Origin of the sequence: Streptomyces sp. NPDC058662, from assembly GCF_042716255.1 — a bacterium.
GTDB lineage: Bacteria > Actinomycetota > Actinomycetes > Streptomycetales > Streptomycetaceae > Streptomyces.
In genome coordinates, this window is record NZ_JBHXRU010000013.1 from 24336 (window position 1) to 82006 (window position 57671).

Consider the following 57671-nt stretch of genomic DNA (forward strand, 5'->3'; position numbering starts at 1 on the left):
TACCCCGCCGCCCCGCGCCTCACCCGGGCCGCCATCCCCCCCGCCCCCACAATGACGCGCCCGCGCCCGGCCGCCGGGGCCCGGGGGCCCGGCGCCGGGCCCCCGCGCCCCGGCCCGTACCGCCGGGGCGGCTACAGCCAGGTGCCGAAGCGGCGGATGTACCAGGTCTTCACGGCCTGCGTGAGCGCGCAGTACGCGAGGAGTACGCCGGCCAGCCACGGGAAGTAGCCCGCCGGCAGGGCGACGAAGCCCAGCGAGGGCGCCAGCGGCGAGAAGGGCAGGTACAGCCCGGCCAGCACCGCGACGACGGTCATCGCCATCACCGGCCAGGAGGCGCGGGACTGGATGAAGGGGATCTTCCGGGTACGGATCATGTGGACGACCAGGGTCTGCGAGAGGAGGCCCTCGACGAACCACCCGGACTGGAAGAGGGCCTGGCCCGCCTCGCTGTCGGCACCGAAGACGTTCCACATGATCAGGAACATCGCGATGTCGAAGACCGAGCTGACGGGACCGATGGTGACCATGAAGCGGAGGATGCCCCTGGCGTCCCAGTTGCGGGGCGTGCGCAGGTACTCCTCGTCCATCCGGTCCCACGGCGTCGCGAGCTGGGCGATGTCGTAGACCAGGTTCTGCACCAGCAGCATGATCGCGAGCATGGGCTGGAAGGGGATGAACGCGCTCGCCACCAGCACCGAGAAGACATTGCCGAAGTTCGACGACGCCGTCATCTTGATGTACTTGATCGTGTTGCCGAAAGTGGTCCGACCCTGGACCACACCCCGCTCCAGGACCGTCAGGTCCTTCTCCAGCAGGATGACGTCCGCCGACTCCTTGGCGATGTCGACCGCGGTGTCGACCGAGATGCCGACGTCGGCGTCGCGCAGCGCGGCCGCGTCGTTGATGCCGTCCCCGAGGAAGCCGACCGTGTGTCCGTCCGCCTGCAGGGCGCGCACGATCCGGGCCTTCTGCACCGGGTTGACCTTGGCGAAGACCGTCGTACGGGCGGCCAGCGCGCGCAGCGCCGCGTCGTCGAGCCCGTCGAGCTCGGCTCCGAGCGCCACGTGCCCGACGTCGATGCCGACGTCCGCGCAGACCCGGGCGGCCACCAGGTCGTTGTCGCCGGTCACCACCTTCACCGCGACGCCCTTGTCGGCCAGGCCCTGGAGGGCCCGGGCGGCGTCGGCCTTCGGCGGGTCGAGGAAGGCGAGGAAGCCGACCAGCGTCAGGCCGTCCTCGTCCGCGACGGTGTAGGTGTCGCGCGGAGAGGCGATCGAGCGGGTGGCGACGGCCAGGACCCGCAGGCCCTGCCGGTTGCCGTCCTGCGCGATGCGGCCGACGTGCCGGCGCAGCCGCTCGGTCAGTTCGACCTCGGCGCCCCGGTCCCTCGCGCGGGTGCACAGGGCCAGCACCTCTTCGACGGCGCCCTTGGTGATCATGACGTGCTCGGCGCGGTCGACACCGCCCGGCAGCGGGTCGCGGCTCAGGACCACGGACATCCGGCGCCGCGCGAAGTCGAAGGGGATCTCGTCGACCAGCGAGAACCGCGCGTCGACGACAACCTCCTCGGCCTCGCCGACGCGGTCGATGACCGCCCGGTCCATCAGGTTCCGCAGGCCCGTCTGGAAGTGCGCGTTGAGGTAGCCGTACTGGAGCACCTCGTCGTCCTCGTCGCCGTGCACGTCCAGGTAGCGGTCGAGGACGATCCGGTCCTCGGTGAGGGTCCCGGTCTTGTCCGTGCACAGCACGTCCATGGCGCCGAGGTTCTGGATCGCGTCGAGGCGCTTGACGACGACCTTGTGCCGGGACATGGCCACCGCGCCGCGCGCCAGGTTGGCGGAGACGACCATCGGCAGCATTTCGGGGGTCAGGCCGACCGCAACCGCGACACCGAAGAGGAAGGCTTCGTCCCAGTCGCCCTTGGTGAGCCCGTTGACCATGAAGACGACCGGGACCATGACCAGCATGAACCGGATCAGCAGGAAGCTGACCTTGCGCACGCCCGTGTCGAAGTTGGTCTGCGGGCGATCGCCGACCAGGGAGCCGGCCATGGATCCGAAGTAGGTGTCGGCGCCGGTGGCGACGACCACGCCGACCGCGGTGCCGGAGGTGACCGAGGTCCCCATCAGGACGAGGTTGTCCGCGTCGACGGGGTCGCGGCCCTCCTGCCCGCCGGGGTCCCCCGCCCGGGTGTCGGCCTTGGCGGCGGGCAGGGACTCGCCGGAGAGGGCGGCCTGGCTCACCATCAGGTCCTTCGAGGTGAGGAGCCGCAGGTCGGCCGGGACCAGGTCGCCGGCGGCGAGCTGCACCAGGTCGCCGGGTACCACCTGGTCCATGGGTACCTCGCAGACCGTGGCGGCGGAGCCGCCGGCGTCCCGGCGCCGCACCGCGCAGGTGGTGGTGACGAGCTGCGCCAGCGCGTCGGCGGCGCGCCCCGAGCGGAACTCCTGCCAGAAGCGCAGCAGGCCGCTGACCCCCACCATCACGGAGAGGATGACGACGCCCGGATCGGCGGGGTCCTGCCAGTACATGACGCCGGCGAGGAAGAGGAGGACGCCGATGAAGGGGTTGCAGAACGCCTTCGCCAGCTGGACGAACCAGCGGGGGGCGCGCTCCCGGGCGACGGTGTTGGCGCCGTGGCGCTCCAGGCGCAGAGCCGCCTCGGCGCGGGTGAGTCCGGCGCGCGAGGTGTCCACCTGCTGCAGGACCTGGACAGCGGAGCGGGCGCCGGCCTCGGCGAGGCGCTCGCCGACGAGCCGGGTACGGGACTCCAGCTCGGCGGCCCTGCGCTCACGGCGCGGGCGGCCCGGCGGTGCGAGCTTCACGGGGGTACGGGGGGTGAGCATGGTCATGACGAGAACCTCTCTCCGCGCCGTCCGGGCAGCACGGAGCCGCCCGGTAGCACGGAGTGGTCACGCGTCGGCGCGCTGCGGCCCGGAAGGGGGTCGCGGGCACGCCGACGGGCATGGGTGACGCACGCCGGGCAGGGCTTGCTGCCGGGGCATGCGGGGAAATGCCGAACGGTACGGGACGCGGGGGCCGCGGCCGTGCGCACTCGGGAGAGGTCAGCCGGTCAGGAGATCAGCCGACGAGGGCGCGGCAAGGACTTCGATCGGGACTCATCCCGAACACCTCCTCGCGCAGCGCCGTCATTACAGGGCGCCGGCCCGGCCGGAAAGGCCGCAGATGCTCGGCGCCGGTGCGACCGTAGCACGATCCGACCGGGTGTTCCCTCCCGCTTGCAGCCGATAGCATCCGATTCGTACTGCGTCACCCTCTTGACGTCTCGATGCGTAAAGGCTCGACTTAAGGTTCACAAGTTGGAGAGACGCCGGGTTCTCGGAGTGTGCATCCGCGACGGCCCGGCCGGGGGGCGACGGCTGGCCGTCGCTTATGGGCAGGAGTGGATGAGTCGTGCAGACTCCCGGATCGCAGTCCTCGCTGCATCGGGCGAACCTCGAACGGGTCGTGCGTGCGGTGCGCCTCGCCGGTTCGCTGACCCAGGCGGAGATCGCCCGCAGCACCGGACTGTCGGCGGCCACGGTCTCCAACATCGTCCGCGAGCTCAAGGACAGCGGGACCGTCGAGGTCACGGACACCTCGGCCGGCGGACGCCGGGCCCGCAGCGTCTCCCTCAGCGGGGACGCGGGCATCGTCATCGGCGTGGACTTCGGCCACACCCACCTGCGGGTGGCCGTGGGGAACCTGGCCCACCAGGTACTCGCCGAGGAGGCCGAGCCGCTGGACGTCGACGCCTCCTGGACGGACGGCTTCGACCGGGCCGAGCTGCTGGTGGGACGGCTGATCGCGGGCATAGGGGTGGGCCCGGACAAGGTCATCGGCGTCGGGCTCGGCGTCCCCGGCCCGATCGACGTGGAGTCCGGGACTTTGGGGTCGACCGCCATCCTGCCGGGCTGGGCGGGCATCAACCCGCAGAAGGAGCTCTCGCAGCGCCTCGGGGTGCCGGTGTACGTGGACAACGACGCGAACCTCGGGGCCCTCGGTGAACTCGTCTGGGGGAGCGGCCGGGGAGTGAAGGACCTGGCCTACATCAAGGTGGCCAGCGGCGTCGGCGCCGGACTGGTCATCAACGGCCAGATCTACCGCGGACCCGGCGGTACCGCGGGCGAGATCGGCCACATCACGCTGGACGAATCGGGTCCCGTGTGCCGCTGCGGCAACCGCGGCTGCCTGGAGACCTTCGCCGCCGCCCGGTACGTCCTGCCGCTGCTCCAGGGCACGCACGGGCCGGAGTTGACGATGGAGCGGGTCGTCGAGCTGGCCCGCGGCGGGGACCCGGGCTGCCGCCGCGTCATCACCGACGTGGGCCGCCACATCGGCAGCGGCGTGGCCAGCCTGTGCAACCTCCTGAACCCCAGCCGGGTGGTCCTGGGCGGCTCGCTCGCGGAGGCGGGTGAACTGGTCCTGGCTCCCATCCGTGAATCCGTGGGGAGGTACGCGATTCCCAGCGCGGCCCGGCAGTTGTCGGTGCTCACGGGGTCGTTGGGGGGCCGCGCGGAGGTACTGGGGGCGCTGGCCCTGGTGCTCAGCGAGATGGGCGATTCGACGCTTTTGTCGGACCATGGAAGTGGAGTGCGAGCACCAGCCGTCTTGTCTTCAGGTAGATAACGGATGGCACCGTTGTCATCTCGTTAAGGATTCACTCCTTGACGGCAAAACGCGGCCGGGGTTGACTCACATCCACCTCGGCCGCAGTGTTGCGGCCTCGTCAGGGAGGTTCAAGTAATGAACACGCGTATGCGTAGAGCCGCCGTAGCCGTCGCCGCTGGTGCCATGGCTGTCTCGCTGGCCGCTTGCGGCAGTGCGAAGGAAGCCGGCGGAGGCGCCAAGGAGTCCGGCGCCGACAAGGGCGAAGCCATCAAGGTGGGCCTGCTCCTGCCGGAGAACCAGACCGCGCGCTACGAGAAGTTCGACAAGCCGCTCATCGAGAAGAAGGTCGCCGATCTCACCGGCGGCAAGGGCGAAGTGGTCTACGCCAACGCCAAGCAGGACGCCACCACCCAGAACTCGCAGGTCGACACGATGATCACCAACAAGGTGGACGTCCTGATCATCGACGCGGTGGACTCCAAGGCGATCGCCGGCGCGGTCAAGCGGGCCAAGGACAAGGGCATCCCGGTCGTCGCCTACGACCGCCTGGCCGAGGGCCCGATCGACGCCTACACCTCCTTCGACAACGAAGAGGTCGGCAAGGTCCAGGGCAAGGCGCTGCTGGAGGCGCTGGGCGACAAGGCCAAGTCCGGCCAGATCGTCATGATGAACGGCTCGGTCACCGACCCGAACGCGAAGCTCTTCAAGCAGGGCGCGCACTCCGTCCTCGACGGCAAGGTGAACGTCGGCAAGGAGTACGACACGGTCGAGTGGAAGCCGGAGAACGCCAACACCAACATGGCGGCCGCGCTCTCGGCGATCGGCAAGGACAAGATCGTCGGCGTCTACTCCGCCAACGACGGCATGGCCGGCGGCATCATCACCGCCCTCAAGGCGGCCGGCCTGTCCCCCCTGCCCCCCGTCACCGGTCAGGACGCCGAACTCGCCGGTGTCCAGCGGATCGTCGCGGGTGAGCAGTTCATGAGCGTCTACAAGCCGTACGCCCCCGAGGCCGCGGCCGCCGCCGAGATGGCCGTCGCCCTCGCCAAGGGCGAGAAGATCGACGGGATCATCAACCAGAAGGTCGACAGCCCCACCAACCCGGGCGTCCCCTCCGTGCTGATCCCGGTCGTCTCGCTGACCAAGGCCAACATCAAGGACACCGTCGTCAAGGACGGCGTCTACAAGGTCGAAGAGATCTGCACCGAGAAGTACGCGGCCGCCTGCGCCGCCATCGGCCTGAGCTGAGGCCCCGTCGCCTCGTCCGCGAGGCGGCCCCCGCGCCTGTCCGGCGCCCCGCCCTTCCTTCCCCGCCACCGCGGGGCGCCGGACAGAAACGATTCACCACCCGCTCCACCGTTCCACCGCCCCACCCCCCTATTCGCCCCGCTCCTGCTCTTTTGCACGACATCCCCGCCGGTCAGGCGGCGAAGGAGATGGTTCATGTGTCCGCTGCGCCCGTGCTGGCGTTGCGAGGGGTCTCAAAGCGGTTCGGCGCCGTTCAGGCCCTGACCGACGTAGAACTTGAGATCCACTCCGGCGAGGTGGTCGCCCTGGTAGGCGACAACGGCGCCGGCAAGTCCACGCTGGTCAAGACGATCGCCGGCGTGCACCCCATCGATGACGGCGTCATCGAGTGGGAGGGACGCCCGGTCTCGATCACCAAGCCCCACGACGCCCAGAACCTGGGCATCGCGACGGTCTACCAGGACCTCGCGCTGTGCGACAACATCGACGTCGTCGGAAACCTCTTCCTCGGCCGCGAGCTCAAGCGCCGCGGTGTCCTCGACGAGGTGGAGATGGAGCGCCGCGCCCGCGAGCTCCTGACCACCCTGTCCATCCGGATCCCCAGTGTCCGGATCCCCATCGCCTCGCTCTCGGGCGGCCAGCGCCAGACCGTGGCGATCGCCCGCTCGATGCTGGGCGAGCCCCAGCTCGTGATCCTCGACGAGCCCACCGCCGCCCTCGGCGTCGAGCAGACCGCACAGGTCCTCGACCTCGTGGAGCGGCTGCGCGAGCGCGGCCACGCCGTCATCCTCATCAGCCACAACATGGCCGATGTGAAGGCGGTCGCCGACAAGGTGGCCGTCCTGCGGCTGGGCCGCAACAACGGTGTCTTCAGCGTCGCCGACACCTCGCAGGAAGAGATCATCTCCGCCATCACCGGTGCCACGGACAACGCCGTGACCCGCCGGGCGGCCCGTACCGGGGAGGCCCGCAAGTGAGCACCCAGAACCCTCCCTCCTCTCCGCTGAACAAGGGCCCCGCAGGCCGGGCGGAGCACGTCGACCCGGTCAACCCGGCCGCCGCGCCGGACGCCATCCCGGCGGTGGACCCCCGCCTGCTCGTCCGCGAGCAGGGACTCGGCGGGTACGTGAACGAGTTCGGCCGCAAGCTCAAGGCCGGTGACCTGGGATCCGTACCGGTCGTCCTCGGCCTGATCATCATCTGGTCCATCTTCCAGGGGCTGAACTCGAACTTCCTCTCCCCGGAGAACCTCACCAACATCGCGATCACGATGGTCGCCACCGGCATGATGGCCGTCGGCATCATCTTCGTCCTGCTGCTCGGCGAGATCGACCTCTCGGTCGGCTCGGTGAGCGGCGTCTCGGGCGCGATCGTCGCCGTCCTCGCCGTCACCAACGGCGTGAACGAGTGGCTGGCGATCCTGGCGGCCGTGGCCGGAGGCGCCCTCATCGGCTCCATCCACGGCTTCTTCTTCGCCAGGATCGGTGCCCCGGCCTTCGCGGTCACCCTGTCGGGCCTGCTCTTCTGGTCCGGCGCGATGCTGCAGATCCTCGGCAGCAACGGCACGATCAACCTCGACTCCGAGGGCGTGGTCGGGCAGCTGACCACGTACTTCTTCTCGGACGTGGCCGTCGGCTACGGCCTGGCGGCCATCGCGGTGGCCGGGTACTTCGTCGCCGGCTTCTTCGACGCGCGCCGCCGCGAGGCGGCCGGGATCCCCTCCCGGCCCGTGGGCGAGATCCTGCTGCGCACCGGCGTGCTCGCGGTGTTCACCTTCGGTCCCGCCGTGGTGTTCAACCAGTACAAGGGCCTGCCGCTCGCGGTGGTGCTCTTCCTGCTGGCCCTGGTCGGCACGGACTTCGTACTGCGCCGCACCACCTTCGGCCGCAACGTGTTCGCGCTCGGCGGCAGCGTCGAGGCCTCCCGCCGCGCGGGTATCAACGTCAACGGGGTCCGCATCGCGGTCTTCGCCATCGCGGGCACCTTCGCCGCCATCGGCGGGCTCTTCTGGGCCTCCAAGATCGCGGCGGCCAACCAGAGCGCCGGCGCCGGCGACCTGCTGATGAACGTCATCGCGGCGGCCGTCATCGGCGGCACCAGCCTCTTCGGCGGTCGCGGCCGGACCTGGAACGCCCTCCTCGGCGTCATGGTCATCACCTCGATCCAGTACGGTCTGGCCCTGGAGGGAATCGCGACGCCGATCCAGTACATGATCACCGGTGCGGTGCTGCTGGCCACCGTGGTGATCGACTCGATCACGCGCAAGACCCAGAAGACGGCCGGACGCGCCTAGCGGCGCGTGCGGCGGGGCGCCCCGGCGGGGGCGCCTCCCCGTAAGACCGGTCACAGTGCCCGGTGCCACTCCGTGTGGCACCGGGCACCTGTGCGTACACGTGTGCGTACAGGTGTGCGGGTATACGCCCGTATGTGATGTGTGATGTCCAGGCCCTAAGTACATGTATGACAAAGGTGTGACTCCGCCGGTACGGCCCGATGACCGCCCCGTCGAGCGCCACATTAGACTCGACAGACCAGCAAGCAACTGCAAGGAGGCACGGGTGCTGCTGACCCGCATCAAGGGACCGCGCGATCTGGACCGGCTCAGCCTGGAGGAGCTCGAACAGCTCGCCGCGGAGATCAGGTCCTTCCTCGTCGACGCCGTCTCCAAGACCGGCGGGCACCTCGGCCCCAACCTCGGGGTGGTCGAACTGACGATCGCCCTGCACCGGGTCTTCGACTCGCCCAAGGACAAGGTCCTGTTCGACACCGGTCACCAGGCCTACGTGCACAAGCTGCTCACCGGCCGCCAGGACTTCGGCAACCTGCGCTCCAAGGGCGGCTTGTCCGGCTACCCCTCGCGCGCCGAGTCCGCGCACGACGTGATCGAGAACTCGCACGCCTCCACCGTGCTGGGCTGGGCCGACGGCCTCGCCAAGGCCAACGAGGTGCTCGGCCGCGAGGACCACCACGTCGCCGCCGTCATCGGCGACGGCGCCCTGACCGGCGGCATGGCCTGGGAGGCGCTGAACAACATCGCCGCCGCCAAGGACCGCCCGCTGGTCATCGTCGTCAACGACAACGAGCGCTCGTACGGCCCCACCATCGGCGGCCTCGCGAACCACCTGGCGACCCTGCGCACCACGGACGGCTACGAGCGCTTCCTGGCCCGGGGCAAGGACCTGCTGGAGCGCACCCCGGTCGTCGGGAGGCCGCTCTACGAGACCCTGCACGGCGCGAAGAAGGGCCTCAAGGACTTCATCGCCCCGCAGGGCATGTTCGAGGACCTGGGCCTGAAGTACATCGGGCCCATCGACGGCCACGACATCGAGGCCCTGGAATCGGCCCTGCAGCGCGCCAAGCGCTTCAGCGGCCCGGTCATCGTGCACTGCCTCACCCAGAAGGGCCGGGGCTACGAGCCGGCCGTCCAGGACGAGGCGGACCGCTTCCACGCGGTCGGCGTGATCCACCCGGACACCGGCCTGCCCGTCTCCACCGACGCGGCCAGCTGGACCTCCGTCTTCGCCGACGAGATGGTCAAGCTCGGCAAGGAGCGCGAGGACATCGTCGCGATCACCGCGGCCATGCTCCAGCCCGTGGGCCTCAAGAAGTTCGCGGACGCCTATCCGGACCGGATCTTCGACGTCGGCATCGCCGAGCAGCACGGCGCCACCTCGGCGGCCGGCCTGGCCACCGGCGGCGCCCACCCGGTCTTCGCGGTGTACGCGACCTTCCTCAACCGCGCCTTCGACCAGGTCCTGATGGACGTGGCCCTGCACAAGTGCGGGGTCACCTTCGTCCTGGACCGGGCCGGCGTCACGGGTACGGACGGCGCCTCCCACAACGGTATGTGGGACATGTCGATCATGCAGGTCGTGCCCGGCCTGCGCCTCGCCGCCCCGCGCGACGCGGAGCAGCTGCGCGCCCAGCTGCGCGAGGCCGTCCAGGTCGAGGACGCGCCGACCGTGGTGCGGTACTCCAAGGGCGTTGTCGGCCCGGCCGTTCCGGCCGTCGGCCGGATCGGCGGCATGGACGTGCTGCGCGCGCCCGGCGCCGACGTCACCCGACCGGACGTACTCCTCGTCTCGGTCGGCGCGCTGGCCCCGATGTGCCTGGACATCGCCGACCTGCTGGACAAGCAGGGCATCACCACCACTGTGGTCGACCCGCGCTGGGTCAAGCCGGTGGACGAGGCGCTGGCCCCGCTCGCCGAACGCCACCGCGTCGTCGTCACGGTCGAGGACAACGGCCGTACCGGCGGTGTGGGCTCCGCCGTCGCGCAGGCCCTGCGGGACGCGGGGGTGGACGTACCGCTGCGCGACTTCGGGATTCCGCAGCGCTTCCTCGACCACGCCTCCCGCAAGGAGGTCATGGCCGAGATCGGGCTGACCGCGCCGGACATCGCCCGGCAGGTCACGGGCCTGGTGGCCAAGCTCGACGGGCGCTACGACAGCGAGCCGGCCGCCGCCGTCGACTAGCCCGACCGGGGGTCGTAGATCGACGCGCGGTTGCACGTCACGGGCCGGGAGATCACCCTTTGAGGAGGGTGGGCCTCCCGGCCCGTTCCCGTCTTGGGAGGTGCGTCGGTGAGTACGGATCTGAACAGTCCCTTCCGCACCAAGTCGGTCGAACAGTCCATCCGGGACACCGAGGAACCGGAGCACGCGCTCCGTAAATCGCTCTCCGCCTGGGACCTGACCGTGTTCGGCGTCGGCGTCATCATCGGCACCGGCATCTTCGTCCTCACGGGCATCGCCGCCCGGAACAACGCCGGACCCGCGACGGCACTCGCCTTCGTGGCGGCGGGCATCGTCTGCGCCCTCGCGGCGCTCTGCTACGCGGAGTTCGCGTCCACCGTGCCGGTGGCGGGCTCGGCGTACACCTTCGCGTACGCGTCCATCGGCGAGCTGCCCGCCTGGATCATCGGGTGGGACCTGGTGCTCGAATTCGCGCTGGGCACCGCCGTGGTCGCCGTCGGCTGGTCCGGCTACGTCCGGAACCTGATGGAGACCAACCTGGGCTGGGACATGCCCGTCGCGCTGTCCGGACCGGACGCGGGAGGCACCTTCGACCTGCTGGCCTTCCTGCTGATCCTGGTGCTGACCGCGGTGCTGGTGATCGGGACGAAGCTCTCCGCCCGGATCACCGCGATCGTGGTCGCCATCAAGGTGACCGTGGTGATGCTGGTCATCGTCGCGGGCCTGTTCTTCATCAAGGCGGACAACTACTCCCCGTTCATCCCCCCGGCCCAACCGCAGGAGGCGGGCGGCGGGGTCCACGCGCCCCTCGTCCAGCTGCTCTTCGGGTACGCGCCCACCAACTTCGGCGTGATGGGCATCTTCACGGCGGCCTCGCTCATCTTCTTCGCCTTCATCGGCTTCGACGTGGTGGCCACGGCGGCCGAGGAGACCAAGAACCCCCAGCGGGACATGCCGCGCGGCATCCTGGGCTCGCTGATGATCTGCACCGTGCTGTACGTCGCCGTGACGCTCGTGGTCACCGGCATGCAGCACTACACGGAGATGTCGCCGTCGGCGCCGCTCGCCGAGGCCTTCAAATCCGTGGGCCAGCCCTTCTTCGCCGGTGCCATCAGCCTCGGGGCGTCCGTCGGGTTGATCACCGTGTGCATGATCCTGCTGCTCGGGCAGACCCGCGTGTTCTTCGCGATGAGCCGTGACGGCCTCCTGCCGCGCGTCTTCTCCGTCACGCACCCCAAGTACCGCACCCCCTACCGGGCGACGGTCCTGCTCGGTGTGGTCATCGCGGTCCTCGCGGGCTTCACCAGCCTGGAGAAGCTCGCGGAACTGGTGAACATCGGAACCCTGTTCGCCTTCGTGATCGTCGCCCTCGGCGTGATCATCATGCGCCGGACCCGCCCCGACCTGCACCGGGCCTTCCGCACCCCCTGGGTGCCGCTGGTCCCGATCCTGTCGATCGCGGCGTCGCTCTGGCTCATGCTCAACCTGCCGGCCGAGACCTGGATCCGCTTCGGGATCTGGATGGCCGTCGGCATCGTCGTCTACTTCCTCTACGGACGCGGCCACAGCCGCCTCGGCCGCACGGGCCGCGACGCCAAGTTCTAGGCGCGGTCCAGGCAGCGGATCGAGCCGTGAACGGCCCCGCGCGGCCGTTCACGGCTCGATCCTTGCGTATGCCGTTCCTGCGGCCGGCGACTCAGAGCTGTGGCACCACGACGATCGCGTTGCTGACCTTGCGTTCGGTCGAGCGTCTACCCCAGTCGTCCATGGGGCGGTTGGCGACATCTCCGTCGATCACCATCGTCGTGTCACCTCCGCTGCCCAGCCCGATGGCTTCGGTGGCTCCCAGCCACTTCATCACCGCCGCGGCCTCCGTCCAGGTGACACCGACGCTGCTGTCGACAGCACGCCCGTCGACGGTCACCAGAAGCACCTCACCGGACTCGGTGACCCCTGCCATCGTGCGGGGATGACGCTGGACCAGCGTCATGTTCGGCTCTCCGTTGAGGCTCGTCAGACCGTTGGCGGCGACGTTCACGAAGATCTCGCCACCCCGCACCAGCGCGGGGCCGCCACCTGCCACCGCTGAAAGGGCCGGGCCGGCCACCACACCTCCGTCGGCGTCTCTGATCGTCGCACCGAACTTGAAGGAGGCGCCGACGGCGGCTCCGGTCCTCAGCCACTCGGCCCCGGCGCCGATGCCCTGCAGCACTCGGGATCCGGCGGGGATGGCGCCGCCGGCCGGCGACCGGACCTCCTTGACCACCCATTCATCGGTCAGGACGACATCGACGCTGTCGGTCACGCCCGTGTGCGGAGTGGGGGTCGAACGCCCCCACTCCGGACGGAACATGACGATCTCGTTGGCATCCAGACACAGTTGGTTGCGCCACGGCTTGAGCGTCGGCTTCTTCGACCCGCTGGGCCCGAGCTGGTCTCCCCCCACCCCACCGCACCCCGCGACGCGTCCGGGTACGCGGTTGACTCCGTCGATCGCACGGACTCTGCCGTCGGGCGCCGTCACCTGCAGGGTGGAAGTGGTCTCGGTGACCCGCAGTCGAGCACCCGTACCTTGGAGCAGGAGGGCGGAACGCCCGTTGTTGGCAGCTCCCAACAGGACGCCGTCCTTCACGTACAGCCCCTGCGGCACTCCTTCGAAACCGGAGAATCCGGGCGAGGTACGGATGTCGAACTCCGAACCGTTGACGGCCGCGACAGCCCCACTCGCCGCCGCCATGCGGTGCACCGTCTCGGAAGTGGCGATGTCGCTGCCGTGAACCGCCCTGAAGCTGACGGCGGCTGTCGGCGCGACACGCACCACGTGCACCTTCCACGGCCCGTCGCTCGGCAGGCCGTCCAAAGCCGTGTAGACGACCCGGGCGCCGTACCCCTTCTCCCGCACCCGGCCCGCGAGCCGATCGACGCCCGCCTTGTTCTCGGGAGGGAAGGATCCGACCCGCACGCCGTAGCCGATCACCGTGCCGGGGGTGTCGGAGGAGGCGGGGGAGAAGAACGTGGCGAGGGTCCCGGTGAAGCCATCCGCCTCCAACTCGGTGACGAACTCCTCCGCGATGCTCTTGTTGCCGAAGGTCTCGACTCCATTCCGCCGTACCCAGACAGTCCAACGGTCCGACGGGGCGCCCTGCGTGAACGTCTGGTAGCTGACTCCGGGGGCCGGCGTCGTGACCGGGCTCGCCCGCGTCTGCAACCCGTCGGGTCCCAACGGCATACGGCCGCCGTACGTGGCCGGCGCCGCTTCCGGCGGAGCCGGGAACATCAGCAACGCGGCCACGATTCCCGACGCGGCGAGGAACAGGAGAACGAGCCGGCCCCGTCCACCGAAAAAGGCTCTCACGACGCGTTCCCCCTACAGTTCCCGCCGGGACGACGGCATGGCCTTACGGATGGTGGTGCCCTTCGTGCGCGGGATCGGCTCGCTCCTTCACCGGTCCGATGCCGCGAGTTCCTCCAGCGCGGCCGTCGCACGGGCGCAGTTGTTCCGGTCCTCGAAGGCGAAGAACGACCGTGCCCGGTAGTCGTACTCCGGCTCACGCGCGCACGCGTTGCCGAGGTAGCGGATCACTTCGTTCACCACTTGCTCCACATTGCCGCACACGGGCCCGAACCCGTCGCGCTCCGCCTCGAAGTATCCCTTCCTCGCATGCTTCGCCCAGTACTCGTCCGGGTCGAATCGTGCGTAGATGAGCGGCGTGCCGAGATAGGCCATGTCGAAGTGGACCGAGGACCAGTCCGTGATGAACAGGTCGCACTGGCGGAGGGCGGTCTGGACGCTGACCTTCGTCTGGTCCAGGCGCTGCACACGGGGGTGGTCCGGTACGACCCCGTCGATCATGTTCCGCATCTCGTAGTGCGGAAGGAAGTCGAGCGCGTAGTCGTAGTACTCCAGCGCCTTCATGAGTCTCGGGTCACGCAGCAACTGCACCATGAACTCCCGGTAGGTCGACTCCCGGAAGATCTCGTTGACTGCGTCCTGGTCGGCCCCGTCCTGCTGGAGGTAGGAGGGAATCGTCAGGTACTTGCGCCAGGTGGGCATCAGCAGGATCCGGCGACGGCCGCGATCCGGCTGCAACGCGTCGAAGCGCGGGAAGCCCAGAGCCTTGGCCGTCTCTCCGTAGTGCATGTGATCGGAGAAGTACCCGGCTTCCCGGTCGCTGGTCGCGAAGAGCAGGTCCACACCGGTCCGGTTGCGGTGCAGGGCCTTGCTGCCGTCCTCATCGGTGACCCCGTGCTGCAGGAAGACTCGACGGGCCCCCACGCGCCAGTTGAGGTGCTTGAGGTACTTCGTACGGTCCCAGCCGTCGGGGAGCATGTACGAATCGATGTCGTAGGCGTTGATCAGGAGCTCCGCGTGGAGCATGAGCAGCTTGTGCTTCCACGAACTGTGCGCGACCACGTTGCCCAGAGGCTTCAGCTTCGCCCGGTCCGCGCTGCCCTTCTCGATGATGTAGTACACCTTGCGACGGCGCTCGTGCTTACGCAGGTACGTGAAGAGGTGCAGGCTGTTGTCCTGCGCGGTGTCCTTGCGCTCTCCGATCAGCCAGATCTCCTTGCGCCGGAAGTAGGAGAGAGTGGCACGCCTGATCGCGCGCGCACGCCAGAAGGGTGCCTTGCGCTTCTTCTGTTCGCGGTCCAGGCCCTCCAGGAATTCTTCCCACGCCTTGTCCCCGCCCCCGCCCTGTGCCTCCCGGACGAGCAGCACCGCGTTGTCCCTGCCCTTCGAGAGCGGCAGGACCCAGTGGTCGGCGACCTTCATACCCCGGGCGCCGCGCAGCATCGCGGTCGTGGTCATGCAAGGGCGCGACACGTCACGTCCGGAGGTGCAGAACACCAGCTTCAGGGGGAACTCGCCGCTCTTGACGGTCCCCACGGGGACGATCGCCTCGAATCCGCCCCATTCGAGATCGTCGCGTGTCGCCTTCAGGTCGCTGCGCCGGACCTGCTGCGCCGTGACCATCTGGCCGCTCTTCTCCACCCACAACTTCATGGGGTTGCGCATGGGGCCGTTCATCGGGAGCCCGTTGAGGACGAATCGGCCGGCGACAAGGACGCCACCTGACGCGTGATCGGCCTGCACGCGTTCCACGTGCACGCTGGAGGAGGAGACCTTGGTGAGCGGAATCAGCGCGCTCGGTACCGACAGGTCGAGATAGAGGTCTCCACCTCGTCCGTACACGCCGCTGACCGTCTGCTCCGGCCGGGCGAAGAGGTCGAACCAGTTCATGTACATCGCCACGAACGGCACCCGGTGGCGTGTGTCGATGGTGGAGGCCAGGACCGCGTCGGGGGTCAGTTGGGTGTAGACCGCGCGGGCTCGCTGGAAGAGCTGCAACAGCTCCGCCTCGGGCATGACCTGGGGTGCACGCAGGGAGAAGCCCTGGTAACTGCGCACCAGGAACCGGTTCAGCACCTCCTGGCGATGGCCCGACAGGCGAGGGCGGAGCGTCATCAGGTACTCCTCCAGGAGGAGGTGGTCCCAGTAGTTCTCCTTGCGCTCCCACAGCTTGTCCATCGTGGAATCCGCTGCGGCGCGCTTACGGTACTTGTAGACCGTGGTGGGGATCGTCGCGATACGGTCCGCGAGCAGCATGGCCGGAAGAGAGAAGAAGGCGTCCTCGAAGTGCACCCCTTCGCGGAACCGGATGTTGTTGGCCCGGAGGAATTCGACGTCGAAAAGCTTGTGGCAGGCGCTGCCGCCGTGAATCATCTCCGGAATGTTCTCGATTCCGGGATGCACCTGGACACTCTTCTCCAGGTATCGGAGCCAGGGCCAGTTGGTCGGCTCGGGAAAAGTCTCCATCCGGCCGATGGCGAGCGGAACATTTTCCTTGACCATGGTCTGCCACATGGTTTCGAGAGCGTTCTCGGGCAGCACGTCATCGGAGTCGCAGAAGGTGATGTACCGGGCGCTGGCCAGATCCATTCCCGCGTTCCGGGCGCCGCCGGCCTTCCCCTCGGCGTGGGTGAAGGCCCATACGTTCTGGTACTGCGACGCGAATGCCGTAGCAATGGCAGGAGAGTTGTCGTGGCTGCCGTTGTCGACCAGAATCACCTGGCAGCGGCCAAATATGGTTTGGCGGGCCAGGGAGTCCAGGCATTCGGGGAGGTACCGCTCCACGTTGTAGATGGGGACGACGACAGCCACGTCGTAGATGGGATCGAACACTTATGAACTCCTACTTCCTGCCACATACCCCATTTCTGGAGCGCATCCTGATCAGGTTTGGTTGGACTCGATGACGAGTTGGGCGTTGCCACCCTCGGCCGTGACGCTCGCGAGGCCGTGGAACCCGCCGAAGCGTGACCGCTGAGTCAGTCCCGGGGATACGGCACAGGGGCGAGAGACGTCCCTCCCCTCGGTGCACAGCACGAGACGGATCGGGAAGGATCCCGCCGGGAACTCCCGAAGGTCGAGGGCAACGCTGAAGGTCGCACCGGACTGGCCCGCCGAGTTGCGGACCTGCCCGTGGTTCAGTGCGGGGAAGGTCTTGCCGCTCCGCTCGAACCAGACCTTGAGCTCCAGCTTCTCCAGCAGTTCGTCAGGCAGTCCGTTGACCGAGAACCGTCCTTGGATGACAGCACTCCCGCCCTCCCCGTCGGACACTTCCTCGATACGGGAGGAAACCGACGTGACCTTGGTCAGGGGGAGTGCCCAGGAAGTTCCCGGGTAGTCGATGTAGAGGTCTCCCTCGCGTCCGAAGAGCGGTCCGAGGACGGAAGCCGGTCGTTGGAAGAGGTCGAAGTCACCGAAGTGCAGTGCGAGATAGGGGAGGCGGTGCCTGGTGTCATTCGTGCTCCGTGCGAACTGCTCCGACGTGATACCCCAGAAGAGCACGCGGCAGCGCTCGAAGAGCTGCCGGCAGTCGGAGTCGTTGAAGACCAGGGGCGCCCGCAGCAAGAAGCCCTGCATGCTGCGGATCAGGAACCTTTCGAGGGTCTCCTGCTGGTAGGGCGAGAGCCCCGGGCGCATCCCCGCGAGGTACTCCAGCATCACCAGGTGGTCCACGTAGTTCTGCGGAAGGCTCCAGATGGTGTCCATGACGGACGTGCCGTCGCCGCGGCTGCGGTACTCGTAGACGGGGGCGTCGACCAGCGAGATGCGGTCCGACGCGAGCAGAGCGGGAAGGGAGACGTAGGCGTCTTCAAAGGCTGTGGCGGTACCGAACCGGATCCCGCGGGAGCGCAGCAGGTCGAGGTCGAAGATCTTGTTCCAGCACGACGCCGAGTGAATCAGGTCAGGGATGTCGACGATGCTGCCCACCGTCTTGACGGTCTTGCCGAAGTACTTGTGCCAAGGCGACTTGACCGGTTTCGGCACACGCTTGTCGCGGCCCACGACCACGGTGGCCCTGGTTTTGACGATCGTGTTCCGCAGCACCTCCAGGGACCGCTCGGGCACGACGTCGTCGGCGTCCCAGAAGACGATGTACGGGGTCGTGGCCATGTCCATGCCCATGTTGCGCGCGTCGCCGGCCCTGCCGTGTGGCTGCGAGACCAGTTCGACATTGGGGTGCCGACTCGCGAAATCGTGTGCGATGCTCACCGAATGGTCGACGCTGCCGTTGTCGACCAAAATGACGCGCGCCCGCGAGAAGGCCGTCTGCGCGACCACCGAGTCCAGAAATTCCGAGAAGAACTTCTGGACATCGCGAAAGGGCACGACAATCGTCACGTCGGGGTTACCTTGGGACATATTTCCTCCTTACAGGCGGCATGAATGATTCAACTCCGGACGAGTCGTTCGATCGCTTCCGCTGCCCTCGCGTTGTTCTCTCGGTCCTGGTGCTCGAAGAACCTCTGCACCCTCCGCAGATACTGGGGCTCTCTCTCGCAGCCGCCCTGTATGTAGCGGATCACTTCGTGCACCACTTCCTCGACGGATTCACCGACCGGTCCGAATCCGTCACGCCGCGCGTCGAAATATCCCTTCTGGTAATGCCCGCCCCAATATTCCTCGGCGTCGAACTGCGCATAGATCAGCGGGGTTCCGAGGTAGGCGACGTCGAAGGCCGTGGAGGACCAGTCCGTGATGAAGAGATCGCAGCTCCTCATCGCTTCCTGCACCCTGACCTTGTTCTGATCCACGATCCTAACCCGGTGCTGCTCCCGCGGCGCCATCTCGCCGACCATCCCGCGCATTTCGTAGTGAGGAAGAAAGTCCAGGCTGTAGTCGAATTCCTCCAGTGCCGCCAGCAGGTCGGGGTCGTTCAGAAAACGGACCATGAAATCACGGTAGCTGGAAGCGAGGAACCGTTCACGCACGGCCTGCTTCTCCTCCCGCCCGCCACCGCCGCGACTGTACGAGGGGACCGTCAGGTAGGCGCGCCACGTCGGCATGAACAGGATCCTGCGCCCGCCGCGGTTGGGGACCAGCGCGTCGAAACGGGGGAAGCCCGAGACCGCCACCTGGCCCTCGTAGCCGAGCTCCTCGGACAGGAAGCGGCCCTCGTGCCGGCTCACCGCGAGGATGAGGTCGACTCCCGTGCGGTTGCGATGCAGACCCTTGCTGACGTCCTTGTCCGTCACGCCGTGCTGAAGGAACACCCGGCGGGCGCCCACGCGCCAGCTCAGGTGCTTGAGATAACGGGTCCGGTCCCAACCGTCGGGCAGCATGTAGGTGTCCACGTCATAGGCATTGATCAACACCGATGCGTGCAGCATCAACAGCTTGTGCTTCCAGGAGCTGTGGGCGACGACATGGCCGAGACCCGCCAGGTGCGCGCGGTCGGGGCTGTCGGCCCGGATGACGTAGTACGCCCCCCGCCGCTTCTCGTCGGTACGCGCGTGCCTGAACAGGTGCCAGCCGTTGTCCTGCGCGGTGTCGCCCCGCTCGCCGAACAACCAGATGTCCCTGCCGAGGAAGAGCGGTTTCGTGAGCAGTCGCGCGAGGCGCTGTTTCCAGAAGGGCCGTCTGCGCAGCACGTGCTTGGCGTCCTTGACGAGGAGGCCGTGCCGGATGCTCCGCTTGTCGGACCCCCGAGAGGTTCTGGAGACCATCAGGACAGCGCGGTTCTTTCCCCTCCAGTGCGGCACCACCCGCAGCGCACCGTCTTCGACGACGCGCGCCCCGCGCAGGAAACCGGCAGCGACCAAGCACGGGGTCACCACCTGGCCGTCCCCGGTGTCGAGGACGAACTCAAGGTCGTGCATCCCGTTCCGCAAGGCGTCGAGGGGCAGGTCGGCGGTGAAACCGCCCCACTCCGTGTCGGGCCGGATGTTCTTCATGTCACGCCGGCGGACCTGCGTGGCGGGCACGCTGAGGCGACTTCCCCGAACGCGCAGGCCGAGGGCCCCCGGCAGGGGCCGGACCAAGGGCATGCCGCAGACCTCGAACCGGCCCGAGATCCGCAGCAACCCTGTGCCGGGCACCTGGCGCACGTGCTCCAGATGGGCTGTGAAGGGAGTGGCTTCCGCCACGGGGGAGAGCCCGTCCGGAACCTCGTCGGTGAAGTAGGGACGCCCGTCGCGCGCCGAGATCTTGCGCAGCGTGGCCGCCCGATCCGCGAAGAGCCCGAAATCTCCGGTCATGAACGCGAAATAGGCCACCCGGTGTCGCCCGTCGGCGGTGGCTCGGGCGACCACGTCGGGAGAGACATCGCGATAGATCGCCCGGCATCGCGCATAGAGCTCTTCGAGTTCCGCTCCCTGGAAGAGCTCGGGCGCCCTGAGCGCGAATCCCTGGTAGCTCCGTACGAGGAAGAGGTCCAGCACGGCTCGTGCGGAATCTGGTAGCGCCAGCCCCAGGTGGCGCAGGTATTCAACAAGGTAGAGATGGTCCCAGTAGTTCTGCCGCCGTGTCCAGATCGCATCCATGGTCGAATTCCCCGCAGCGCGCTTGCGGTACTTGTAGACGCAGGCGTCGACCAGGGCGAGCCGAGTGGCAAGGACGAGCGCGGAGACGCCGACGTAGGCGTCCTCGAAGTGGACGCCTTCCGCGAAGCGGATGTCGTGGGACCGTAGGTATGAGACGTCGAAGAGCTTGTTGCAGGCACTCGCACTGTGGACGAGTTCAGGCATATCGGCAATGCTGCTGAACGCCCTGTCACCGTTTCCGAAATGGCTTTTCCAGGCCCAGTTGGTCTTCTTCGGAAACGTCTCCATCGCCCCGATCACGACCTGGGCCCCGGTCGTCAGCGAAGCCTCCAGCATGAGCTGGAGAGCCGTGGGAGGGAGGACGTCGTCAGAATCGCAGAACGTGATGCGCGCGCCGGTGGCCCAGTCCAGTCCGAGGTTCCTCGCCGCTCCGGCCCCACCCCCGCGGCGCACGAGTACGGTCACGTTCGCGTGCCTTCGGGCGAACTCCGCACAGAGCCGGTAGGAGCCGTCCGTGCTGCCGTTGTCGATGAGCAGGACCTCGCAGCGCTCAAAGATCGTCTGTGCCTCGATGGAGTCCAGGCATTCCTGGAGGTACTGCTCCACGTTGTATACCGGAACCACCAGGGTGACATCGTAAGAAATCATGTCAGCAGGACTCACTCGCGCTCAGCCGGATCAAGGATGTGCGCCGGCTCTGCGCACAGTTCGGGGGCCTGTTCGTCCTCGGCGACTTCATAGGGGCTGGGCACCGGAAAATACGAGTCGAGGAAGCGCTGCAGCATGTCCGCCTGCGCCTGCGGGTCGGCCGATACGACCGTGTCGTTCAGGCAGAAAGTGTCCATGTTCCGGTTGGCGAGGAGCGTGTTCAGTCGCCGCTCGGCCAGATCGGCCGAGAGGTCGATGTACCGGTACTGGATGTCGCCCAGCGTCGCCCGCGCGGAGTGATATGCGAAATAGTGGTGCAGGGACGAGGCGATCGGAACGTCGCGAGGAGATCGGAAGCGTGAGTGCTGTGTGGCGGCGTACTCATCCGGGAACTCCTCTTCGATTTCCTGGAGGACGCTCTTCCGCAGTGCGTGCGGAGTGTGCTTCATCTTCTGGGATATGGCCAGCCCGAATTTCTGGGCAATGAGCCAGCGACTGTTCTTTCCCGCGGCGTCGACCGGGAGGTCGGAAGGAGACACCGCCCCGCCGGGTATCAGCGCAGGTGAGGTGAAGAACTTGGTGATGCCGTTCGGGTGGAAGAAGTTCGCCGGAGTCACCGGTCGGCCGAAGAAAACGTCGTCGTTCAGATAGAGAAAGCACTCCGAGAGTCCTGGGATGTGGTGCAGCTGGCTCTCGATGGCATGCGAGTTGAAAGTGGGCAGAGCGGTGTAGTCGGAGAAGATCTCCCGGTGGTCCACCACGTGCAGGTTCGGGTGCCGCGTGTTCAGCCAGGACGGAGTCTGGCCGGCGGTCACGAGGTAGATGTCGCGCACCCAAGGCGCGTTCTGGTGGATCGACCGCAGCGAGTACCGCAGCTCGTCGCGACTCGTGTACCGCGAGTCGTTCGCCGCCTGCGTGTGCAGGCCTCCCGGGGTGACCAGCTGGCGCGCACGGTCCCGGGATGCCCGCCAGACGGGGTCCGAATCGTCGACCCAGGTGTAGACGACGTCGACCGGGAACGCGTGGTCCTCGGGGAGCCGTACGGCGAACTCGGCCAGGGTCCGGGCGTCTCCCGTGTGATACGCCGGGGGTATGGGGCTGAAAAGCCTCTGCGGCGCCGCTTTGCGGGGGGCGCTCGCCGGCACGGCTGCGATGACCCGATTGGGGCGGGGGGCTGTCAGTAGACCGTCGTGCTCGGACCACATTTCCAGGTCGCATCCGGTGGCCGCGCCGAAGACGAGCTGCTGGGTCGGGTCGCACACGTACCACGCGACCCGCAGCACCTTGTGCTTGCGAAGCTGGCGCCACGACCGTTCGTCGTTGCCGGGCTCCATCCGGGCCTCGTTGCCGTTCGCCGGCCCCACGTAGCCCGGGGCCTCCTCGAACGCCAACTGGAGCAGTTCCTCCACCACCGGGCGGAACTCGGCGGGCACCGCCACGGTGGGCAGTCCGCTGGTCGTGCCCCGCACGCAGAAGTAGTCGATGCCGGCCGCCTCCAGGACGGATACGACGATGTTCAGATTGCGCGCACGAGCCGCCCAGTCCGTCACGCCCTCGACCATCAGGGCGCGCATGTGGCGGCGCCCCACCCGGACGACACGGTGACTGTAGGCCGCGCTGTGCCGGGGTGCCTTGCGCTTGCCGCCCATTGCCCAGACGACGGTTGCCGATCGCATGGTGTCAGCCGCGTCCAGTGACGACTTGACAGCCCGGCGTACCGGTGTCGGCACCCCGCGCACCAGGCGCTGTCTCGCTCGGGCCGGGACCGCCGACCGATACGCCGAAACCAGCGCACCGGCCTCAGGATTGCCCGAGCCACCCAAGAGGGATCTCCCCCGTCCATACCTGGCGGCCCTACCTCCAGGGAAGGCGTGCGTCGGACCGACGCAGGCCTCCTGTAGCGGAAGAAGCTCGCTTCATCACATGCGCGGGCTCAGCACCCTTGCGGCACACCCATCCGTCGGGTATCCAGAAAGATTTTCACACGAGCGTTCACATAAAGACCAGGTCAAGACAGCGGGTGAACGCAGGATGACGTGTGGGGATCATCACTGATCGTAAGTACAACCTGTGAAAGGTCTTGCTTTTCGGCGGAATCTACGCAAGGTGGGGACCTCAACGGGCGGGCGCCACCGGCCCGCACGCGCGGGGGCTCAGTGGTCCGGCAACCGGTCCCAGTCGGACAGGGTCAGACCGGGCTCGGAGCCCTGCCGGCTCACCACGATGCTGCGGTCCTCCTGAACCGCCGCCATCACGACCCGTCCGTACCCGTCCAGCGCCAGCGCGGGAGTGCCGATGCATCGCACCCCGGTATCGGTCCACCACAGTCCGGAGGCCTCTCCACCGGTGCCGCAGATGCCGACCAGCGCAGTTCCGGTGTTCCCCCGGTGGGCCAGCATCGTGCAGTCGTAGCCGTCGACGGCCGCCCGGAGCGTGGCATGGGATCCGTCCCCAGGAGCTCCGCCCACGGGGTAGGCCCACTCGCCGGGCCTGTGCGCGTACACCCCCGTCCCGCCCTGGTCGGTCCAGTACGCGGTGAGGACGCCGGGGGACGCTTCCAGGAACGCCGCCGAACCGGGTGCCGGGGCGGGCGTACAGTCCTCCGCGCGGCGCAGGTCGGCCCCCCGCTCGGTCTGCATCCAGCGCATCAGCGCCCTCCGGCCCGGCGCGAGGACCTCGACGAGACCCGCGGAATTCGACGTGGCCGACGGCGCTCCGACGATCTCACCGCCGCGCAGGTCCCGCCATGCCTCCCATGCGCCGCGCTTGGTGTCCCGGCGCATCATGACCCCGCCCGGGCCACCGGAGACGAAGACGTGGACCGTGCCCTGCCCGTCGACGGCGGCGGTCGGTACGCCGAGCGTCACGGCATCCCTCTCATCGCGGTACGGGTTGCCCAGGGAACGCCATTCCCCCAGCGGCCTGCCGGACTGGTACTGAACGGCATGGACCAGGTCGACCTTCGGTGCGCCTCCGGTCCGCCCCTGGTCCCTGCGTCCGAGGAGGTGCACGTAGCGGTTCGCTCCCTGGGCGACGGTGACGTCGGTCAGCCCGGCAGCGGGGAAGAATGTCGGCCCGGACCAGTGCGCGCTGCCCACCGCCGTCTCCGTCCAGCGGCTCACGCCGCCTTCGACGAGGGCGTACGCGGCGAGCCGGCCGTCGTTGCCGCGCACCAGCCACGCCCCGGTGGCCACCGCCGTCAAGGACGCCCTACCGGGCTGCACCTGAGCGTCGACACCGGAACGGGGCCGCCGATCCGTCGCCTGCGCACCTCTGCCGCGCATGTGTGCCGTGCCTTCCTCTGCCGAGCCCGGTGCCGTCGAGTGCCGCCGGGATTCCCACATCATATGCCCGCACGAACGACCGTTCTCCTGGCCTGTTCCTGCCCTCGGCAGGTCCCGGTCGCGGGGTCCCGTCCGGGCTGTCAGCCCTTGGCGGGGGAGTTCTTCGCGGAGGCCGGAACCTTCTGATCGTTGCGCAGGGCTTCCCACAGTTGCGTCACCTGAGGCTCGGCAGGCACCACGCGGTTCGGGTCCACCTTGTCGTAGGCGACGGGCAGCATGATCGTCTCCATGGTGTCCGGGTCCACGTCCTTCATGCTCTTCGCGAAGTCGGCCAGCGCGGTCAGCGAGGCGAGCTCGCGGTCGGTGGTCAGCGACTGGGTCCCGGCGTCGGCGAGCTTGTAGAGCCGGGCGGGGTTGCCGAGGGCGTCCTGGTTCTTGATCTCCTTCAGCATCGCCATCATGAAGGTCTGCTGGAGGCTGATGCGGCCGAGGTCGCTGCCGTCCCCGTAACCGTGGCGGGTGCGGACGAACTTGAGCGAGTCGGTGCCGTTCAGCCGGTGTTCGCCCACGTCGAGCTTGAGGCCGCCCTTGGCGCCGGTCATCGGCTTGTCCAGCTTGACGGTCACCCCGCCGAGGGCATCCACGAGTCCCTTGAAACCGGCGAAGTCGACCACGACGAAGTGGTCCACGCGGACACCGGACATCTCCTCGACCGTCTTCACGACGCAGGCGGCGCCGGCCGCCGGGAAGATGCTGTTGAACATGGCGCGCTTCTGGGACGGGACGGTCTTGCCGTCCTCGTTCTTGCACTCGGGACGGGTGACCAGGGTGTCGCGGGGGATGCTGACAGCGGTCGCCTTGGCGCGGCCCTCCGGTACGTGCACCAGCATGGTGGTGTCGGACCGGGCGCCACTCACGTCGCCCTGATCGAGGTCGCCGTTGGCCCCGGCGCGCGAATCGGAGCCCAGTACAAGGATGTTCTGCGCACCGGCGACGACCTTCTTCGGCCGGTTGTCGACGCCGATCGCCTGGTCCAGGTCGACGCTGTCGATGTTGCCGTTGAGGTGGTTGTACGCCCACCAGCCGGTGCCGCCGGCTATGAGAAGCAGAACGAGCAACCCCAGCGATATGGAGGCGAGCACCCGCTTCTTGCGGCTTTTCGAGCTGGGAGCTTTGCGGGAACGCCGTGGTGCGTCGGTTGCCTGAGTCATGCCGTAGGTGTCCTCTGGTCCCGGAGATCGACGGTCGTGAAAGTGGTGACCGCCATCACGGGAAGGCGCGGCGAGCGGCCTCGTGCGTGGCGGACCCGCTGTCGGGTCCGGAGTCGCCTGCGCGGCGCGTCACCGGGGCAAGACTATAGGCACACCGGAAAGCCGAACGGGAGTAGCCCCGTCGAGCGGGCGTCGGGCCGGGACAACCCGGCCGGCCAGCTTCGGGGAACGACGGATGCCCGTCCGTGGAAGGTCCACGGACGGGCATCCGGGGGCGCCCGATGTGAGGCGCCGACGGGTTACGCCGGGACGCTCGCCACGCCCGGGGCGAGGAACTTCTTGCCGTTCACGCGCTCCGAGACGCCCTCGCGGTCCAGGTACGGCGTGATGCCGCCCAGGTGGAAGGGCCAGCCGGCGCCGGTGATGAGGCAGAGGTCGATGTCCTGGGCCTCGGCCACGACACCCTCGTCCAGCATCAGGCCGATCTCCTGCGCCACCGCGTCCAGGACGCGGTCGCGGACCTGCTCCTCGGTCAGGACGGAGTCGCCCTGCACCAGGAGCGCGGCGACCTCCGGGTCGAGCTCCGGCTTGAAGCCGTTCTCGGCGGAGTAGACGTAGAAGCCGCGCTTGCCGGCCTCGACGACGCGCTTGAGGTTCGGGGAGACGGTGAAGCGCTCCGGGAAGGAGCGGTTCAGGGTCTCCGAGACGTGCAGGCCGATCGCCGGTCCGACGAGCTCCAGGAGCACCAGCGGGGACATCGGCAGGCCGAGCGGCTCGATGGCCTTCTCGGCGGTGGCCACCGGGGTGCCCTCGTCGATGACGTTCTGGATCTCGCCCATGAAGCGGGTCAGGATGCGGTTCACGACGAACGCGGGGGCGTCCTTGGTGAGGACCGCGGTCTTCTTCAGCTTCTTGGCGACGCCGAAGGCCGTGGCCAGCGAGGCCTCGTCCGTCTGCTCACCGCGGACGATCTCCAGCAGCGGGAGGATCGCGACCGGGTTGAAGAAGTGGAAGCCGACCACGCGCTCCGGGTGCTGGAGCTTGGAGGCCATCTCCGACACCGACAGCGAGGAGGTGTTGGTGGCGAGGATCGCGTGCGCCGGGGCGACCGCCTCGACCTCCGCGAACACCTTCTGCTTGACGGACATCTCCTCGAACACGGCCTCGATGATGAAGTCCGCGTCCGAGAAGCCCTCGGCCTTGTCCAGGACGCCGGTCACCAGGGCGGTCAGGCGGTTGGCCTTGTCCTGGTTGATGCGGCCCTTGCCGAGCAGCTTCTGGATCTCGGCGTGGACGTAGCCCACGCCCTTGTCCACGCGCTCCTGGTCGATGTCGGTGAGGACCACCGGCACCTCCAGGCGGCGCAGGAAGAGCAGCGCCAGCTGCGAGGCCATCAGGCCCGCGCCGACGACGCCGACCTTGGTGACCGGGCGCGCCAGGGACTTGTCCGGGGCGCCGGCCGGGCGCTTGCCGCGCTTCTGGACCAGGTTGAAGGCGTAGATGCCGGAGCGCAGTTCGCCGCCCATGATGAGGTCCGCGAGCGCGGTGTCCTCGGCGTCGAAGCCCTTCTGCAGGTCGCCGTCCTTCGACGCCTCGATGATCTCCAGGGCGCGGTAGGCGGCCGGAGCGGCGCCGTGCACCTTGGAGTCCGCGATGGAGCGGCCGCGCGCGACCGCCGCGTCCCAGCCCTCGGCGCGGTCGATCTCGGCGCGGACGACCTCGGTGGCGCCGGTCAGGACGTTCGCCGTCCAGATCAGCGACTGCTCAAGGAAGTCGGCGCCCTCGAACAGCGCGTCCGCGATGCCCAGGTCGAAGACCTGCTTGCCGCGCAGCTGCTTGTTCTGGTTGAGGGAGTTCTCGATGATCACCGAGACCGCGCGGTCGGCGCCGATCAGGTTCGGCAGGATGGTGCAGCCGCCCCAGCCGGGTACCAGGCCGAGGAAGACCTCGGGCAGGGAGAACGCCGGGATGGCCTTCGAGACGGTGCGGTAGGTGCAGTGCAGGCCGACCTCGACGCCGCCGCCCATCGCCGCGCCGTTGTAGTAGGTGAAGGTCGGGACCGCGAGGGCCGACAGCCGCTTGAAGACGTCGTGGCCGCCCTTGCCGATGGCGAGCGCCTCGTCGTGCTTCTTGAGCAGCTCGACGCCCTTGAGGTCGGCGCCGACCGCGAAGATGAACGGCTTGCCGGTGATGCCGACGCCGACGACGGAGCCGGCGGCGGCCTCCTGCTCGACCTGGTCGATCGCCGCGTTCAGGTTGGCGAGGGACTGCGGGCCGAAGGTGGTCGGCTTGGTGTGGTCGAAGCCGTTGTCCAGCGTGATGAGCGCGAAGCGCCCGGCGCCGAACGGCAGGTCCAGGTGGCGGACGTGCGCGGACGTGACGACCTCGTCGGGGAACAGCTCGGCCGCGCCCTTCAGGAGCTCAGCGGTGGTGCTCACTTGGAGTCTCCCTCGGCGTTGAAGTTCGGGTTCTCCCAGATGACCGTGGCGCCCATGCCGAAGCCGACGCACATGGTGGTCAGGCCGTAGCGGACGTGCGGCTGCTCCTCGAACTGGCGGGCCAGCTGCGTCATCAGGCGTACACCCGAGGAGGCGAGCGGGTGGCCGAAGGCGATGGCGCCGCCGTACTGGTTCACGCGCGCGTCGTCGTCGGCGATGCCGTAGTGCTCCAGGAACGCGAGGACCTGGACCGCGAAGGCCTCGTTGACCTCGAAGAGGCCGATGTCCTCGATCGTCAGGCCGGCCTGGGCCAGGGCCTTCTCGGTGGCCGGGATCGGGCCGTAGCCCATGACCTCGGGCTCGACACCCGCGAAGGAGTACGAGACCAGGCGCATCTTGACCGGGAGGTTGTTCTCGCGGGCGAAGTCCTCGGACGCGATGATCGCGGCGGTGGCACCGTCGTTGAGACCGGCGGCGTTGCCCGCGGTGACCCGGCCGTGGGTACGGAACGGGGTCTTCAGGCCGGCCAGGTTCTCCAGGGTGGTGCCCGGGCGCATCGGCTCGTCGGTGGTGACCAGGCCCCAGCCCGTCTCACCGACCTCCGGGTTGGTGTTGCGCACCGAGACCGGTACCAGGTCCTGCTGGATCTTGCCGTCGGCGTACGCCTTGGCGGCCTTCTCCTGCGAGCGCACGGCGTACTCGTCGGCGCGGAGCTTGGTGATCGTCGGGTACCTGTCGTGCAGGTTCTCGGCGGTCATGCCCATGAACAGGGCGGACTCGTCGACCAGCTTCTCGGAGACGAAGCGCGGGTTCGGGTCCACGCCCTCGCCCATGGGGTGGCGGCCCATGTGCTCGACACCGCCGGCGAGGGCGACGTCGTACGCACCGAAGGCCACGCCGCCCGCGACGGCGGTGACGGCGGTCAGCGCGCCGGCGCACATGCGGTCGATCGAGTAGCCCGGCACGGACTGCGGGAGGCCCGCGAGGATGCCGGCCGTGCGGCCCAGCGTCAGGCCCTGGTCGCCGATCTGCGTGGTCGCGGCGATGGCGACCTCGTCGATCTTCGCGGGGTCCAGGTCCGGGTTGCGGCGCAGCAGCTCCCGGATCGCCTTCACGACGAGGTCGTCGGCGCGGGTCTCGTGGTAGATGCCCTTCGGGCCCGCCTTGCCGAACGGGGTGCGGACGCCGTCGACGAAGACGACGTCCCTGACGGTACGAGGCACGTTGGCTCTCCTCCAGGTGCGGGTGTGCACTGCTGCGCGGGGCGCGCTTCGGCGGATGCCGCTGAGCGCGCGCTCACTCGGCCCATGCTACTTGCGGGTAACCAATGTGCACACCCTCTCCGGGAGGAGCGGCGAAGGTCACACCCCGGACGGGTGGGCGGCCCCCCGTCCGCGCGGGGTCCGGGCCGAGGGAAGAGGCGCCCGGGGGACCCGGACAGCGGCCGGGGACGGCAGGGAGCCCCCGGCCGCCGACCGGGGGCTCAGCGTCGGGGGCTCCGCGTCACGGGCTCCGCGTCGGGACGTAGGCGTCAGGCGGTCGCGGCGAGGGCCGCGACCAGGGCGTCCGTCACCAGCTCGATCTGCCACGGGCGCGCGCCGTAGCCGGCCAGGGCCTGGGCCACCGCGTCCGCCTCCAGGCGCTGCGGCGGCTCCCAGCACAGCCGGCGCACCGTGTCCGGGGTGATCAGGTTCTCCTGGGGCAGGTTCAACTGCTCCGCCAGGGTCGAGACGGCCGTACGGGCCGCGGACAGCCGCGCGGCGGCGGCGGGGTCCTTGTCCGCCCAGGAACGCGGGGGCGGCGGGCCGCCGGGGGTGGCGCCGGGCTGCGGCAGCTCGCTCTCGGCCAGGGCCTTGGCCCGGTCCACCGCGGCCATCCACTGCTCCAGCTGGCGCCGGCCCATGCGCTGGCCGTAGCCGGGCAGGGCGGACAGCGCCTGGGCGTTCGCCGGCAGCGCCAGGGCGGCCTCGACGATCGCGGCGTCGCCCAGCACCTTGCCGGGGGACACGTCGCGGCGCTGTGCGATCCGGTCCCGCGACTCCCACAGCTCCCGTACGACGGCCATCTGCCGGCGGCGGCGCACCTTGTGCATCCCGGAGGTACGGCGCCACGGGTCCTTGCGCGGCGGGGCGGGGGGTGCGGCGGCGATGGCGGCGAACTCCTGGTGCGCCCATTCGAGCTTGCCCTGGCGGTCCAGCTCCTTCTCCAGCGCGTCCCTCAGGTCCACCAGCAGTTCCACGTCCAGGGCGGCGTAGCGCAGCCACGGCTCCGGGAGCGGACGGGTGGACCAGTCGACGGCGGAGTGCCCCTTCTCCAGCGCGTAGCCGAGGACGCTCTCCACCATGGCGCCGAGACCGACCCGGGGGAAGCCCGCCAGGCGGCCGGCCAGCTCGGTGTCGAAGAGGGACGTGGGCACCATGCCTATGTCGCGCAGGCACGGCAGGTCCTGGGTGGCGGCGTGCAGGATCCACTCGGTGCCGGAGAGGGCCTCGCCGAGCGCGGAGAGGTCGGGGCAGCCCACCGGGTCGATCAGCGCGGACCCGGCGCCCTCGCGGCGCAGCTGCACCAGGTAGGCGCGCTGGCCGTAGCGGTAGCCGGAGGCGCGCTCTGCGTCGACGGCGACGGGGCCGGTGCCCGCGGCGAAGGCCGCGACCACTCGGGCGAGGGCGTCCGCGTCGGCGACCACCGGGGGGATGCCCTCGCGGGGCTCCAGCAACGGAATCGGCATCCCATCGGACGGCACAACGACATCGTCCGGGGGGCCGCCCCCGGTGGTGGGGCGCAGGTCTGCTGCGGTCTCTTGGGCGTCGGTCACCGGTCAAGGGTATCCGTGGATGCGACGCGCCCGTCGCCGGAACGTTCCGGCGACGGGCGCGGGGTGGGCGTGGAGTCGTTTCCCCGGGTTCCCCGGGGCTTCGCCCGGTGGTTCCCGGACGGTCTCAGTGGATGATTCCGGTCCGCAGGGCGACCGCGACCATCCCGGCCCGGTCGCCGGTGCCCAGCTTGCGGGCGATGCGGGCGAGGTGGGACTTGACGGTCAGGGCGGACAGGCCCATCGAGACGCCGATGGCCTTGTTGGACTGGCCCTCCGCGACGAGGCGCAGGACCTCGACCTCGCGGCCGGAGAGCTCGCGGTAGCCGCCCGGGTGGCTCGGGGCACCCGGGGGGCGGCGGTGCATGCGGGCGGCGGCGGCACCGATGGGGGCGGCGCCGGGCCGGCTGGGGAGCCCGATGTTGGTCCGGGTGCCGGTGACGACGTAGCCCTTCACTCCGCCCGCGAGGGCGTTGCGCACGGCGCCGATGTCGTCGGCGGCGGACAGGGCCAGGCCGTTGGGCCAACCGGCGGCGCGGGTCTCGGAGAGCAGGGTGAGACCGGAACCGTCGGGCAGGTGTACGTCGGCCACGCAGATGTCGCGCGGGCTGCCGACGCGGGGGCGGGCCTCCGCGATGGACGACGCCTCGATCACGTCACGGACTCCGAGGGCCCACAGATGGCGGGTCACGGTGGAGCGGACGCGTGGGTCGGCCACGACGACCATGGCCGTCGGCTTGTTCGGGCGGTAGGCGACCAGGCTTGCGGGCTGCTCAAGAAGAACGGACACCTAGGCCTCCTGGGGGAGTGGCGGGACGGCCGGCTGGGGGAAGGAAGCCGGTGCGAACCGTGCGGATGGTCACTGACTCCTTCGGCACGTCACCCGCCCGGCTTTAGGGAATGATCACGATTTGGTGAGTAACAATTCGGGCAATTCGGACGCACGATCGATCATAGGGTGATCAGAAGCCCGCACCGGGCGCCCTCTTGTGACACTTCGTCGGGTGCTTCGCCCGCCCGGGCGCGTCCGGACGGCCCCGCTGCTACGGGTGGTGCGGTCCGCGCCGCTGTGGCAGGGACACCACGCCCGTGACGGTGTCCGTCGGCCCCACCGGCTCCAGCCCCGCGATCTGGCACAGGAGCTCGCACCACGCCGACAGGTGCGCCGAGGTGTCCGGCACCCCGCCCACCCCCTCGCGCGGTGTCCACGAGGCCCTGATCTCGATCTGGGTGGCCGGCCGCCGCTCCGCGAGCCCGCCGAAGTAGTGCGAGCCCGCCATGGTCACGGTGCCGCTCGCCTCCCCGTACGCCAGCCCGCGCGCGTCCAGCGCCCCCGTCAGCCAGGACCAGCACACCTCCGGCAGGAGCGGGTCCGCGGCCATCTCGGGCTCCAGTTCCGCCCGTACGAGCGTCACCAGCCGGAAGGTCCCGTGCCAGGCCTCGTGCCCCGCCGGGTCGTGCAGCAGGATGAGCCGGCCGTCGGCGAGGTCGTCCTCGCCGTCGACGACCGCCGCCTCCAGCGCGTAGGCGTACGGCGCGAGCCTCTGCGGCGGCTTCGTGGGGTCGATCTCGATCCCCGGACGCAGCCGCGCCTTCTTCAAGCCGTCGACCGCCCGGCGGAACGGGAGCGGGACGGAGCTCTCCTTCGCGCTGTCCGTACCGTCAGCGCCATCTGAAAATCGTCCCTGAGCCGCAGCCATGCGGGGAAGACTAGGCGGAACGAGCGCCCGCACGGCGCAGGGACACCCGCGCCGGGGCGGACACTTCTCCGTACGTGCGAGGATTTGGGTCGTGAGCGCCAACGACAGCCCTGCGGGCCAGCCGAGTCAGACGTACGATTCCGCCTTCCTCAAGGCGTGCAGGCGGGAACCCGTGCCGCACACGCCGGTCTGGTTCATGCGGCAGGCCGGGCGCTCGCTCCCCGAGTACCGCAAGGTGCGCGAGGGGACCCAGATGCTGGAGTCGTGCATGCGGCCCGACCTGGTCACCGAGATCACGCTCCAGCCCGTCCGCCGCCACAACGTCGACGCGGCGATCTTCTTCTCCGACATCGTCGTCCCGCTCAAGGCCATCGGCATCGACCTGGACATCAAGCCGGGCATCGGCCCGGTCGTCGCCCAGCCGATCCGCCGCCGGGAGGACCTCGCACAGCTGCGCGACCTCACCCCTGAGGACGTCTCGTACGTCACCGAGGCGATCGGCATGCTCACGGGTGAACTGGGCTCCACGCCGTTGATCGGATTCGCCGGCGCGCCTTTCACCCTCGCGAGCTACCTCGTGGAGGGCGGACCTTCGCGCAACCACGAGCACACCAAGGCGCTCATGTACGGCGACCCGCAGTTGTGGGCCGACCTGCTGGACCGCCTCGCGGAGATCACCTCGGCCTTCCTCAAGGTCCAGATCGAGGCGGGCGTCTCCGCCGTCCAGCTCTTCGACTCGTGGGTCGGCGCACTGGCCCCCGCGGACTACCGCCGCTCCGTGATGCCGGCGTCGGCGAAGGTCTTCGAGTCCGTCGCCTCGTACGGGATCCCGCGCATCCACTTCGGCGTGGGCACCGGCGAGCTGCTCAAGCTGATGGGCGAGGCCGGCGCGGACGTCATGGGCGTCGACTGGCGGATCCCGATGGACGAGGCCGTCCGCCGCGTGGGCCCCGGCAAGGCGCTCCAGGGCAACCTCGACCCCGCCGTGCTCTTCTCCACCCCCGAGGCCGTCGAGGCGAAGACCGACGAGGTCCTGGCCGCTGCCGCGGGCCTGGAGGGCCACATCTTCAACCTGGGCCACGGCGTCCTGCCGACCACGGACCCGGAGGCGCTGACCCGTCTGGTGGACTACGTCCACACCAAGACCGCGCGCTGAGCCCGCCGCGACCCCACCGGAACGCCGGTCCCCGCCGTGCACGACACGGCGGGGACCGGCGTTCCGCCGTCGCGGCCCCCGCCCCGCCCGGATCCCGCCCCGCCTAGACCCCGGCCGCGCGTACGGCGGAGACCGCCTTGCGGGCCGCCACCAGGACCGGGTCCCACACCGGGGAGAACGGCGGGGCGTAGCCCAGGTCCAGGGCCACCACCTGCTCCACCGTCATCCCGGCGGTCAGGGCCACCGCCGCGACGTCCACCCGCTTCGCGGCCCCCGCGCCGCCGACGATCTGCACGCCCAGGAGCCGCCCCGTGCGGTGCTCGGCCAGCATCTTCACCGTCATCTCGGCCGCGCCCGGGTAGTAGCCCGCGGTGTTGGTGGAGGTGATGGTGGCCGTGACGAACCGCAGGCCCGCCTCCAGCGCGTCCTTCTCCCGCAGACCGGTCCGGGCGATCTCCAGGTCGCAGACCTTGCTCACCGCCGTGCCCACCACGCCGGGGAACGTGGCGTAGCCGCCGCCCACGCCCGAACCGATGACCTGCCCGTGCTTGTTGGCGTGCGTGCCCAGCGGGATGTGCCGGGTGCGTCCCGCGACCAGGTCCATGACCTCCACGCAGTCGCCGCCCGACCAGATGTCCTCGTGGCCCCGCACCCGCATCGACAGGTCGGTCAGCAGACCGCCCGAGGGGCCGAGCGGGAGCCCCGCCGCGCGCGCCAGCGCGGTGCGCGGCTCCACCCCGATGCCGAGCACGACCACGTCCGCCGCGTACTCCTCGCCCGCCGCCGTGGCGACCGCGCGGACCCGGCCCTCCTCGTCGGCGAGGATCTTCGTCACCTCGGCGCGGGCGATCGTACGGATCCCCATGCCGTTCATGGCGCGGTGCACCAGGGCGCCCATGTCCGGGTCCAGCGTGGCCATGGGCTGCTCGCCCCGGTGCAGGACGGTGACCTCGAAGCCGCGGCCGACCAGCGCCTCCGCCATCTCCACACCGATGTACCCCGCGCCGACCACCACCGCCCGGCGGATCCCGGTGCGCTCCAGGTCGTCCATCAGGCGCCTGCCGTCGTCCAGGGTCTGGACGCCGTGCACCCCGTGGGCGCCGATGCCGGGGATGCGGGGGCGGACCGGGCGGGCGCCGGTCGCCAGGACCAGCTTGTCGTAGCCCGTCCAGGACTCGGACCCGGAGTCCAGGTCGCGGGCGCGGACCCGGCGGCCCGGCAGGTCCAGCTCCACGACCTCGGTACGGGTGCGCAGATCGATGCCCCGGTCGCGGTGCTCCTGGGGGGTGCGGGCGACGAGGTCGTCCTGCTCCGGGACCAGGCCGCCGATCCAGTACGGGATCCCGCAGGCGGAGTACGAGGTGAAGTGCCCCCGTTCGAAGGCGGTGATCTCCAGCTCCGCCGGGCCCCTGAGCCGCCGGGCCTGCGACGCGGCGGACATCCCCGCCGCGTCGCCGCCGACCACCACCAGTCGTTCCGTCGCCATCGTCCGCACCGTCCTTCGCCGCCGTGACCGTCGTCGCTCGAAGGACACGCTACGGGCCCCCGCCGTACGGGTGTTCAGTCGGCCGGTCAGTCGGCCTGTCCGCCCTCGCCCGGTCCCGCCGAGTCGGGGGCGGTCCGGGCCGCCGCCGCGCCGGGCTGCCGCGCCGCGGGTACCGTCGCCGGCGCCGGGGGAGTCCCCGGCTTCGCGGGGCGCAGCCGGCGCAGCACCCGCAGGACGAGGACGACCAGCGCGGCCGTCAGGGCGAAGGGCAGCACCGCGCCCACCGCCAGCGCCAGGTAGCGCACGAGGGTCGTGAAGAGCTCCCAGCCGCCGCGCAGGGCGTCCGTGAAGGCCGGCTCCTCCTTCTTCTTCTCCTGCTCCGGCCGCACGGGAGGCTCCGAGACCTCCAGTGTGATCGTGCCCAGCGAGGTCCGGTCCTTGAGCGCGGTCTGCTGCGCCAGCAGCGACTCCAGATCGGACTGGCGCCGGCTTAGCTCGCCCTCCAGCATCACGATCTCGCTCAGCGCCGACGCCTTACCCATCATCTCCCGCACCCGGGCCACGCTGGCCTGCTGGGAGGCGACGCGGCTGCCGATGTCGGCGACCTTCTCGGTGACGTCCTGGGCGTCGACCTTGCGGTGCAGCAGCTTCCCGCTGCCCTCCATGGCGCCGAGCACGGCGTCGTAGCGCTCGCCCGGCACCCGCAGGGTCAGCGTGGAGGTCATCCGTCCGTTCCCGCCGCGCGTGGTGGACTCGTTGCCCACGTAGCCCCCCGCGCCGTCGGCGGCCGCGCGGGCCGCGGCCAGTACCTTCTGCGGCTCCGTCGTCTCGACGCCGAGCGTCGCCGTGCGGATGACGTTCTGCCGTACGGGGGCGGGGGGTTGGGCGTTCTGGTCCCCGGCGGAGGGCGCCGCCGAGGGGGCGGCCGCCGACCCGGCTCCCTTCGCGCCCTCCGGCGCCTTGCCGTCCCGGGCGGGCCCGACCGCCGCCTGTTCGGCCCGGGACGTGTCCCGGTCCTCGCCGCTCGCGCCGCAGCCGGCGAGCGCGAGGACCCCGGCGAGGGAGAGGGCGGCCACGGCCGCCGCGGAACGCTGTCTGATCATGGTGTGCATCGCGTGAACCCCCGACGTTCGGCTGGTGTTGCCGGTTCGACGTCAGGGGCCCTGTCCCGGGTTTCGCTCCCCCGGTCCCGGGCCGGTCCCGATGCGGTCACGGTCCGGCCTCGGTGATCGGTCTGAGACGATGTGTCCATGCACGAAGCGGACACGCGTACGGACCGACCGGGCGGCGACGGCGGCCCGGCCCGCGGGCAGAGCCACGTCGTCGTCATCGGCGGCGGCATCGCCGGCCTCGCGGCGGCCCACCGGCTGCTCGCCGACGGCGTGCGCGTCACCCTCCTGGAGGCCGGCGCGCGGCTCGGCGGGAAGCTGTACGCCGGCGAGCTCGCCGGAGTGCCCGTCGACCTCGGCGCCGAATCCGTCCTCGCCCGCCGCCCCGAAGCCGTGGCCCTCGCCCGGGCCGTGGGCCTCGGCGAAGCCCTCCAGGCGCCCGCCACCGCCACCGCCCACCTGTGGACCCGGGGCGCGCTGCGGCCCATGCCGCGCGGGCACGTGATGGGGGTCCCCGGCGACCTGGCACCGCTCGCCGCCTCCGGCGTGCTCTCCCCGGCGGGCCTGGCCCGGATCGAGGCCGAGCGCACCCTGGCGCCCACCGAGATCGGGGAGGACGTCGCCGTCGGCGAGTACGTCGCGGCCCGCCTCGGCCACGAGGTCGTCGACCGGCTCGTGGAGCCGCTGCTCGGCGGGGTCTACGCGGGCAACGCCTACCGCATCTCGATGCGGGCCGCCGTACCCCAGCTCTTCGAGGCCGCGCGCACGCACGCCTCGCTCGCCGACGGCGTACGCGAACTCCAGCGCCGGGCGGCCGGACAGCCCCAGGCGGCCGGCCCGGTCTTCGCGGGCATCGACGGCGGCATCGGGCGCCTTCCGCTCGCCGTCGCCGAGGCCTGCCGGGCGGCCGGGGCGCGCATCCTCACCCGCACCCCCGTGCGGGAGATCCTGCGCACGGACAGCGGCTGGCGGATCGCGGCCGGGGCCGGGGCCGGGGCCATCGAGGCCGACGGCGTGGTCCTCGCCGTCCCGGCCGGCCCCGCCGCCGGGCTGCTGGACGCCCTCGCGCCCGCCGCCGCGGCCGAGCTGCGCGCGGTGGAGTACGCCTCGATGGCCCTGGTCACCATGGCCTTCCGCCGCTCCGACCTGCCGGACTCCGTCACCGGCGGCGGCGCCAGCGGCTTCCTCGTACCGCCCGTCGACGGCCGGACCATCAAGGCCTCCACCTTCTCCAGCAACAAGTGGGCCTGGGCGGGCGCCGATCCCGAGCTCTTCCTGCTGCGCACCTCCGTGGGCCGGTACGCCGACGAGGCCGACCTGGAGCGGGAGGACGGCGAGCTCGTCGACGTCTCCCTGGCCGACCTCGGGCAGGCCGTCGGGCTCTCGGCCCGGCCGCTCGCCTCCACCGTCACCCGCTGGGACGGCGGACTGCCCCAGTACCCGGTCGGCCACCTCGCACGGGTGGCCCGCATCCGCGCCGCCGTCGCGGCCCTGCCGGGCCTCGCCGTGTGCGGCGCCCTCTACGACGGGGTCGGCATCCCGGCCTGCGTGTCCAGCGCGGGCAAGGCCGCCGACGCGGTCCTCGCCGCGACGGGCACCCCTGGCACGGACCACTGATCAGCGCACGGGACAATGGGAAGATGACTGCACCAGAGAAGATTCCCAACGCGGGGAAGAAGGCGAAGGACCTCAACGAGGTCATCCGCTACACCCTGTGGTCCGTCTTCAAACTGAAGGACGTCCTGCCGGAGGACCGCACCGGCTACGCCGACGAGGTCCAGGAGCTGTTCGACCAGCTGGCCGCCAAGGACATCACCGTGCGCGGCACCTACGACGTGTCCGGTCTGCGCGCCGACGCGGACGTCATGATCTGGTGGCACGCGGAGACCGCGGACGAGCTGCAGACCGCCTACAACCTCTTCCGCCGCACCCGCCTGGGCCGTGCGCTGGAGCCGGTGTGGTCGAACATGGCCCTGCACCGCCCCGCCGAGTTCAACAAGTCGCACATCCCGGCCTTCCTGGCCGACGAGGTCGCCCGCGACTACGTCAGCGTCTACCCCTTCGTGCGCAGCTACGACTGGTACCTGCTGCCCGACGAGGACCGCCGCCGCATGCTCGCCGACCACGGCAAGATGGCCCGCGGCTACCCGGACGTGCGCGCGAACACCGTCGCCTCCTTCTCCCTCGGCGACTACGAGTGGATGCTGGCCTTCGAGGCCGACGAGCTGTACCGCATCGTCGACCTCATGCGTCACCTGCGCGCCTCCGAGGCCCGCATGCACGTCCGTGAAGAGGTGCCCTTCTACACCGGGCGCCGCAAGTCCGTCGCCGATCTGGTGGCCGGACTCGCCTGAGACCTCCCCTGGGGGGAAGGACCGGAGGACGACCACACCGCCAGGTGACCCCCTCCGGTGGATCGGGAGGCCCTGCCCCCGAAACGACGCAGCCGGAGCCCCCGCCCGGAAGTTCAGACGACAGGAGGCAGCAGCGCCCCGCGGGCGCGCGCTGCCCGGTCGTCCAGCGACACCGGTGCGGGCTCCGGATGCGGCGCACACGCGACGCGCCGCCCCGCGGTGGCACCCGTCAGCAGATACCGCTCCACGTGCCGGTCCACGCAGTCGTTGCGTCCGCCGGTCACCCCGTGGCTGCCGGCCCCGGCCTCCGTGACCAGCGCCGCCCCGGCGCCCAGCCGCCGTTGGAGCTCCAGCGCCCCCCGGTACGGAGTGGCCCCGTCCCGCTCCGCCGCGACCACGAGCGTGCGGGGCAGCACGGCGCCCCGCGGGGCGCCCACCGCGACCGGCCGCCGCCGCTCGCGCACCGGCCAGTACGCGCACGGCAGGTTCAGGAAGGCGTTGGCCCAGGTCTCGAACGGGGCCGTCCGGGCCAGGCCGGTGTGGTCGCGGTCCCAGGTCGCCCACGCGGTGGGCCAGGAGGCGTCGTTGCACAGCACCGCCGTGTAGACGGCCGTCGCGTTCTCGGCCGCGGCCGCCGCCGCCGGGTCGGGGGCGGCCTGCCGGGTCAGCTCCGCCGGGTCGCCGCGCAGGAAGGCCGCCAGCGCGGCCGCGCGGTCCGGCCACACGTCGTCGTAGTAGGCGGCCTGGAGGTAGGCCGCCTGGAGCTCGCCGGTCCCGACGACGCCGCCGGCCGGGGTGCGGGCCACCGCGTCCCGCACCCGCTCGTAGCTCGCCCGCACGGCCGCCGGCGTGGCCCCGAGTCCGTACGCGGCGTGGTGGCGGGCCGCCCAGGCGGTGAAGTCGTACCAGCGGCGCTCGAAGGCGGCCGACTGGCCGAGGTTGTTCCCGTACCAGACGCGGCGGGGGTCCGGGTCGACCGCGGAGTCGAACACCATCCGCCGGACGTGCCCCGGGTAGCGGGTCGCGTAGACCGCGCCGAGGTAGGTCCCGTACGAGGCGCCGAGGAAGGTGAGCCCCCGCTCGCCGAGCGCGGCACGCAGGACGTACAGGTCCCGGGCGTTGTTGAGGGTCGTGTAGTGGGGCAGCGCGGCGCCGGCCCGGTCCGCGCAGCCCCGGGCGTACGAGCGGGCGGCGGCGATCCGCTCCCCCTCGTCCCCCGGGGCGGGGCGGGCCGCGGCCCGGGTGGGCGCGGCGGGGCGGTCGGCGGGGTCCCGGCAGGACAGCGGGGCGGACCGGGCGACGCCGCGCGGGGCGTAGCCGACGAGGTCGTACGCGGCGGCGGTCCGGGACCAGGAGGGAAGGGCGGCGAGCAGCGGGAAGGACATGCCGGAGGCGCCGGGCCCGCCAGGGTTGTGGACCAGGGCGCCCTGGCGGGCGGCGCCGCCGGCGCCGGTGGCCGGGACACGGCTGATGTCGAGGGTGATCTGCGGGCCGTCGGGACGGGCGTAGTCGAGCGGGACGCGCAGTGCCGCGCAGCGCACCGGCGCCGCCAGTTGCTCGACCGGCGGGCAGTCGCGAAAGCGCAGGCCGGCGGCGGCCGCGCGCCGGGCGGCACGCTCGGCTCCGGCGTCCCCGGGGTCCTCTGCGTCCTCGGCGTCCCCTGAGGCGGGGACTGCGGCCGCCGGGGCGGCGGGCCGGGCCGGTTCGGCGGCCGCCCGGGTCGGTGCGCACAGGGCCAGGGAGAGCGCCGCGGCGGCTGCGCAGCGTGCGGGCGTCATCCGCATGGCGGCCCCTTCGTCTCATCCGATGAGGCGATCAGATGCCGGCGGCGCGTCCCTGTAAAGGATCATTGGCGGGTGTCGCGGCGCCGTGACCCCGCTGCCACGCGAACCGGCCCCGGTTGCCGCATCCCGGGGGCCGGCCGCGCCGCTTCGTCCCCGTGCTCGGGGCGGACACGCTCAGGAGCTGCTGCTGGAGGAGCAGCTGGACCCGGAGGAGCTGCCGCAACTCGAACTGCTGGAGGAGCAGCTGGAACCGCTGCTCCCGCAGCCGCCGCCGGACGACCCCGAGCCCGAGCCCGAGCCGGAGCCGCAGCCGGAACCGCCGCCCCCGCCGTCGCTGCCGGCGCACCACACCGCCGGCGCCTCGACGCCGCACCCGCCGCCCGAGGTGCGTGCCCCGCGCGCGCGGGAGGCCGACTGCGCCGCCGCCAGCCGGGTACCGCGGGCGGCCTCCGTCAGCTGCCGGCGGATCCAGTCGTCCGGCAGTCCGCGCAGCCCGAACAGCGCGGCCCGCACGTACGGGTGCGGATCGTTCACGTACCGCGCGCGGATCTCGCCCAGGGCCAGCCGCCCCGCCGGGGTGATCCGCCGGCCGGCGCGCGCCGCGCGGACGGCGCCCACCGCGACGCCGACCAGCAGGACGGGGAGCACCTTGACGATGAACGGGATCTGCGAGGGGGGACCGACGGCGTAGCCGATGAAGGTGAGCGGCAGCGACAGGGGTACGAGGAACGCGCACACGACGGCCAGGGCCGTGCCCCGGCGCTGCCACGGCCGCCCGGCGGAGGGCGGCGCGACGAGCCCGCGGGCGGCCAGGCCGTCCCCGGTCTCCTGCACGGCCGGGTCGCGCATGGCCGCGTACCGCACCTGGTAGAGCCAGCCCGAGGGCGCGCCCCGGTGGGCCTCCAGCACGGCGCGCTCGGCGGGGTCGCCGGCCCGCGCACCCGGGCGTACGTGGACGATGCCAGGGCCGCCGAGCAGCAGCCGTCCGTCGCCGAGCAGCGAGACCAGCGCGGCGTCCACGACCGCACCGGGCCCGCCCGTCAGGAACGCGGCCTCGGACAGGTCGTGCAGGCGCGGAGCCGGGCCGGGCGGCGTGGGGCGGGACCGGCGCGGCCCCCTGACCAGCAGGACGGAGCAGGTGACCACCGCGAGCCAGACCGCCAGGGCGAGGAGGTTCATGCCGCTCTCCCCGTGAGCGCCCGGGCCCAGCGCGCGATCCGGCGGGGCGGCCGGGCCCCGGCCCGGTCCTGCCACCAGCGGGTGAGCCGGCGGCGGGCGGCCGGATCGGCCGGGAGGTCCCTGATCAGCAGGTGCTCGGCGAAGTCGAGCGCGTCGCGGCGGTACCCGGCCGTCATGGGGCGGCCCTTGGCGTAGTCGAGGAACGCCTCGCGGTAGGGCCGTCCGCCGCCGAGGATCGCGGGCAGCTCCGGCGCCAGCCGGGCCACCACCGAGGCCCGCTTGGCGGCCAGGGCCCGGGTCTGCACCCCGATCCGCCGCCGGTCGAACCCCTCGGGCACGGGCGTCCCGGCCACCAGCGCCGACAGCAGCGCGGCCTGCCCGAGCCCGAGCCGTGTGCGGGCGGCCGCGCTCGCGGGGGCCGCCGCGTCCCCGAGCTTGCCGTCCGGGCTGCCCGGCGCGGTGTCCGCGGCCCCGGTCCCGCGCTCTCCCACGGTCCCCGTGCCCGCGGTGCCGGGTGTGCCCGTGCCTGCGGCGCCGGGCGTCCCCGTGCCCGCGGTGCCGGGTGTGCCCGTGCCTGCGGTGCCGGGCGTGCCCGTGCCTGCGGTGCCGGGCGTCCCCGTGCCTGCGGCGCCGCGCGTCCCCGTGCCCGCGGTGCCGCGCGTGCCCGGTTCCCCGGCGCCGCGCGCGCCCGGGGCGGGAGAGGAGGCCGCCACCGCGCGGACGGCGGCCAGTTCGGCCGCCAGTTCCGCCTCGGGCGGGAAGTCGTCGTCGCGTTCCAGCAGCACCCCGGGCGGATCCACCCGCGAGCGCAGCTCGGCCAGCAGGTCGAGCACCACCGGCGGCACGGGGTGCGCGTGCGTGTCGTGCCAGACACCGTCCCGCTCGACACCGCCCGCCACGTGCACGTACGCCAGCGCCTCCAGCGGTATCGCGTCCAGTACGGCCGCCGGGTCCTCGCCCCGGTTGACCCGGTTGGTGTGCAGGTTCGCCACGTCGATCAGCAGCCGTACGCCGGTCCGCTCGACCAGTTCCGTCAGGAACCGCGCCTCCGTCAGCTCCTCGTCCGGCCAGGAGAAGAGCGCGGCGATGTTCTCCAGCGCCAGCGGCACGGGCAGGGAGTCCTGTGCGATCCGCACGTTCTCGCAGAGCACGTCCAGCGCGTCCCGGGTGCGCGGCACGGGCAGCAGGTGCCCGGCCTCCAGTACGGGCGAGGTGGTCCGGACGAAGGCGATGTGCTCGGTGACCAGCGGCGCCCCCAGCGCCACCGCCCGCTCGCCGAGCGCCGCCAGCTTCGCCGGGTCCGGGCGGTCGGCGCCGCCGATGCCCAGCGAGACGCCGTGCGGCACGACGCGCGTGCCGCGCTCACGCAGCCGCACCAGGGCCTCGGGGAGGTGGCCGGGGCAGATGTTCTCGGCCACCACCTCGACCCAGTCCAGCCCGGGCAGCCGCTCGACCACGTCCGCGATCTCCGGCCGCCAGCCGATGCCCACCCCCAGGTGTGCCATGGGCTTCATGTCCCCTCGCCCCCTCTTGTCGCACCGTGTGCCGGTGTGATGGCCCCGGCCCCGCCGCGCCAACCCGACAGCGGGGACGTTCAGAGCAACATTTGAGGTTCCGCCCGGGCGCCGGTCTCAGAGGCGGGCGCGCAGTGCCGGATGGTCCGCGACCACCGTGCAGCTTCCGGGGGCGATCTCGGTGAACCCGGCGTCCCGGACGACCGGCAGTCCGCCGCCGCCCAGTTCCGCCCACCGTTCGCGCGGAGCGGTCCGTACGGCCAGCCGGAAACCGTCCTCCTGCCACGCGGTCCGCTCCGCGTCCGTCAGCTCCCACCAGGCCAGCTGCGCCGCGTGCCCGACCTGGGCCATCGCCTTGCCGGCCGACATGCCGAGGTCCGGGTTGAGCCACAGCACCGGCAGCCCGGCGGCGGCCTCGCCGGCCGGCTCGGGGTCGTCCAGATCGGTGCCCGACACCTGGAGCTTCGCCAGCTCCTTGGGCCAGCCGTCGAGCGGCACCGGCGGGAAGACCCGTACCTGGGACCGGGCGCCGTGCACCGTGACACCCGGCAGCGTCTCGGCCTTGCGCCACTCCGCTCCGCGCGCCCGCCTGACGACCTTGCGGATGCGCGCGTCCTGCCAGTCGCGGACCGCCTCGGCCCATTCGCCCCCGCCCCGGGCGCGCTCGTCGGTCAGCAGGACCAGCACCGCGCGCGCCGCCGTCTCCAGCGCGTCCGTCCGGGCCGGCGGGTCGGCCTTCTCGATCCGCACGACCAGCGGCAGGACGAACTGCGGGGCCTCGTCGCGGGGCAGGTGGCCCTGCCGGAAGGGACTGTCCGCGCCGACGGCGGGAACGTCGGCGGTGCCGGGGGAGTGCTGGCTGCTCATCCCGCCAAGGATGCCAGGCTCCACCTTCAGGATGACGCCCAGGGGGGATCGTCCGGGTGAGGATCGAAGGCATGAAGAGTGACCTTTTCGCCTCCGAGAACCTCGCCCAGGCACCCGCCGCCCCCGGCATGGCCCTGCAGAACTCCAAATCGGTGAAGTACACCGTGAACGGTGAGATGTTGGCCCGCCAGGGATCGATGATCGCCTTCCGCGGCGACCTCCAGTTCGAGCGCAAGGGGCAGGGGATAGGCGGCATGCTCAAGCGCGCCGTCACCGGTGAGGGCCTGGCACTGATGGCCGTACGCGGCCAGGGCGAGGCCTGGTTCGCCCATCAGGGGGGCAACTGCTTCGTCATCGAGTTCGAGCCGGGCGACGCGCTGACCGTCAACGGACGCAACGTGCTCTGCTTCGACCCGACGCTGTCCTACGAGATCAAGATGGTCAAGGGCGCCGGGATGACCGGCGGGGGCCTCTTCAACAGCCTCTTCACCGGCACCGGCAAGCTCGCCGTGGTCTGCGACGGCAGTCCGATCATCATCCCGGTCACCGCCCAGGCGCCGGTCTACGTCGACACCGACGCGGTGGTCGGCTGGAGCGCCCGGCTGGAGACGGGCCTGCACCGCTCCCAGTCAATGGGCTCGATGCTCCGGGGCGGCTCCGGCGAGGCCGTCCAGCTGATGCTGCGCGGCGAGGGCTTCGTCATCGTCCGCCCGAGCGAGGTCACCGAGGCGGCCCCGGCGCACTGAGACGCGGCCGCGGCGGGGCGGAGGGGTGCGGGCGCCGCGGCCCGCGCCGCGGGTGGGTAGGCTCGTACGCATGGACCAGTCGGACGGGACACCGTCGTACTGCCCCGCCCCGGCGGCCCCGGCCGGCCGGGTGGAGGGGCCTCCGTACGCGGACTGCCTGGAGTGCGGCCGACCCACCGAGTACGGGGTCGCCACCCCGGGCGTGGTGCTGTGCCCGGTGTGCGAGTGGCAGGACGCCCAGCGCACCGCCTGCTCCGGCTGAGGCCGCGCCGGGCGGGGCTCAGGTGCCGATCAGCTCGGACACCTTCACGAAGCGGTAGCCGCGCTTGCGCAGCTCCGGAACGATCTTCCGGACGGCCTCCTCGGTGACCGGGGCGGCGCTGCGCGTGCAGTGCATCACCACCACCGAGCCCGGCTTCACTCCCGAGAGCACCTGTTCGGCCACGGCGTCCGGGTCGGTCGCGAAGGCGTCCCCGCTGACCACGTCCCACTGGACGGCGGTCACCCGGGCCGAGGACAGGGCGCGCAGCGCCCGGTCGTCGTAGCACCCGCCGGGGAAGCGGAAGTAGGGGACCGTGTTGACGGCCCCCGCCGTGCGGAAGGCCGCGAAGGCCCGGTCCACGTCGGCGCGGGCGGCCGCGTTGTCGAGCGCGGGCAGCCCGTAGCAGGGGGACGTGAAGGCGTGGTGGCTGTACGAGTGGTTGGCGATCTCGAAGTTCGGATCGGTGCCGATGGCCTTCGCCTGGTCCGGGTACTCCTCAGCCCAGCGGCCCGTCATGAAGACGGTCGAGGGCACCTGGAGGCTGCGGAGCGCCTCGATCAGCCGGGGGTTGTCGAAGCGCTCGCCGCCGGCGGCCCGCGGGCCCTGGTCGGAGGTCATGTCGGCGTCGAAGGTCAGCGCCACGGTCTTCTCGGTCCGCTGCCCCGCCCGTGCGAAGACCGGGGTCAGGCCGCCGGGGCCGGGGGCGAGGGTGGGGATCTTCGCGGGCGCGCCGGCCCGGGGCGCGTTGCCGGGGGGCGCCTGCGGGGGGCTCGTGGCGGCGGGGGACGAGGCGGTGGGGGGCGACGCGGTTCCGCTGGCGCCCATACGGGCCGCGCGGCCGGTGTCCGAGGTCCCGGCGCCGCCCCCGCATCCTGCGAGGACGGCACTGAGCGCGGCACTGAGCGCGGCCGCGGCCGCCGCTTTGCGTACAGAAAGGGTCACCCAGGCAAAATATATGACTATGTGGCAAGTAGGCGTGCACGGCACTCGTCCACGTCGAAGTCCCCTTCCGGATAGCGCGGCGCGAGGGCTTCCAGGTGCTCCAGCAGCAACTGGGCGACGGCCCAGTTGCGGTACCACTTGCGGTCGGCCGGTACGACGTACCAGGGCGCGGCGTCGCTGGAGCAGCGCTCCAGCGCCAGTTCGTACGCGTGCCGGTACTCGGGCCACATCGCGCGCTCCTCGATGTCGCCCCGGTTGAACTTCCAGTGCTTGTCCGGATCGTCCAGCCGGCCCAGGAGCCGTTCGCGCTGCTCCTCGTAGCTGATGTGGAGGAAGACCTTCACGACGGTCACGCCGTCGTCCGCGAGCTCCTTCTCGAACCGGTTGATCGCGGCGTACCGGCGGCCCAGCCGACTGCGCGGGACCAGCTCGCGGACCCGGGCGATGAGGACGTCCTCGTAGTGGGAGCGGTCGAAGATGCCGATCTCACCCGGCCGGGGCAGTTCCTTCGCGACACGCCAGAGGAACGGGTGCTCGCGTTCCTCGGGGGTGGGGGCCTTGAAGGCCTTGACGCGGCAGCCGGAGGGGTTGAAGGCGCCGATCACGTGTTTGACGGTGCCGCCCTTGCCGCTGGTGTCCATCCCCTGCAGGACGAGCAGCACGCGGCGCCGGTCACCGGTGGTGCTGGCCGCGTAGAGCCGCTCCTGGAGCGAGGCCAGGCGCTGCGCCATCGGGGCGACGGCCTCCAGGGCGGCCGCCTTGCCGGCGGGGCCGCCGGGGGTCGAACGGGGGTCGAAGCGCCGCAGGTCGACGCGCTCACCGCCCGGCACCCGCAACAACTCCCGGACGCCGCCCGACCCCGGTCCGCCCGACTCCGGGCCACCCGCCTCGCCGGTCTTCTTCCTCTTCTTCGTCGCCACCGCTGTTCGCCCCAATCCCGTCGGTTCCGTACGATCGTGCAGCAGATCGAACGGCGTCGCGACGTGACCAGGTCAGTGCCAGGGGCCCGTCACCGCGAACGTGGTACCGGGGGTGTAGGCGTTGACGTACATCGTCCCCCCGTCGGGGGAGAAGGCGACCCCGGCGAACTCCCCCCACTCCGGCGCCCCCGGCCGCCCGACGTCCTGCGCGTTGCGGGCCACCGGGTAGACCTCCCCGTCCACCGTCACGCCGAAGACGTACTGCGCCCCGCCGCCGTCCTCGCACACCATGAGCCCGCCGTCCGGCGCCGGGCAGATGTTGTCGGGGGACTCCCCCGGCAGCCCGGTGTCCGCGGCCGGACCGAAGAGGACGTCGAGCCGCAGCCGCCGCCGCACCGGGTCGTACGACCACACCTGCCCGTGGTGGTCGGCGCCCGCGCCCTCGCGCGTACGGGCGTAGCTGGACACGAAGTGGACGCGCGAGCCGCCCCAGTAGCAGCCCTCCAGCTTCTGCGCGTGCGTGATGCCGCGCCGTCCGAAGTCCTGGAGCCGGACCGGGGTCACGGCCGCGGCGGGATCCGGCACGGGAACCCACTCCACCGGGAACTCCGCCCCCGGCTCGTCCACCACCGCCAGGTCCGCCAGCCCCGGCACGCGCAGGGCCTCCAGCGCGCCGCCGGCCCGCAGCGACCCGGTCCCGGCGAGCGGCCGCGCGGGCAGGAAGCGGTAGAAGAGCCCGAAGGGCTCGACGAAGGCGTCCTCCGTCTCGTAGACCACGCCCCGGTGCGGATCCACGGCGACGGCCTCGTGCGCGAACCGGCCCATCGCCGTCAGGGGTACCGCGCCGGTGCGTCCCGGTGCGGCGGGGTCCACCTCGAAAACGTAGCCGTGGTCCGCCGTGTAGCCGGCGGTGCCCGCCCGGTCCTCGGTCTCCTCGCAGCTCAGCCAGGTGTTCCAGGGGGTCGGGCCGCCCGCGCAGTTGACGGCCGTACCGGCGAGGGCCACCCGTTCGCCGGTGACCCGGCCCGCCGCGTCGAGGTCGAGGACGGTGCAGCCGCCCAGTGCGGCGGGGTCGTACGTCAGTCCCGGGACGGCGGGTACGCGCAGGGCGGCGGTGGTGCGGTTCTCGTGGTTGCGCACCAGCCGCACCCGCCCCCCGCCCGCGCCGAAGGCGGCCATGCCGTCGAAGTTGCCCGGAACGGGCCCCTCGCCCGAGCGCAGTGGATCGCCCGCTCGCGAGAGGACGCGGTAGGAGAACCCCCGGGGCAGGTCGAGCAGCCCCCGCGGATCGGGCAGCAGCGGACCGTACCCCTGCCGGGCGGCCCGGGCGGCTCCGGCGCGCCCGGTGAACAGGGCGCCGAGGGCCCCGCTGAAGGCGACCCCGCCGGCGGCGAGCAGGCTGCGGCGGCTGACGGACATCGGCAACTCCCGGCGGCGGAAGTGGAACTGGGCGGGTGGGGTGACCGGCCCGTGGTACCACGGGGGACCGCCCGCCGGGTGCCGACGCGAGGGGGCTCCGCCCCGGCGTCACACCCCCGGGCGCCGTGCCGTGCCCGGAGCGTGCCGCCGGAGCGGGGGAGAGCGCAGGATCAGACGAGCTTGGCGCTCAGGGTGATCGTGGTGCCCGTCAGCGCCTGGCTGACCGGGCAGTTCTTCTTGGCGTCCTCGGCGGCGGCGGCGAAGGCGTCGTCGTCCAGGCCCGGGACCTCGCCCTCCACCGTGAGGTGGATGCCGGTGATGCCCTGGCCGGGCACGAAGGTGACGGCGGCCGAGGTGGTGAGCTTGGTGGGCGGGTTGCCCGCCTTCGCCAGCCCGTTGGAGAAGGCCATGTTGAAGCAGCTGGAGTGCGCGGCCGCGATCAGCTCCTCCGGGCTGGTCCGCCCGTTCGCGGCCTCGTCGGTGCGCGCCGGCCAGGAGACGGGGTAGCTGCCGAGGCCGGAGGAGTCGAGAGTGACGACGCCCTTGCCCTCGAACAGGTCGCCTTCCCAGACAGCGTGCGCGTTGCGTGTGGCGGCCATGGTGAATCCCTTCGCAGAAGTGGAAACGGCCGGGCGGCAGATGAGCCCGGCGGTCCCAAACCTACTGGGACACCAGGGGCTTCGCGTCGCGTGCCAGCGCCGTGAGCCGGGATATCGCGCGGAAGTACTTCTTCCGGTAGCCGCCGTTCAGCATCTCCTCACTGAACAGCCGGTCGAAGGGCACCCCGGAGGCCAGTACGGGGACCTCGCGGTCGTACAGCCGGTCGGCCAGGACGACCAGCCGCAGCGCCGTCGACTGGTCCGGCACCGGACCGACGTCCGTCAGGCAGACGGCCGTGATCCCGTCGGTCAGCGCGCCGTACCGGCTCGGGTGCACCCGGGCCAGGTGCTCCAGCAGGCCCGGGAAGTCGTCCAGGCTCGCGCCCTCGGTGGCGTACGCGGCCTTGGCGACCTGCTCGTCCGAGAACGGGGCGGGCGCCTCCGGCAGACCGCGGTGGCGGTAGTCCTGGCCGTCGATGCGCAGCGGCCGGAAGTGCGCCGAGAGGCCCTGGATCTCCCGCAGGAAGTCGGCGGAGGCGAAGCGGCCCTCGCCGAGCTTGCCGGGCAGCGTGTTGGAGGTGGCGGCCAGCGCCACGCCCTGCTCCACGAGGCGGCTGAGCAGCGAGGACACCAGAACGGTGTCGCCCGGGTCGTCCAGCTCGAACTCGTCGATGCACAGCAGCCGGTGCCCGCCGAGGGTCTGCACGGTCTGCTGGAAGCCGAGCGCGCCGACCAGGTTGGTCAGCTCCACGAAGGTGCCGAAGGCCTTGAGCGCGGGCTCGGCCGGCGTGGCGTGCCACAGCGAGGCGAGCAGGTGGGTCTTGCCGACGCCGTAGCCGCCGTCGAGGTAGACCCCCCGCGGGCCCGCGGGGGCCGGGGCCTTCTTGGCGAACCAGCGGCGCTTGCCCGCGCCGCTCGCGTGCGCCCCGCCCAGACCGGCCGCGAAGCCGCTCAGCACGGTGACGGCCTCGGCCTGGCTGGGCTGGGCCGGGTCCGGGTCGTACGTGTCGAAGCGCACCGAGTCGAAACGCGGCGGCGGCACCATCTCGGCCACCAGCCGCTCGGCGGCCACCCGGGGCTCGCGAGCCGTCAGGGCCTGCGGACCGGCGTCGGCTGTCGGGGGCCTGTCCGCGGGTCGCCGCGAGGCGGGACCGGAGGTGGAGAGAGAGGTTGACACAGCCCTTAACTCTACGGGCGTGGCACACTGCACCGATGCGACGCCTGTTCCCTGTGACCGATCAGACACCCGTCCCGCCCCGGGAGGAAGCCGACCGGGAGTGGTCGCTGGACGAGCTGGCGGAGGCCTACGCGTACCCCGCGCTCGGCGAGGGCGCCCACTGGCTGCGGGCGAACATGGTGTCCACCCTCGACGGCGCGGCCCAGCACGACGGCCGCTCGCAGCCCATCTCCGGCGAGACCGACATGCGGATCTTCGGAACCCTGCGGGCGCTGGCCGATGTGGTGGTCGTCGGCGCGGAAACGGTTCGCCAGGAGGGCTACCGCCCGGCCCGGGCGCGGGAGGCCTTCGCCGCCCGCCGCGCGGCCGCCGGACAGGGCCCCGCCCCCGCCGTCGCGGTGGTCAGCGCGAGCCTGGACCTGGACTTCTCGCTGCCGCTGTTCACCTCCCCGCTCGTGCCGACCCTGCTGGTCACCGGCGCCGCCGCACCAGCCGACCGGGTCGCCGAGGCCGTCAGGGCCGGGGCCGAGGTCGTGGTGGCCGGCGACGGGGCCGGGGTGGACCCGGCCCGTGTGGTGCGGGAGCTCGCCGGGCGGGGCCTGCGCCGCCAGCTCACCGAGGGCGGACCCCGGCTGCTGGGGCAGTTCGTGGCCGCCGACGCGCTGGACGAGCTGTGCCTGACGATCTCCCCGGTGCTCACGGCGGGTACCGCGCAGAGGATCGCCGGCGGGCCGGCTGTCACGGTTCCGCACCGGCTCGCGCCCGCTTGCGTACTGGAAGAGGCCGGGTTCCTCTTCACGAGCTACCGTCGGATCTGAACCAGGGGCGGAATTTGACGTTCCGCTTGGCTTCCACGGGGCACAAAGCTGGGCACATATATCTGCGCAAGGCCCCGCGCGCCAGCGGGGCAGGATGGTTTCCGCAGGGGCCGGCCACGCCGGCCTCGGCCCATGAAGGAGAGGGCGTCCGTGTTCACGAGCGTATTGATGATCGAGCAGCCGCTGACCACGGTGGACGTGGACTTCGTCACCACCCTGCACGGAGACGACGCGGTCTCCTTCATCGTCCTCATGCAGCCCAGGGGCGACCAGGACCGACTGCTGCGCGCCATCGACGACGTAGCGCTCGGTGAGCTCCCCGAGGCGGTCCGTGAGGGTGACGAACCCGAGGGCGAGGCCGCCCGGGGCCCTGCCGCGCACGCCCTCGCGCACTCATTGAACGCGCTGCGCCAGAAGGGCGCCAACGCCACGGGACAGCTCGTCGAGGCCCACCCGCTCGACAAACTCAAGGCCGTCGTGGAGGAGAACGGGGCCGACGAGGTGATCGTTCTGACCGCCCCGCACTTCGTCGAGGAGTTCTTCCACCGCGACTGGGCCTCCCGCGCCCGCCACAAGGTCGGGGTTCCGGTGCTCAAGCTCTTCGCCCACAACGAATAGGCTGGGGCCGTCAGAGCTCGACCGCGCACGAGTACACCACCCGATCCTGGAGCGACCTGAATGAAGCCCGGCCTGCCGACCGCCATGGAACGGCCCCACTTCATCGGCATCGGCGGCGCCGGCATGTCCGGCATCGCGAAGATCCTCGCCCAGCGGGGCGCGCAGGTCGCCGGCAGCGACGCCCGGGGGGACTCCGAGACCGCCGAGGCGCTGCGCGCCCACGGCGCGACGGTCCACGGGGGGCACGCCGCCGGCCACCTCGCCGACGACTCCACCTGCGTGGTCGTCTCCAGCGCCATCCGCGCCGACAACCCGGAGCTGGCGCGCGCCGCCGAGCTCGGCATCCCGGTCGTGCACCGCTCGGACGCGCTCGCCGCGCTGATGGACGGCCTGCGCCCGATCGCGGTCGCCGGTACGCACGGCAAGACCACCACCACCTCGATGCTGGCGGTCTCCCTGTCGGCCCTGGGCCTGGACCCCTCGTACGCCATCGGCGGCGACCTGGACGCCCCCGGCTCCAACGCCCACCACGGCGCGGGCGACATCTTCGTGGCCGAGGCGGACGAGAGCGACCGCACCTTCCACAAGTACACCCCGCAGGTGGCGATCATCCTCAACGCGGAGCTCGACCACCACGCGAACTACGCGTCGCTGGAGGAGATCTACGAGTCCTTCGAGACCTTCGTCGCCAAGGTCGTGCCCGGCGGCACCCTGGTCGTCGCCCACGGCCAGGAGGGCGCGGCCGAGATCGCCCGCCGGGTCGCCGGGAACGAGGGCCTCAACGTCGTCACGTACGGCGAGGAGCCCGAGGCCGACGTCCGCATCACCAAGATCACTCCGCGCGGCCTGACCAGCGAGGTCACGGTCCTCCTCGGCGGCCGGATGCTCACCTTCACCGTCTCCGTGCCCGGCCGCCACTACGCCCACAACGCCGTCGCGGCCCTCGCCGCCGGGGTCGCGCTCGGCATCCCGGCGCACAACCTGGCCTCCGCGCTCGGCAAGTACACCGGCGTCAAGCGCCGCCTCCAGCTCAAGGGCGAGGCCGCCGGCGTACAGGTCATCGACTCCTACGCGCACCACCCCACGGAGATGACCGCCGACCTGGAGGCCATCCGCGGCGCCGCCGGGGACTCCCGCATCCTGGTCGTCTTCCAGCCCCACCTCTTCTCCCGCACCCAGGAGCTGGGCAAGGAGATGGGGCAGGCGCTCGCGCTCGCCGACGCCTCCGTGGTCCTCGACATCTACCCGGCCCGCGAGGACCCCCTCCCCGGGGTCACCAGCGAGATCATCCTCGCCGCCGCCCGGGCCGCGAACGCGGACGTCACCGCCGAGCACGACAAGGGCGCCGTCGCGGACGTCATCGCGGGAATGGCGAAGCCCGGCGATCTCGTTCTCACCATGGGCGCGGGCGATGTCACGGACCTCGGACCGCAGATCCTCGCCGCGCTGTCGAACCGGTCGAACTGAGGGAGCGGGAACGTCATGGCGTACGAGGTCGAGAAGACGGACGAGCAGTGGCAGGCGGAGCTGACCCCGTCCGAGTACCAGGTGCTCCGCCTCGCGGGCACCGAGCCGGCCTTCCGCGGTGAGTACACGGACACCACGACGGAGGGCGTCTACTCCTGCCGGGGCTGCGGGGCGGAGCTGTTCCGCTCCTCGGAGAAGTTCGCGTCGCACTGCGGCTGGCCGTCCTTCTTCGACCCGAAGGACACGGAGGCCGTCGAGCTGATCGCCGACACCTCCCACGGCATGGTCCGCACCGAGGTCCGCTGCGCGAGCTGCGGCTCCCACCTGGGCCACGTCTTCGAGGGCGAGGGCTACCCCACCCCCACGGACCAGCGCTACTGCATCAACTCCATCTCCCTGCGCCTGAGTCCGGCCGCCACCGCGGAGTAGTCCCCCGCTGGGTGTGCGGCGGGGGTGCCGGTGCGTGCCGAGGGTGAACGGGCGGGGCGCCGGGGGCTGTCGCGGGGGCGGGGCGTGACCGCACCGCCCCGGCAGCCGCGACGCGGAGGGCGGCGAGGGGCTTCCGTTCTCCTGGTGTACGGCGCAGTGTCACGAGGTGATCCCCGTCCGGTACCCCGGGACCGCTGTCCTTGGGGCGCCCCTCGACTCCCCTCCTCACCCCCAGAGGTCGTCACGCCATGGCAGAACTCGACCGCCGCAGGTTCCTGCAGATAGCCGGCGGCGCCGCCGCCGTCGCGATGCTGAACGAGAGCATCGCCCGCGCCGCCGCGATTCCGGCGCAGGGCAGCACCGGAACGATCCAGGACATCGAGCACATCGTCGTCCTCATGCAGGAGAACCGTTCCTTCGACCACTACTTCGGCGCGATGAAGGGCGTCCGGGGCTTCGGCGACCCGCGGCCGGTCCTCCAGGACAACGGCAAGTCCGTCTTCCACCAGTCCAACGGCACCAAGGACGTGCTGCCCTTCCACCCGCAGGTGGAAGACCTCGGCATGCAGTTCCTGACGGGGCTGAACCACGACTGGGCGGGCGGCCAGCAGGCCTACAACAAGGGCAAGTACGACCGGTGGGTGCCCGCGAAGACGGCCACCACCATGTCGTACATGACCCGGAACGACATACCGTTCCACTACGCCCTGGCCGACGCCTTCACCGTCTGCGACGCCTACCACTGCTCCTTCATCGGAGCCACCGACCCCAACCGCTACTACATGTGGACGGGTTTCACCGGCAACGACGGCACCGGCGGCGGCCCGGTCCTCGGCAACCAGGAGCTCGGGTACGGCTGGACGACCTACCCGGAGCGCCTGGAGGCGGCCGGGGTGTCCTGGAAGGTCTACCAGGACATCGGCGACGGCCTGAACGCGGCCGGCCACTGGGGCTGGATCAACGACGCGTTCCGCGGCAACTACGGCGACAACTCGCTGCTCTACTTCAACACCTACCGCAACGCCCAGCCGGGCAGCCCCCTGTACGAGAAGGCGCGCACCGGCACCGACGCCAAGGCGGGCGAGGGCTACTTCGACCGGCTGCGCGCGGACGTGGTCAACGGCTCCCTGCCCCAGGTCTCCTGGATCGCCGCGCCCGAGGCGTTCAGCGAGCACTCCAACTGGCCGACGAACTTCGGCGCCTGGTACATCTCGAAGGTGCTGGACGCGCTGACCGCGAACCCGGCGGTGTGGGCCAAGACCGCCCTGTTCATCACCTACGACGAGAACGACGGCTTCTTCGACCACGTCGTCCCGCCGTACCCGCCCGCCTCCTCGGCTTGGGGCCTGTCCACGGCCGATGTGGCCGGCGACCTGTACGCCGGCGGCGGAGGCTACGCGGCCGGCCCGTACGGGCTCGGCCCGCGTGTGCCGATGATCGTGGTCTCCCCGTGGTCCAAGGGCGGCTACGTCTGCTCCGAGACCTTCGACCACACCTCGGTGATCCGCTTCATGGAGAAGCGCTTCGGCGTGCGCGAGCCCCAGATCTCGCCCTGGCGCCGCGCCGTCTGCGGCGACCTGACCTCGGCATTCGACTTCACCCGCGCCGACGCCGCGCCGGCCGCGCTGCCCTCCACGGCCGGCTACGCCCCGCCGGACAAGAACCGACACCCCTCCTACCACCCGACCCCGCCGGCCACGGGCAGCCTGCCCGTGCAGGAGGCCGGCGGCAAGCCGACCCGCGCCCTCGGCTACCAGCCGTACGTGGACGGGAGGGCCGCCGTCTCCACGGGCAGTTTCACCCTGACCTTCGCGAGTGGCCCGGCCCTGGGCGCGCACTTCCACAGCACCTCGGGCAACCGCACCGACGGCCCCTGGCCCTACACGGTCGAGGCGGGCAAGACCCTCTCCGACACCTGGAGCACGAGCGCCTCCACCGGCAACCGGATCGACCTCACCGTCTGGGGCCCGAACGGCTTCCTGCGCGCTTGGAAGGGCCCGGCGAAGAAGGCCGGACCCGAGGCCACGGCCCGTCACGCGGCGGTGAGCGGGAACCTCGCCCTCACCCTCACGAACGCGGGCACGGCCGCGGTCGACCTCACGGTGACCAACGCCTACGGCGGCGCACCCCAGACCTTCCGGGTCCCGGCCGGGGGGACGGTGTCCCACACCGTCGACCTGCGGGCGACGGGCCGCTGGTACGACGTCAGGGTGGTCTCCGCCGCCGACGCCACCTTCCTGCGCCGTTTCGCGGGCCACGTGGAGACGGGCGCCCCGGGCGTCTCCGACCCGGCCATCAGGACGCGCTGACCCCCCCCGCGGCGGACGCACACCCCGTGCCGCGGGCCCGGTGCCGGGCCCGCGGTGTGACGGGGGGCGCGGTGGGCAGAACGTACGGCGTCGGTTTTCCGCGCTCCGTCACCGAGGGAGAACGCATGGCCATCGCCCACCGCAGGATCGGGACCGGACCCGTCCGCTCCATCGTGCTGCACGACTGGTTCGGGACCTCCGCCAACTGGGGGTCCGTACTCGACCACCTGGACCCGGACGGCTTCTCGTACGCCTTCCTCGACTACCGGGGCTACGGCGAGCGCAGGGACGTACCCGGCCGCTACAGCGTCCCCGAGATCGCCGACGACGTCCTCGAACTCGCCGACCAGCTGGGCTGGGACACCTTCTCCCTCCTCGGCCACTCGATGGGCGGCAAAGCGGCCCAGCAGGTCCTCGTCCGCGCCCCCGAGCGGGTCGAGAAGCTGGTCGGGATCGCCCCCGTCCCCGCGGCGCCGTACGCGATGGACGACGCGACGCACGCGCTCTTCCACGGCGCCGCCGAGGACCCGGACAAGCGCCGGGCCATCCTCGACCTGGTCACCGGCAACCGGGTCGGCCGCCACTGGCTCGACCGCATGGTCGAGCACTCCCTGCGGATCTCCCGTCCGGAGGCCTTCGCCGCGTACCTGGCGAGCTGGCAGCCCCTCGACCTGTCCTCCGCCGTGAAGGGCAGCACCGTCCCCGTGCTGGTCCTGGTGGGGGAGTACGACCTCGCGCTCACCGCCGAGGTCATGCGCGCCACCTGGCAGGCCTGCTACCCGAACTGCCGGGTCACCGTCCTCCCGGGCTGCGGTCACTACCCGCCCCACGAGACCCCGGTGGCCCTCACCACCGAGATCGAGGCGTTCCTGCGGAGCTGAGGGCCGTCCCTCCGGCGCGGCCCGTCGCCTCCCGGGCGGGTACGGAAAAAGCCCGTGGGGTACGAGGAAACCTCGTACCCCACGGGCTCGACAGGGTGAGTGACGGGACTTGAACCCGCGGCCACCTGGACCACAACCAGGTGCTCTACCAACTGAGCTACACCCACCACGAAGGGCGGCGGACCACCCGTTCGACGTGCTTGCACAGCATAGCCGATCAGCGGGGTGCTCCCGCGACGCGTTATTCCGCCGCGGGCCTCGCGGGGCGGAGCCGGTGACCGGCGCCACTCCGGTCGTGCCGCCCCGGTCCCGTACCCGGCCGCCGGTGCCCGCCGGCCCCCGGGCGGGCCGCCCGGTGTGCGGCGCGGCCCCCTACCCCCGGCGGGCGGCGCGCGGGATGATCACCGCATGACCTCTGACCCCCGGGCCGCCGCCGAGCCCGCGCCCTTCACCGCCGCCGACTACGCGGCCCGGATGGCCGCCGCCGCGCGGACCGCCGCCGACGCCGGACTGGCCGGCCTGCTGATCGCCCCCGGACCCGATCTCGCCCACCTCACCGGTTACCGGCCCACCGCCGAGACCGAGCGGCTGACCCTGCTCGTGCTGGCCGCGGGACAGGAACCGGTGCTCGTCGTACCCGCCCTGGAGGCGCCGGACGCGGCCAAGGCACCCGGCGCCCCCGCCCTGACCCTGCGGGACTGGGCCGACGGGAAGAGCCCGTACACCGCGGCCGCCCCGCTGCTCGACGTCACCGGCCGCTTCGGGGTCAGCGACAACACGTGGGCCCTGCACCTGCTGGGCCTGCAGCGCGAGCTGCCGGCGACCTCCTACGAGCCGCTCACGGACGTGCTTCCGATGCTCCGCGCGGTCAAGGACGAGCGGGAGCTGCAATGCCTCGCCGCGGCGGGCGCCGCCGCCGACGCGGCGTACGCGCAGATCCTCCACGTGCCCTTCGCCGGCCGCCGCGAGAGCGACGTCGCCGCCGACCTGGCCGCCCTGCTGCGCGCGCACGGCCACTCCCAGGTCGACTTCACGGTCGTCGGATCCGGGCCGAACGGCGCGGATCCGCACCACGAGGCCGGCGACCGGGTCATCGCGCACGGCGACATGGTCGTCCTCGACTTCGGCGGGCTGCGGTACGGCTACGGCTCCGACATCTCCCGCACGGTCCACGTGGGCGAGCCGAGCGCCGAGGAGCAGCGCGTCCACGACATCGTCCGCGAGGCCCAGCAGGCGGGCGTGGCGGCCGTCCGGCCCGGGGTCTCCTGCCAGGAGGTGGACCGGGCGGCCCGGGCGGTGATCACCGAGTTCGGCTACGGCGAGCGCTTCATCCACCGCACCGGCCACGGCATCGGCGTCACCACCCACGAGCCGCCG

General features: G+C 71.4%; 42 protein-coding genes and 1 tRNA gene (1 of these 43 only partly in view). 18 read left to right on the top strand and 25 right to left on the bottom strand.

Going from position 1 to position 57671, the window contains the following annotated elements:
* Positions 1 to 131: 131 nt before the first annotated feature.
* Complete coding sequence (mgtA, locus tag ACFWUQ_RS07690; protein WP_384534287.1) at positions 132 to 2852, bottom strand: magnesium-translocating P-type ATPase; 2721 nt, start codon at positions 2850 to 2852, stop codon at positions 132 to 134.
* 562 nt (positions 2853 to 3414) lie between these two features.
* Between mgtA and ACFWUQ_RS07695 the strand changes: the two genes are divergently transcribed.
* From ACFWUQ_RS07695 to ACFWUQ_RS07720, 6 genes are all read left to right on the top strand, one after another.
* Complete coding sequence (locus tag ACFWUQ_RS07695; protein ID WP_384534290.1) at positions 3415 to 4629, top strand: ROK family protein; 1215 nt, start codon at positions 3415 to 3417, stop codon at positions 4627 to 4629.
* Between the two features lie 117 nt (positions 4630 to 4746).
* Positions 4747 to 5859, top strand: a complete 1113-nt coding sequence (locus tag ACFWUQ_RS07700) for a sugar ABC transporter substrate-binding protein (RefSeq protein ID WP_384534292.1) — start codon at positions 4747 to 4749, stop codon at positions 5857 to 5859.
* A gap of 188 nt (positions 5860 to 6047) precedes the next feature.
* Positions 6048 to 6836 carry an ATP-binding cassette domain-containing protein gene (locus tag ACFWUQ_RS07705; protein WP_384534295.1) on the top strand — a complete coding sequence of 263 codons (789 nt, stop codon included), beginning with the start codon at positions 6048 to 6050 and terminating at the stop codon, positions 6834 to 6836.
* Positions 6837 to 6862: 26 nt separating this feature from the next.
* Positions 6863 to 8152 (top strand): sugar ABC transporter permease, encoded by a 1290-nt coding sequence (locus ACFWUQ_RS07710; protein WP_384534418.1) that lies wholly within the window; start codon positions 6863 to 6865, stop codon positions 8150 to 8152.
* Positions 8153 to 8417: 265 nt separating this feature from the next.
* The gene (gene dxs / locus ACFWUQ_RS07715; RefSeq protein ID WP_384534298.1) at positions 8418 to 10334 is read left to right on the top strand and encodes a 1-deoxy-D-xylulose-5-phosphate synthase; all 1917 of its coding nucleotides are present in this window, start codon (positions 8418 to 8420) and stop codon (positions 10332 to 10334) included.
* A 108-nt stretch (positions 10335 to 10442) separates the two neighbouring features.
* Positions 10443 to 11939: an amino acid permease gene (locus ACFWUQ_RS07720; RefSeq protein WP_384534301.1), complete on the top strand. Its 1497-nt coding sequence runs from the start codon at positions 10443 to 10445 to the stop codon at positions 11937 to 11939.
* 91 nt (positions 11940 to 12030) lie between these two features.
* On the opposite strand, the gene ACFWUQ_RS07725 is transcribed toward ACFWUQ_RS07720, so the two are convergent.
* The 12 genes from ACFWUQ_RS07725 to ACFWUQ_RS07780 form a co-directional block, all read right to left on the bottom strand.
* Complete coding sequence (locus ACFWUQ_RS07725; protein ID WP_384534303.1) at positions 12031 to 13689, bottom strand: phosphodiester glycosidase family protein; 1659 nt, start codon at positions 13687 to 13689, stop codon at positions 12031 to 12033.
* Positions 13690 to 13776: 87 nt separating this feature from the next.
* Entirely contained in the window at positions 13777 to 16518 is a 2742-nt protein-coding gene (locus ACFWUQ_RS07730; protein ID WP_384534306.1) for a CDP-glycerol glycerophosphotransferase family protein, read from the bottom strand.
* A 51-nt stretch (positions 16519 to 16569) separates the two neighbouring features.
* Positions 16570 to 18045: a glycosyltransferase family 2 protein gene (locus ACFWUQ_RS07735; RefSeq protein ID WP_384534309.1), complete on the bottom strand. Its 1476-nt coding sequence runs from the start codon at positions 18043 to 18045 to the stop codon at positions 16570 to 16572.
* Between the two features lie 29 nt (positions 18046 to 18074).
* Entirely contained in the window at positions 18075 to 20813 is a 2739-nt protein-coding gene (locus ACFWUQ_RS07740) for a glycosyltransferase (RefSeq protein ID WP_384534311.1), read from the bottom strand.
* An 11-nt stretch (positions 20814 to 20824) separates the two neighbouring features.
* Positions 20825 to 22462, bottom strand: a complete 1638-nt coding sequence (locus ACFWUQ_RS07745) for a stealth family protein (protein ID WP_384534314.1) — start codon at positions 22460 to 22462, stop codon at positions 20825 to 20827.
* A 504-nt stretch (positions 22463 to 22966) separates the two neighbouring features.
* On the bottom strand, positions 22967 to 24007 hold the full coding sequence (locus ACFWUQ_RS07750) for a hypothetical protein (protein ID WP_384534316.1): 1041 nt from the start codon (positions 24005 to 24007) through the stop codon (positions 22967 to 22969).
* 230 nt (positions 24008 to 24237) lie between these two features.
* On the bottom strand, positions 24238 to 25308 hold the full coding sequence (locus ACFWUQ_RS07755) for an LCP family protein (protein ID WP_384534319.1): 1071 nt from the start codon (positions 25306 to 25308) through the stop codon (positions 24238 to 24240).
* Between the two features lie 299 nt (positions 25309 to 25607).
* Positions 25608 to 27746: a 3-hydroxyacyl-CoA dehydrogenase NAD-binding domain-containing protein gene (locus ACFWUQ_RS07760; RefSeq protein WP_384534322.1), complete on the bottom strand. Its 2139-nt coding sequence runs from the start codon at positions 27744 to 27746 to the stop codon at positions 25608 to 25610.
* Entirely contained in the window at positions 27743 to 28969 is a 1227-nt protein-coding gene (locus ACFWUQ_RS07765; RefSeq protein ID WP_384534325.1) for a thiolase family protein, read from the bottom strand. Before ACFWUQ_RS07765 ends, ACFWUQ_RS07760 begins: the two co-directional genes overlap by 4 nt.
* Positions 28970 to 29277: 308 nt before the next feature.
* Positions 29278 to 30561, bottom strand: a complete 1284-nt coding sequence (locus tag ACFWUQ_RS07770) for an HRDC domain-containing protein (RefSeq protein ID WP_384534328.1) — start codon at positions 30559 to 30561, stop codon at positions 29278 to 29280.
* Between the two features lie 124 nt (positions 30562 to 30685).
* The gene (locus ACFWUQ_RS07775) at positions 30686 to 31348 is read right to left on the bottom strand and encodes a response regulator transcription factor (protein WP_069922445.1); all 663 of its coding nucleotides are present in this window, start codon (positions 31346 to 31348) and stop codon (positions 30686 to 30688) included.
* A 253-nt stretch (positions 31349 to 31601) separates the two neighbouring features.
* Complete coding sequence (locus ACFWUQ_RS07780; RefSeq protein ID WP_384534331.1) at positions 31602 to 32258, bottom strand: DUF3000 domain-containing protein; 657 nt, start codon at positions 32256 to 32258, stop codon at positions 31602 to 31604.
* A 91-nt stretch (positions 32259 to 32349) separates the two neighbouring features.
* On the opposite strand from ACFWUQ_RS07780, the gene hemE reads away from it, so the two are divergent.
* A complete protein-coding gene (gene hemE / locus ACFWUQ_RS07785; protein ID WP_384534334.1) occupies positions 32350 to 33414 on the top strand; it encodes a uroporphyrinogen decarboxylase in 1065 nt (354 codons plus the stop codon).
* Positions 33415 to 33517: 103 nt separating this feature from the next.
* Here the strand turns inward: hemE and ACFWUQ_RS07790 are convergent, their stop codons facing one another.
* Together ACFWUQ_RS07790 and ACFWUQ_RS07795 are read right to left on the bottom strand one after the other, a co-directional pair.
* Entirely contained in the window at positions 33518 to 34900 is a 1383-nt protein-coding gene (locus ACFWUQ_RS07790; protein WP_384534337.1) for an FAD-dependent oxidoreductase, read from the bottom strand.
* 86 nt (positions 34901 to 34986) lie between these two features.
* Positions 34987 to 36003: a DUF4349 domain-containing protein gene (locus ACFWUQ_RS07795; RefSeq protein ID WP_384534340.1), complete on the bottom strand. Its 1017-nt coding sequence runs from the start codon at positions 36001 to 36003 to the stop codon at positions 34987 to 34989.
* Between the two features lie 147 nt (positions 36004 to 36150).
* Here ACFWUQ_RS07795 and hemG point away from each other — a divergent pair, with 147 nt between their 5' ends.
* Both hemG and hemQ read left to right on the top strand, forming a co-directional pair.
* Positions 36151 to 37626, top strand: a complete 1476-nt coding sequence (gene hemG, locus ACFWUQ_RS07800) for a protoporphyrinogen oxidase (protein ID WP_384534343.1) — start codon at positions 36151 to 36153, stop codon at positions 37624 to 37626.
* Positions 37627 to 37649: 23 nt separating this feature from the next.
* Positions 37650 to 38363 carry a hydrogen peroxide-dependent heme synthase gene (gene hemQ, locus ACFWUQ_RS07805; protein ID WP_384534346.1) on the top strand — a complete coding sequence of 238 codons (714 nt, stop codon included), beginning with the start codon at positions 37650 to 37652 and terminating at the stop codon, positions 38361 to 38363.
* 113 nt (positions 38364 to 38476) lie between these two features.
* On the opposite strand, the gene ACFWUQ_RS07810 is transcribed toward hemQ, so the two are convergent.
* From ACFWUQ_RS07810 to ACFWUQ_RS07825, 4 genes are all read right to left on the bottom strand, one after another.
* Positions 38477 to 40147, bottom strand: a complete 1671-nt coding sequence (locus ACFWUQ_RS07810) for an alpha/beta hydrolase (protein ID WP_384534349.1) — start codon at positions 40145 to 40147, stop codon at positions 38477 to 38479.
* 174 nt (positions 40148 to 40321) lie between these two features.
* Entirely contained in the window at positions 40322 to 41326 is a 1005-nt protein-coding gene (locus ACFWUQ_RS07815) for a TIGR04222 domain-containing membrane protein (protein WP_384534352.1), read from the bottom strand.
* Positions 41323 to 42831, bottom strand: a complete 1509-nt coding sequence (locus ACFWUQ_RS07820) for a DUF692 domain-containing protein (RefSeq protein WP_384534421.1) — start codon at positions 42829 to 42831, stop codon at positions 41323 to 41325. The genes ACFWUQ_RS07815 and ACFWUQ_RS07820 overlap by 4 nt, the downstream gene beginning before the upstream one ends.
* Before the next feature lie 126 nt (positions 42832 to 42957).
* Positions 42958 to 43707: a peptidyl-tRNA hydrolase gene (locus ACFWUQ_RS07825; protein WP_384534355.1), complete on the bottom strand. Its 750-nt coding sequence runs from the start codon at positions 43705 to 43707 to the stop codon at positions 42958 to 42960.
* Between the two features lie 71 nt (positions 43708 to 43778).
* Between ACFWUQ_RS07825 and ACFWUQ_RS07830 the strand changes: the two genes are divergently transcribed.
* The gene (locus ACFWUQ_RS07830; protein WP_384534358.1) at positions 43779 to 44453 is read left to right on the top strand and encodes an AIM24 family protein; all 675 of its coding nucleotides are present in this window, start codon (positions 43779 to 43781) and stop codon (positions 44451 to 44453) included.
* Between the two features lie 70 nt (positions 44454 to 44523).
* Positions 44524 to 44715: a hypothetical protein gene (locus ACFWUQ_RS07835; RefSeq protein ID WP_384534360.1), complete on the top strand. Its 192-nt coding sequence runs from the start codon at positions 44524 to 44526 to the stop codon at positions 44713 to 44715.
* Positions 44716 to 44733: 18 nt separating this feature from the next.
* Here ACFWUQ_RS07835 and ACFWUQ_RS07840 read toward each other — a convergent pair whose 3' ends face one another.
* The 5 genes from ACFWUQ_RS07840 to zapE all read right to left on the bottom strand — a co-directional run bounded on the left by ACFWUQ_RS07840 (position 44734) and on the right by zapE (position 49772).
* On the bottom strand, positions 44734 to 45657 hold the full coding sequence (locus tag ACFWUQ_RS07840) for a polysaccharide deacetylase family protein (protein ID WP_384534362.1): 924 nt from the start codon (positions 45655 to 45657) through the stop codon (positions 44734 to 44736).
* Between the two features lie 17 nt (positions 45658 to 45674).
* Positions 45675 to 46577, bottom strand: a complete 903-nt coding sequence (locus ACFWUQ_RS07845; RefSeq protein ID WP_384534365.1) for a PPK2 family polyphosphate kinase — start codon at positions 46575 to 46577, stop codon at positions 45675 to 45677.
* A 72-nt stretch (positions 46578 to 46649) separates the two neighbouring features.
* A complete protein-coding gene (locus tag ACFWUQ_RS07850) occupies positions 46650 to 47996 on the bottom strand; it encodes an alkaline phosphatase PhoX (protein WP_384534368.1) in 1347 nt (448 codons plus the stop codon).
* Positions 47997 to 48166: 170 nt separating this feature from the next.
* On the bottom strand, positions 48167 to 48595 hold the full coding sequence (locus ACFWUQ_RS07855; protein ID WP_384534370.1) for an OsmC family peroxiredoxin: 429 nt from the start codon (positions 48593 to 48595) through the stop codon (positions 48167 to 48169).
* A gap of 61 nt (positions 48596 to 48656) precedes the next feature.
* On the bottom strand, positions 48657 to 49772 hold the full coding sequence (zapE, locus tag ACFWUQ_RS07860; RefSeq protein ID WP_384534373.1) for a cell division protein ZapE: 1116 nt from the start codon (positions 49770 to 49772) through the stop codon (positions 48657 to 48659).
* A gap of 35 nt (positions 49773 to 49807) precedes the next feature.
* Here zapE and ACFWUQ_RS07865 point away from each other — a divergent pair, with 35 nt between their 5' ends.
* The 6 genes from ACFWUQ_RS07865 (at position 49808) to ACFWUQ_RS07890 (ending at position 56294) form a co-directional block, all read left to right on the top strand.
* The gene (locus ACFWUQ_RS07865; protein WP_384534376.1) at positions 49808 to 50590 is read left to right on the top strand and encodes a pyrimidine reductase family protein; all 783 of its coding nucleotides are present in this window, start codon (positions 49808 to 49810) and stop codon (positions 50588 to 50590) included.
* Positions 50591 to 50740: 150 nt separating this feature from the next.
* The gene (locus ACFWUQ_RS07870) at positions 50741 to 51208 is read left to right on the top strand and encodes an indole-3-glycerol phosphate synthase (protein WP_384534379.1); all 468 of its coding nucleotides are present in this window, start codon (positions 50741 to 50743) and stop codon (positions 51206 to 51208) included.
* 60 nt (positions 51209 to 51268) lie between these two features.
* Positions 51269 to 52675, top strand: coding sequence for a UDP-N-acetylmuramate--L-alanine ligase (murC, locus tag ACFWUQ_RS07875; protein ID WP_384534382.1), 1407 nt, complete (start codon positions 51269 to 51271; stop codon positions 52673 to 52675).
* 15 nt (positions 52676 to 52690) lie between these two features.
* Positions 52691 to 53104: a peptide-methionine (R)-S-oxide reductase MsrB gene (gene msrB / locus ACFWUQ_RS07880; protein ID WP_384534386.1), complete on the top strand. Its 414-nt coding sequence runs from the start codon at positions 52691 to 52693 to the stop codon at positions 53102 to 53104.
* 248 nt (positions 53105 to 53352) lie between these two features.
* Positions 53353 to 55413 (top strand): phosphocholine-specific phospholipase C, encoded by a 2061-nt coding sequence (locus ACFWUQ_RS07885; RefSeq protein ID WP_384534389.1) that lies wholly within the window; start codon positions 53353 to 53355, stop codon positions 55411 to 55413.
* A 125-nt stretch (positions 55414 to 55538) separates the two neighbouring features.
* Entirely contained in the window at positions 55539 to 56294 is a 756-nt protein-coding gene (locus tag ACFWUQ_RS07890) for an alpha/beta fold hydrolase (protein WP_384534392.1), read from the top strand.
* 94 nt (positions 56295 to 56388) lie between these two features.
* Here the strand turns inward: ACFWUQ_RS07890 and ACFWUQ_RS07895 are convergent.
* Positions 56389 to 56461 (bottom strand) — tRNA-His (locus ACFWUQ_RS07895).
* Positions 56462 to 56702: 241 nt separating this feature from the next.
* On the opposite strand from ACFWUQ_RS07895, the gene ACFWUQ_RS07900 reads away from it, so the two are divergent.
* Positions 56703 to 57671: the 5' portion of a M24 family metallopeptidase gene (locus tag ACFWUQ_RS07900; RefSeq protein ID WP_384534395.1), read on the top strand. The gene runs 174 nt beyond the window's last position; 969 of the gene's 1143 nt are visible here — the first part of the coding sequence; its start codon is at positions 56703 to 56705; its stop codon lies beyond the right edge, outside the window.

What these genes read in the sequence shown, in the direction of transcription:
- mgtA (WP_384534287.1), bottom strand. Translation starts at nt 2,852, where the DNA reads ATGACCATGCTCACCCCCCGTACCCCCGTGAAGCTCGCACCGCCGGGC.
- ACFWUQ_RS07700 (WP_384534292.1), top strand. Translation starts at nt 4,747, where the DNA reads ATGAACACGCGTATGCGTAGAGCCGCCGTAGCCGTCGCCGCTGGTGCC.
- ACFWUQ_RS07705 (WP_384534295.1), top strand. Translation starts at nt 6,048, where the DNA reads ATGGTTCATGTGTCCGCTGCGCCCGTGCTGGCGTTGCGAGGGGTCTCA.
- ACFWUQ_RS07735 (WP_384534309.1), bottom strand. Translation starts at nt 18,045, where the DNA reads ATGTCCCAAGGTAACCCCGACGTGACGATTGTCGTGCCCTTTCGCGAT.
- ACFWUQ_RS07740 (WP_384534311.1), bottom strand. Translation starts at nt 20,813, where the DNA reads ATGATTTCTTACGATGTCACCCTGGTGGTTCCGGTATACAACGTGGAG.
- ACFWUQ_RS07745 (WP_384534314.1), bottom strand. Translation starts at nt 22,462, where the DNA reads ATGGGCGGCAAGCGCAAGGCACCCCGGCACAGCGCGGCCTACAGTCAC.
- ACFWUQ_RS07755 (WP_384534319.1), bottom strand. Translation starts at nt 25,308, where the DNA reads ATGACTCAGGCAACCGACGCACCACGGCGTTCCCGCAAAGCTCCCAGC.
- ACFWUQ_RS07780 (WP_384534331.1), bottom strand. Translation starts at nt 32,258, where the DNA reads ATGGCTGCGGCTCAGGGACGATTTTCAGATGGCGCTGACGGTACGGAC.
- ACFWUQ_RS07790 (WP_384534337.1), bottom strand. Translation starts at nt 34,900, where the DNA reads ATGGCGACGGAACGACTGGTGGTGGTCGGCGGCGACGCGGCGGGGATG.
- ACFWUQ_RS07795 (WP_384534340.1), bottom strand. Translation starts at nt 36,003, where the DNA reads ATGATCAGACAGCGTTCCGCGGCGGCCGTGGCCGCCCTCTCCCTCGCC.
- hemG (WP_384534343.1), top strand. Translation starts at nt 36,151, where the DNA reads ATGCACGAAGCGGACACGCGTACGGACCGACCGGGCGGCGACGGCGGC.
- hemQ (WP_384534346.1), top strand. Translation starts at nt 37,650, where the DNA reads ATGACTGCACCAGAGAAGATTCCCAACGCGGGGAAGAAGGCGAAGGAC.
- ACFWUQ_RS07810 (WP_384534349.1), bottom strand. Translation starts at nt 40,147, where the DNA reads ATGCGGATGACGCCCGCACGCTGCGCAGCCGCCGCGGCGCTCTCCCTG.
- ACFWUQ_RS07815 (WP_384534352.1), bottom strand. Translation starts at nt 41,326, where the DNA reads ATGAACCTCCTCGCCCTGGCGGTCTGGCTCGCGGTGGTCACCTGCTCC.
- ACFWUQ_RS07820 (WP_384534421.1), bottom strand. Translation starts at nt 42,831, where the DNA reads ATGGCACACCTGGGGGTGGGCATCGGCTGGCGGCCGGAGATCGCGGAC.
- ACFWUQ_RS07825 (WP_384534355.1), bottom strand. Translation starts at nt 43,707, where the DNA reads ATGAGCAGCCAGCACTCCCCCGGCACCGCCGACGTTCCCGCCGTCGGC.
- ACFWUQ_RS07830 (WP_384534358.1), top strand. Translation starts at nt 43,779, where the DNA reads ATGAAGAGTGACCTTTTCGCCTCCGAGAACCTCGCCCAGGCACCCGCC.
- ACFWUQ_RS07835 (WP_384534360.1), top strand. Translation starts at nt 44,524, where the DNA reads ATGGACCAGTCGGACGGGACACCGTCGTACTGCCCCGCCCCGGCGGCC.
- ACFWUQ_RS07850 (WP_384534368.1), bottom strand. Translation starts at nt 47,996, where the DNA reads ATGTCCGTCAGCCGCCGCAGCCTGCTCGCCGCCGGCGGGGTCGCCTTC.
- ACFWUQ_RS07855 (WP_384534370.1), bottom strand. Translation starts at nt 48,595, where the DNA reads ATGGCCGCCACACGCAACGCGCACGCTGTCTGGGAAGGCGACCTGTTC.
- ACFWUQ_RS07865 (WP_384534376.1), top strand. Translation starts at nt 49,808, where the DNA reads ATGCGACGCCTGTTCCCTGTGACCGATCAGACACCCGTCCCGCCCCGG.
- murC (WP_384534382.1), top strand. Translation starts at nt 51,269, where the DNA reads ATGAAGCCCGGCCTGCCGACCGCCATGGAACGGCCCCACTTCATCGGC.
- msrB (WP_384534386.1), top strand. Translation starts at nt 52,691, where the DNA reads ATGGCGTACGAGGTCGAGAAGACGGACGAGCAGTGGCAGGCGGAGCTG.
- ACFWUQ_RS07885 (WP_384534389.1), top strand. Translation starts at nt 53,353, where the DNA reads ATGGCAGAACTCGACCGCCGCAGGTTCCTGCAGATAGCCGGCGGCGCC.
- ACFWUQ_RS07890 (WP_384534392.1), top strand. Translation starts at nt 55,539, where the DNA reads ATGGCCATCGCCCACCGCAGGATCGGGACCGGACCCGTCCGCTCCATC.